We start from the raw sequence: 57,671 nt of genomic DNA, 5'->3' as shown, positions 1-57,671 counted from the left end.
ATCGTGTTTTTTATGTGGTTTTGGTAACGCATCAGCAATAGCGCGTCCAAGTGAAGGTTTTTCTGCAATGTAGAGTTTCATAGCTTGCTCACCACTGTTCATATAAACAGTAGTTTAGCACAGCTATTTTAAAGGAGGGGCTTTTTTATAACCATTACTGGTTATAACTTTATTATTTTTTATCACTAAATAAATCAGCGGAAGATAGCACACCACTATGGTGCCCGTATTAATTAAAGGTAAAAGCGTTTTATACATTAGCGTGCTATAAGATAGATCCCAAAGGTGGCGATCAACAACGCGAAAAAGTTGTAAAATTGGTGCTGTGATAACAACCAACTGACCTAACACACATTGCCATAAGTAAACCTTGTCTTTTATCCCAAGATAAGCAATTAAAGCCATCCAAGCAACGTCATTAAATGCCCAGACAAGATATCTATATATATAAATATCTTTATCAAACTCTCTTAAAGAATCGTATATAAGTGCACCAAATAAGAAAAATACACCTGTGACACATACAAATCGTAATGCTAAAAAATCTTTACGCAAATAGAAAATAACAATAGCTGGGATTAAAAATAAAACCCAGCTAAGTTCAAGAAATGCAATTACCTTATCAACCCATAAAGGCATTGTTATTCTTTCGTCTTATCATCATCTCCGCCACTACCATTTCCCGGCATATCGCTATACTTATATTTTTTATTCATGGGTACTCCATTACATTTGTTAAGATTTATTATCTTAAGTTAAAAAAACTGCTTTGCCAAGCGGTACTATCTTACATCAATTGGGGCTGACTCTTTTGCCTTACCTTGTAAAATAGAAATCTCTACACGCCTGTTACGACGGCGGTCTTCATCTGTATCATTTGGTACAAGAGGTCTTGTTTCAGCTCGCCCAACAACCATCATCCGAGTTTTGTCAAAGCCTTGTACTTTTTGTAATTCACTTGCAACAGCCACAGCACGTTTAGATGATAAATCCCAATTATTAACATACAGTTCATTCGACACCTGAAAATCATCGGTATGCCCTGAAACTGTAATCTCTCCTGGCACATCTTTTAAAAGAACACCGATATCTTGAATTATAGGTTTAAACTTAGGTTGTAAAAATGCACTACCTGAAGGAAAGGAACCGTTTTCTCTAATACGAATAATTATTTGCTGCCCTAAAGACTCAAGCTCTATTGCACCATCAATAATTTGCTTTTCAAGCTGCTGCGCGATTTTTTTAACAAGCTCGTTTGTTTGTTCTTGATCCGCTGCTGAAATAGCCTGCTCTGAAGATTTTTCCTGCGAAGTGCTCCGAGACTCACCACCACGTTTATCACCTCGTTGTTCTTGCCTGCCGCCAGCTGAACTTTCATCACCGGCTTGAAATTCAAGCATTTGCTGAGTCATTTCTACGGTTTGCTGCTGAATAGTTTCAATTGGTGTAGGTTCTGGTTTACCTGGCGTAAACTCCATTGCAATAACCGAGGTACCTTTGGGAATATCTTTTACTTCTATTTTGTTTTGTACACCGAAAGCAAACTTCATCGAGCCTGCTATTTGTTTAAATTTAAGTACATCCATTTCAGAAAATGCAAGCAAGAGTACAAAAAAGCACATCAGTAAAGACATTAAGTCGGCAAAGGTTCCCATCCAAGCAGGTAAACCAGGAGGTGGACATTTACACTCTTGCTCAGACATGGTTACTCCTCAGTATCAACTTTACGTTTTGATTCAGCTAAGTAGTTCTTCAAAATACCTTCAATCACTTTTGGATTTTGACCATCTTGGATACCTAAAACTGCATCTAAAATCAAACGTTGATTCATCGCCTCTTCGTCTTTACGAAGTTCCAATTTAACTTGAATAGGGATAGCCACTACGTTTGCTAAAAAGGCACCGTATAAGGTAGTTAATAGTGCAACAGCCATTGAAGGACCAATTGATTTTGGATCGTCCATATTCGATAACATAGCAACTAAACCAATAAGCGTACCAATCATACCCATTGCAGGAGCAATATCGGCCATCGCTTTAAATAAGCCTGCGCCCATTTCATGTCGTGTTGAAGTTAAAGTGATATCTTTTTGTAAGGTCGCTCTAACAACGTCAGCATCGTGACCATCAACTAGCATATCTACACCTTTACGCATAAATTGATTTGGTATTTCAGCTTCCTCAAGCGCCAGAAAACCGCCCTTTCGAGCTGAATCTGCAAGTTCAACCGCTTTTTCAATTAACTCTTCCGGCGATTCAATTTTAAACATAAAAGCTTTAGCGGCAACTTTACCTATCCCAAAAAATTGTCCCATGGTGTAATTAGATAAAACTATAAATATAGAGCCACCAAATACAATTACCACTGAAGGGGTATTGTAAAACATGGCCATTTCACCACTACTACTCATAAACATGGACATGACAATTAAGCCAATTGCGCCAAGGATCCCTATTATGGTTGCTAAATCCACATTACCTCCAGAGGTTTCATGCACTAAGGCCTTATTGTAAAACTTTTATTATTAACTGCTTATCGGCAACATGCTAAATTGCTTGAGTCATATATGAAAATAAACATAAAAAACAATTTCAGGATTATTTTTAAACAAAGTTACAATGTTAATATAACGATTAATCATTTAAATGATATCAGTATGACCGTAATTAAGGCTTTATTAATCCACATAAAGTAACATTTAGCCGTAATAGAAGAAAAAAACATATCATTCTTTGACCTAGTTTAGCATTCCCCCTAAAATTGGCTCCTAAATTTATCAAGTAAGCTGAAATAAGATGGCGACTAAAAAACCTGAAAACTTAAGTTTCGAACAAGCACTAGAAGAATTATCAATAATTGTTAGTGATATGGAACAAGGTGATTTATCGCTTGAGCAGTCATTGAAGCAGTTTGAACGCGGTATTGCTCTAGCTAACGCTTCATCTGGTAAACTCAAGCAAGCAGAACAAAAGGTATCTATTTTAATGGGTAATGGCGATAAATCAGTACTTACAAACTTTGATAATGATATGGAATAGCGGTGAGCATTAAAGAACATATTGAGCGTGCTCAAATAGACGTTGCATCAGCACTAAACCTTTATTTTGAACAAGCACTTGATAGTGATAGAGCAATAAAAGAAGCAACTCATTACAGTTTGTTTAATGGTGGAAAAAGGCTGCGCCCATTTTTAGTCTACGCAACAGGCAAAATATTAGGGGCAGACAAAAAAGATTTAGATATATTAGCAGCAGCTATTGAATGCATACACAGTTACTCGCTAGTACATGATGACTTACCTGCTATGGATGACGACGATCTGCGTCGTGGTCGACCAACTTGTCATATAGTTTATGGTGAAGCCCAAGCAATTTTAGCCGGCGATGCTCTTCAAACTTTAGCTTTTGAACTAATTGCTAAACATAGTTTTAACTGCTCTGCTCAAACACAGGTAAAAATGATAGCGGCACTCGCCCACGCATCAGGCCTTGAAGGAATGGTTTCAGGTCAAGGTTTAGATATTGCAGCCACTGATAAAATAATTACAGTACAAGAACTTGAGCGAATACATAAGCTAAAAACTGGCGCACTTATTAATTGCGCAATTACACTTGGTGCACTGTGCAGCGAAAATGTTGATGAACAAACCTTAGAAAACTTAAGCGTTTTTGGGTATGCTATAGGGCTTGCATTTCAAGTACACGACGACATTTTAGATGTTGAAGGCGATACGGTTACTTTAGGTAAACCACAAGGCTCCGATATTGCCGCGAATAAAGCGACATACCCTGCGTTATTAGGTATGCTAGGCGCTAAAGAAAAGGCACAAAACTTAATACAACAAGCCCATGAAGCGTTGGCAAATATAGATGCAGACACCACACTTCTTGCATCGCTGGCAAATTACCTAATTGAGCGTGACCACTAATTATTACTCACACGTATTGCAATTAACACTGACATTATTACTCAACATTAATTATTCGTAAAAGCTTTGGATTAATTAATGTTAGCGAAGGATATATATAAAACCATGACACTTGATAGTAGCAAGTATCCATTACTTAATTTGGTTGACGAGCCAGCCCAATTGCGTGATTTAGCGCAAGATAAACTCCCTGCATTTAGCAATGAGCTGCGCGATTATTTACTCAACTCAGTATCGCAAAGTAGCGGTCATCTAGCGTCTGGTTTAGGGACGGTTGAACTAACCGTTGCGCTGCATTATGTTTATAACACTCCAGACGATCGCCTAGTTTGGGATGTGGGTCATCAAGCTTATCCACATAAAATCCTTACAGGTCGTCGCGACCAAATGCACACTATTCGCCAAAAAGACGGTTTACACCCTTTTCCTTTTCGCGATGAAAGCCAATACGATACGTTTAGCGTAGGTCATTCAAGCACCTCTATTTCAGCTGCCTTAGGTATGTCTATTGCCGCCCAAAAAGAAGGCAAAGGTCGAAAATCTGTAGCCATTATTGGTGACGGAGCAATAACCGCAGGCATGGCATTTGAAGCGATGAATCATTTAGGTGATGTAAAATCAGACATGCTTATTATTTTAAATGATAACGAAATGTCGATTTCTGAAAATGTTGGCGCCTTAACAAATCACTTTGCCCGAATTTTATCAGGTAGCTTTTACACTAACATTCGTGAAGGTAGCAAAAAGTTACTCTCAGGCGTGCCTCCGGTAAAGCAACTTGCCAGTAAAATGGAAGAGCATATTAAAGGCATGATGATCCCAGGTACCTTCTTTGAAGAATTAGGCCTAAATTACATCGGCCCAATTGATGGTCACGATGTAAACATGCTTGTAGATACATTACGTAATATGCGTAATTTAAAAGGTCCGCAACTTTTACATATAAAAACGCAAAAAGGTAAGGGTTATAAACCAGCTGAAGCCGATCCGATTGGCTATCATGGCGTACCAAAATTTGACCCAAGCACAACTAGCTTACCTAAATCTAAACCTAGTGCAGCTACTTTTTCAAAAGTATTTGGCGATTGGTTATGCGATATGGCAGAGCAAGACAGCAATTTAATGGCGATTACGCCAGCAATGCGCGAAGGCTCAGGTATGGTGCGTTTTTCTAAAGAATTCCCTGGCCAGTATTTTGATGTGGCCATTGCAGAGCAGCATGCTGTTACTTTAGCTGCTGGTTTTGCCTGTGAAGGTTTAAAGCCTGTTGTGGCTATTTACTCAAGCTTTTTACAACGTGCATATGACCAATTAATACATGATGTTGCACTGCAAAACTTACCTGTATTATTTGCCATTGACCGGGCAGGCATTGTTGGAGCCGATGGTGAAACTCACCAAGGTGCGTACGATTTAAGCTTTATGCGCTGTATTCCAAATATGGTCATTATGGCACCAAGCGACACTAACGAGTGTCGCCAAATGCTATACACCGGTTATAAAGCAAACTGCCCTGTTGCAGTTCGTTATCCTCGAGGTAGCGCAGGTACTGCAGACATTGAAAGCACTATGCAATTGCTTGAAATAGGCAAAGCAAATACGGTTAAACAAGGCAGAAAGATTGCCATTTTATCATTCGGTACATTACTTGAAAACGCACAGCTTGCCGCAAATGAATTAGATGCAACGCTTGTTAATATGCGTTTTATTAAACCACTTGATACTGCTCTTTTAAATGAGCTTGCTACTAGCCACGATACCTTTGTTACGCTTGAAGATAACGCGATTGCTGGCGGTGCCGGCTCTGCAGTTAACGAATACCTCGCAACGCAAAAAGCTGATATTAATATCCTTAACTTAGGTATTCCTGATGAGTTTATTAAACACGGCACGCAAGATGAAATGCACGATGAAATGGGATTAGGCGAGCAAGGAATACTAACCGCGATTAAAACGTTTATTAATTAACTTCTATACATTTAAATGTAGAGCACATTAAAAAAGGAGCCTAGGCTCCTTTTCTAATGTCAAATATTACCCATCAGCGGATCAGCGCATCCACACTTTAATATCAGCTAGGCCATTACTTTGTAAAATACCTAATTGTTGGTCAACGTTAGAATTTTGCTCAAACTCAAATGCATCAAGCTGATCATCAAACGTAATGTTTGCAACACCATCGCCACCACGCTTTTTAACTTGGTGCAGTGCAATATCAGCTAAGTTAATAGATGTCTCCCAACTGATTACTTGCCCACCTAAAAGTGGTAACGGGTAGAAAGACCAACCAATTGACGCCATAATATTAGTACTTTTTCCATTCGGAAGCTGGAATGAATACTCTGCAACAGCTTGGCACAGCTCCGAAGCATAGCTATCTATTTTATTACATTTAAAATCACGCAGTAGGAGTAAAAATTCATCGCCACTCCAACGCGCTACGTAGTCGGATCCTTGTGTGCGAGAGTTAAGTAATGCTGCCATTTGCTGCAAACAGCTATCACCCGCTATTGGGCCATATGCATCGTTAATTCGACTAAAGTTATCAAAGTTGATTATTAGTAAAACAAGTGACTTACCCTGAGCTTGCAGCGATTGAGAATTACGTTGAAAGTGTTCGATATCTTTAGGCAATTGATCGAACAAAAATCGACGACTACGAAGCCCCGTAAGCTCGTCTGAATGACTTACTAGCTTGAGCTGTGAATTCACTTGATTAAGCTTATCATTAGCTTGACGTAACTCTAATGTACGTTCGGTGATCAATCCCTCGAGTGCTTCTTGCTTTCTGCGCTCTTGTGCTCTAAATACCCAAAAAACCAAGTAAAAAAACAAAATGAAGCCACTGGTGATCAACAATCTAAAATAAATAGTTTCATCAAAGCGCTCTGGCACAATAAAGCCGTATTCAGCTTCTTGTGCTTTACTCCAATCTTCACCTTGTCGCTTTGCTTCAAGCTGAAATAAAAACGACCCTGCTGGTAAGTTAGTATAAATAGCTTCTCTACGTGTATTTGCATAACGCCAATCGCTATCTAATCCACTTAGCTTATACCTAAATTCAATGCTGTTTGGTGCATAATAATCTATAGCCGTGTAGGTAAGCGTTATATCTCGCTCATCAGTTTCTAATGATGGTTTTTGACCTAAGGCTGCAGTTGTTAAATTACGCAATGGTGTGGTAATTGTTTCTACTTTTGGCTTCAATGACAACACGCCAAATAGCTCTACGTTTTTAGGGATCTCTACAATCCCTTGCAAACTAGGATACCAAATTGAACTGCCAATATTAGCAACTGCGTCATGGCCTAACCCACTACAACACTGATTAGCTTTACCATCGAGTTGACGATCAAATGAAGAAATAACTTCCTCTACTTTTAAGCTTTTAATATCTGCTTTGAATTGATCTACAGGCATCCTATAAACGCCTTTCATGGTGCTAACCCAAACATGTTTTAGCTTTTCATCGTATTCGAGGCTAAAAATTGATCCATATGGTAGACCATTAGCCGCATCAAGTTGACGCCATTGCCCTTGGGTACTTCTATAAAAAAGCCCATCGTTAAGAGAACCAATTAAAATACCTACACCATCAATATGCAGTACACTTGTTACATAAGCACTTTCTAAAGACGTTTGATCACCAATTTTTTCAATGCCACGCTCGGTAAAGTAATAGGCGCCTTTACTTGTACCTATCACACCAAAATTAGTTTTATCCAATACGTAAGTAATAAACTTACTACCCAAAAATGCATTATACGCAAACGGCGTTAGCCCCGCATAACCAAGACGATATAACCCCCGTCCAGTGCCAATCCAAAAACCACCTTTGCTTGAACGGCTTATAGCAAATACAGGGTTATCACGTAGCGCACGCCCTGGAACGGTATAAAGTGTATTATTCTCATAAACAAATAAACCTCTTCCTGTGGCTATATAGAGTCGCTCACCATCAAACTGTAAGTCATGGACTGACGATCGACTGTATTTACTACTAGGGATCAGATTTATAAAGCTTTTACTTAAATCAAAGTAACCAATACCACTTTTGTTAGCGACCCATAATTTACCATCAGGTGCTTGGCTTATTGCCATAACGGCCTCAGTCATCTCAGATACAGCTGAATGTCGTTCAACCCGCCCTTCATGCGCAAGCCATAAGCCTTCACTAAAGCTTGCTAGCCATACATTATTTTTATCATCACGAAAAATATCTGCAAACCAAATACTTTGATCTAGCTGGCTTGGCTCAACCCATTGCCATTCGCCTGACTTATCTCTAAATAATAAACGCCCGTAAGTTGAAACCCATAATCCACCATTGGTATCACTCATAAACTTATAAACAGCTGAATTATTAGCATTGGGTAAAGGAAATGGCCTTAGCTCATCATCTAAATCTAGAAAATATGCACCTAGTTCTGAAGCCAAGTATAAATTGCCGTTCAAAAATGATAAATCATGCACAATAGTTTGCGCTAAACGCTCTGGTAGCGATATTTTTGCAGTGAGCTCTAAACGTAATTTAGAAAAATCGGAGGCGTTTTTAGTAAGGCGTAACAAATGACGGTCATTAACCAGCCAAATACCTTCCGGAGAAAGTGCCATTTGACTAACTGAGCCGACAATTTGGGTGATTACTGTCGCATTGACAATAGGTAGTTGACCGCTAGCGTGAGTTTGCAAGTCAACTTGCCCTCTATCAACATAATACAAACCATTTGCTGCAATCCAGATACTGCCTTTAGAATCTTCTAAAATATCCCTTACAGGGCCTTTAATATTAAATTCTTGTGCTGCAAATGTTGCCGGGTTAATTACAACTAATCCGCTTTTAGTACCTATCCACAATAACCCGTTCGAATCGATTAAAAGTTTATTAATACCATTACTTGGTAAAAAATAACTATTTTGGGTACTATAGTTAGTAAATGTTGTTCCATCAAAACGGCTTAACCCAAACTGAGTACCCAGCCACATATAACCTTGCTGATCTTGCACTACACTTTTGAGTGATTGTGACGGCAAACCGTCTTTTATATTCCATTGCTTAACGACATAATCAGTAATTGAGGCCCAGCTTGGCGTCGCGCACAACATCAGTACACAAACCAGTAAAAATCGCATCATATTGCTGCCACCTAGTTAAACAATTTAAATATAAAAATTAAAAGGGTAGTAAACCCACTTTTATTAACGCTTGCAAACAAATAAGCGAAAAAATACCAGCCAATATATCATCAGCCATAATACCTAAACCGCCATGTACTCGTTTATCTAGCATACGTATTGGGCCTGGTTTTGCTATATCAAAAAAGCGAAATAACAAAAAGCCAACTAATAAACTCTGCCAGCTAAGCGCTGCGCCAATCATGGTAATGTAATAGCCAGCCACTTCATCCCATACAATTGCAGGATGGTCGTGCACGCCTAAATCATCAGCCGTTTTACCACATGCCCATATACCAAATATACTGATCACTACAGCAAACACAATTTGTAACCATAATGGATAGTACATTGTCATAAAAATAAATGGCAGTGCAGCAAAAGTACCAAATGTACCAGGCGCTTTAGGCGCAAGGCCTGTGCCAAACCCTAAACCAAAAAATTGGTGCGGACGCTTTAAATTAAACTTGCGGTTATTATTCAAACCTGCTCCTTTGCAAAATGCTCAAAGCCATGCTGCTCAAAATTAAACTCTTCACCATTGTATAAAAGCTCAATTTGGCCATCACCACTTTTAACTTGTCCTATACATACGGCATCTACACCATATTGACGTAGTTTTAAATCCAACATCCCTTTATTACTATCAGGAACAGTAAATAACAATTCGTAGTCATCGCCGTAGCTAAGAATAAACGGTAATTGCTGATCAAAATCAAGGCTCGATTTCATCGCATCTGATGTAGGAATACTTTCAACATTAATAACAGCACTTACTTGCGACATATCTAGAATATGGCCTAAATCAGCAATAAGACCGTCAGATACATCAATAGCCGATGATGCAAGTCCGCGTAAAACCTGGCCAGCTGCTACGCGAGGTGTTGGATAATCGAAACGTTTATTAACATATTTTAAATGTTCAGGCTCTATTTTAAAACCTTGCTTGCGCGATTCAATAGCTAAACCTGCATCCCCTAAAGGACCTGTAACATAAATCCAATCCCCCACTTTAGCACCACTTCTGCGCAGAGCTTTCCCCTCAGGTACCGTTCCTTTTGCACAAATAGTAATAGTTAATGGGCCTTGAGTCGTATCGCCACCAATAATTTGTACATTAAAGTATTCTGCAATTTCATGCATGCCTTCAGTAAATTCTTCAATCCACTGCGGATCTATACTTGGCAATGTGAGTGCAACCGAAACCCATGTTGGTTCAGCGCCCATTGCAGCTAAATCACTTAAATTCACAGCGAGTGCTCTATGACCGAGTGCACGAGGGGAAATATCATCAAAAAAGTGCACGCCAGCAACAAGAGTATCTGTTGTAACGGCAAGTTGGCAATTTTGTGGAACAGAGACCAATGCGCAATCATCCCCTATTCCTAGGTTTACATCACGACGAGTGATACCGCGACCTTTAAAGTAGCGATTAATTAATTCAAATTCCTTCATACACAAAAAAGCCGACCTATGCCGGCTCTCCTTTTAACGGTTGTTTAACCAATCACTCTGAAATTTAAAATTTAAAATTCAGAGTGAATTGTTATTACTTGCGTAAATGCTTAACAGCTTTATCAAGTACACCGTTTACAAATTTATGGCTATCTTCAGCGCCAAAAATTTTGGCAAGCTCAATACCTTCGTTAATAGCAACTTTATAAGGTACGTCTTCACGGAACTTAAGCTCATAGCTGCTTAAACGTAAAATTGCACGCTCAACCATATCTAAGTCATCAAACGGACGTGTTAAATGTGGTGATACAGCTTCGTCTAGTTGCTTGTAATTTACAGCAACACCCGTCGCTAAATCTTTAAAGTATTCAACATCAACTTTAGTAACGTCTGTTTCGATCAACATTTGTTGTTCGATATCGGCAATTAGATTGCCACTTATTTGCCAAGAATAAACGGCTTGGAGTGCTAAGATACGTGCTTTACGTCTTGCTGCTGGTTTCACAAAAATTCCTTAAACTTAAATTTTATCTAACACATTAACCATTTCAAGCGCGCCTAAAGCAGCTTCGCCGCCTTTATTGCCCATTTTGGTGCCAGCACGCTCAATTGCTTGTTCAATGCTTTCTGTGGTTAATACGCCAAATGCAACCGGGATATCATACTCAAGTGATACTTGCGCAAGACCTTTGTTTGATTCGCCAGCAACTAGGTCAAAGTGTGGTGTACCACCTCTGATCACTACGCCTAATGCGATGATTGCATCATACTCTTTTTTTGCTGCAACGCGTTTAGCCGCTAAAGGTAATTCTACCGCGCCTGGTACATAAATAACGGTAATGTCGTCATCAGATACGCCACCTGTGCGTTTTAGCTCATCAACAGCACCTGCAAGGAGGCTGCTACCAATAAAGTCATTAAAACGAGAAATGACAATGGCAAACTTTTTGCCTGGAGCGTACTTATTACCTTCAATAATTTTCATTTGATAACCCTAAAAATAAGTTCAAGCGGTTGCGATTGCGCAAAAATTGCTGCGCATCATACCATAAAAATAAAATAATAGCCTAGTTTAAGCGTGATGCTTATTGTGGCTCAATGTAATCAACAACTTCTAAATGAAAGCCCGAAAGTGCATGGTACTTTTTAGGACGACTCATTAATCGCATTTGTTTAATTCCAAGATCGGCAAGTATTTGCGAACCTACGCCAACAGTACGAGATGTACCTTTGAATTTACGTGGCGTAACGCTTTCGCCTGCATCAGCTGCTGCAAATGCTTTCACAGTTGCCTCTAACTCTTCAGTGCTTTCTTGCTTACCTAAAATAACTAAAGCACCTTCATTTTTAGCAATATAGGCCATTGCTTCAGAAAGACCCCAGCTACGGTCAGCACTTCTGTCTGAAAGTAGAATATCGTTAAAGGTACTTTGTAAATGTACACGTACATTTGTCGGCTCTTGATCTTTTATATCGCCTTTGAGCAATACGTAATGTAATTGGCCGTCAATTGTGTCTTTGTAAGTCACCAAATCAAACTCACCATGCTCTGTTGGTAACTTACATTTTGCTACTTGCTCAATTGTTGTTTCGTTTAAGTTGCGGTATTCGATTAAATCAGCAATGGTGCCAATTTTAATACCGTGCTCTTTCGCAAAGACTTCTAAATCAGGGCGACGCGCCATGGTGCCATCAGCATTAAGTATTTCAACAATAACAGATGATGCTTCAAGCCCAGCCAAACGCGCTAAATCACAGCCAGCTTCGGTGTGTCCTGCGCGAGTTAATACGCCACCAGGTTGTGCCATAATAGGAAAAATATGTCCCGGCTGCACAATATCACTTGGTATTGCACCTTTAGCTATAGCCGCTTGCACTGTGCGCGCTCTATCTGCCGCTGAAATACCGGTTGTAACACCTTTAGATGCTTCTATCGACATTGTAAAGTTAGTCGAAAATGCTGCACCATTGTTTTTAACCATCAACGGTAAATCAAGTTGCTCGCAACGCTCTTGCGTCATGGTTAAACAAATTAAACCACGGCCATGGGTAGCCATGAAATTAATCGCTTCTGCGCTAATATGCTCAGCAGCTATTATTAAATCGCCTTCATTTTCTCTATCTTCATCATCCATTAAAATAACCATTTTACCGGCTTTAATATCGTCGATGATTTCTTGCGCGCTGTGTAAATTCATAAATTTGCTCGTGTAAGTTATCAGTTTCGTTATTTAATAAAACCCGCTTTAGCGAGTAAGCTCATCGAAATATCAGAGCCCGTTGGTTGCTCTGCACCTTTTATAAGGCGCTCTAAATAACGTGCAATTTGATCGACTTCTAAATTAACTTGGGTACCTACTTTAAAATGAGCAATTGTGGTTTGCTCACTCGTGTGTGGGACAATTGTTAATTTGAATTTATTACCTTCTACAGCGTTTACTGTCAGGCTTATACCATCAATACATACCGAACCTTTGTACGGAATGTATTTCATTAAATTTTCGTCAGTTGTAAGCCAATACTCTGTTGCTCTGGCGTTTGCTGTAATACTTGTAATCGTTGCAATGCCATCAACATGGCCAGATACTAAATGACCGCCTAAACGCGAAACAGGTTGCATGGCTTTTTCAAGATTCACCGTTTGCCCTAAAGCATAGTGAGCAAAACCGGTTAAACCAATCGTCTCGTTAGATAAATCAGCACTAAAACCGTCAATATGTTTATCAACTACGGTTAAGCAAACGCCATTGGTTGCAATGCTGTCGCCTAGCTTTACGTCTTTCATATCAAGGTCAGCACTTTGGATACGAATGGCTAAGTCGCCTTGTTTTTTTTGTAATAAAGCAATTTTGCCTGTGGCTTCTATTATCCCAGTAAACATAGCGCTACTCTTTTTATTAAGTGATTTTAATGAGTTTTTAACGCGGTGATACGTAAGTCGTCACCAATGCGCGCACATTCATTAAATGTTAAATCAACGGTGTTTTGCATACTCGTCAATTCAGGAAAATTAACTAAACTTTTTGCATCATGGCCCATTAGTTTAGGCGCTAAATAAAAAACAAACTCGTCAACTAAATTAAGCTCTGTCATTTTACCAGCAAGTGTTGCGCCAGCTTCAAGCCAAACATTATTAAACTGCAGTTGCCCAAGTTTTTCTAAAACGGCTTGTAAATCAACTTTACCGTTACTTTCACTGACTTCAATATGCTTTACAAAATGCGGCCATTGCAATGATTTATCAACCTTAATGGTAAATATAATTACATCACTTTGGATTTCAAATAAAGCAAGATCAGGTGTTAAACGGTTTTGAGAGTCAATTATAACACGCACGGGCTGGCGAAGCGGCAAATCAGTAGGCAGTGTGCAAGACAGCTCACTTAGTCGCACATTAAGTTTAGCATCATCGACTAACACGGTATCGGCACCGGTTAAAATAGCGCAGCTTTTCGCTCGGTATAATTGTACGTCTTGTCGAGCAGCAGGACTTGTGATCCACTTACTTTGCCCATTTTTAAGCGCTGTTTTACCATCAATACTTGCTGCCATTTTACAGGTCACATAAGGTAAGCCTTGTTCCATACGCTTAAAAAAGCCAACATTAAGTGCCCGCGCTTGTGATTCAAGTAACCCATAAGCAACGTCAATACCGGCGTCGCTCAATATTTTAAGGCCTTTGCCTGCAACTTGTGGGTTTGTATCAACCATAGCGGCAATTACTTTTACTACGCCCGCCTTTTTTAAGCCTTCAGCGCACGGTGGCGTACGCCCATAATGACTACACGGTTCAAGCGTTACATAAGCCGTTGCACCTTGTGCATTTTTTCCAGCGATTGCCAGTGCATTTACTTCAGCATGACCTTGACCTGCTAATTGATGAAAACCCTCACCAATTATTTGATTATTTTTAACTAATACACAGCCAACATTAGGGTTAGGCGTGGTAGTAAACCGGCCTTTTTTGGCAAGTTCTATGGCACGTGCCATATACATTTCATCATGTTCAGTAAAAGTAATTTGGTTAAGCATTTATTATACCAATTGCGTTAAATAAGTGGTCCATTATAGCGCTAAGAAAATAGCGCAATAACAAGGCGAAAATTATGACATATAGTTGTTCTATATGAATAATTTTTAACGCAGTGAGTGCGCTATTTAATGCGATAGAATGATCATATTTTTAATAAAATTGGTATTACTCCCCTAAGCGGGCAATTTCTTCGCCAAATTCACGTATGTCTTCAAACGAGCGATAAACAGAGGCAAATCTTACATACGCTACTTTATCGAGCTTCTTGAGGGCTTCCATAATGCATTCACCCACCAAGTGGCTTGAAATTTCTCGCTCGCCTGTAGCACGCAACTGCGATTTTATTATATTCACTACTTCGTCTACTTGCTCTGTGCTTACTGGGCGTTTTTCGAGTGCGCGATTTAAGCCATTTAATAATTTATCTTCGTTAAATGGTTCGCGGCTGCCGTCTTGTTTAATAACACGAGGCATAACCAGTTCAGCGCCCTCAAATGTAGTAAAGCGCTCGTGGCAGTCGTTGCACTCACGCCGCCTGCGAACTTGATGGCCTCCACCAACAAGGCGTGAGTCAATAACTTTAGTATCTTTTGCGGTACAAAATGGACAATGCATAGCTCGGTACTTCCGTTTTAAAACAAAAAAGACCGCTAAATAGCGGTCTTTTATCTTAGCAAAAAAATAGGGCCTGTTGTGCTCTAAATTACTGCTGCTTATGCAATTAAGCGTATACAGGTAATTTTGCACAAATTGCTTTAACTTTTTCTTTAACTTGCGCCTGTACAGATTCATCAGTGATGTTATCTAGTACGTCACAAATCCATCCAGCAAGCTCTTTTGATTCTTCTTCTTTGAAACCACGACGAGTGATTGCAGGAGAACCAATACGCAAACCAGATGTTACAAACGGAGAACGTGGATCGTTTGGCACTGAGTTTTTATTAACTGTGATGTTAGCGTTACCAAGGGCTGCGTCTGCATCTTTACCAGTAATATCTTTATCGATTAAATCGAGTAGGAATAAGTGGTTTTCAGTTTTGTCAGATACGATTTTGTAGCCGCGCTCTTGCATTACAGCAACCATTGCTTTTGCGTTTTTAACAACTTGTGTTTGGTATACTTTAAATTCTGGCTGAAGCGCTTCTTTAAATGCCACTGCTTTTGCTGCAATAACGTGACATAAAGGGCCACCTTGGCCACCAGGGAAAACTGCGCTGTTAAGCTTTTTATAGATTGCTTCGTCGCCACATGCAGAAATAATTAAACCACCACGAGGACCAGCAAGTGTTTTATGCGTAGTTGTAGTTACAACATGTGCATGAGGAACTGGGCTTGGGTAAACCCCTGCCGCAATTAAACCTGCAACGTGAGCCATATCAACAAACAGGTAAGCACCTACTTTGTCAGCAATTTCACGGAATTTAGCCCAATCAACAATACCTGAGTACGCTGAGAAACCACCAATAATCATTTTTGGTTTGTGCTCAAGTGCTAGTGCTTCAACTTGTGCGTAATCAATTTCGCCCGTTGCTTCATCTAGTCCGTATTGGATTGCATTGTAAAGCTTACCAGAGAAGCTTACGTGAGAACCGTGAGTTAAGTGACCACCATGAGCTAAGCTCATACCTAATACAGTATCGCCTGCTTCTAATAGCGCTAGAAAAACAGCAGCGTTTGCTTGCGAACCAGCATGTGGCTGTACGTTTGCGTAGTCAGAACCAAATAATTCGTTAGCACGGTCAATTGCTAATTGCTCAACAACATCTACATGCTCACAACCGCCATAATAACGTTTGCCTGGGTAACCTTCTGCGTATTTGTTAGTAAGCTGTGAACCCTGTGCTTCTAGTACACGTGGGCTACAGTAGTTTTCAGATGCAATTAGTTCAATGTGCTCTTCTTGGCGAGCAGTTTCTTTAGTGATTGCGTCAAATAACTCTGGATCAAAATCCGAAATATTCATGCTACGTTCTAACATTGGGGTCTCCTAGGGCAACGTGTATGGTGTTTTTTAGAGGCTTTATTGTACGCTTTAAACGACTCTTTGCCTACGCTCTTAAGTTGAGGATATTTAAACAGGGATTGAAACTATTTCACAGACTTTTTAAGATGATATTTTTTAATAAGTACATAACTATTTTAAATGCATTTCATTTTTCACATTTAATTAGCTAATGAAAGCCTCTCTTTTTTGAATTATAATTTATAAAAAAAGCGGCCATAGCCGCTTCAATTGTTATTTTTTATTATCCTAGCTTTGCAAGTATTTCTGTACGTAATGCGTCGTAATCGGCGTTTATATCGCTTGCTAGACATGGTTTTGCTAATGCATCGCTAAGTGGTTTTGGCATATCCAATTCAATATTTAAAATATCCTCCACGCTTTCTTTAAACTTAGCAGGGTGAGCGGTCGCTAAAAAGATACCCGCTGCACCAGGCGCTCGATTTTCAACAAGACCTTGGTACGCAATAGCAGTATGAGGCTCTGCAACATAACCCGTTTGTTGAATTTTTTTCATCACCGATTGCGTGTCTTGCTCGTTTACGCTAGTTGAATAAAAGTTATCGTAGCTAAACCAGTTATTATCTAACATTGTTTGCACACGCGGCCAGTTGTTTGGCTTACTTACATCCATTGCATTTGAAAGCGACTCAAGTGTTGCGTTTGGCGTCCACGTTTTATCAAGCATAAAGCGCGGCACAGTATCATTTTGGTTGGTTGTTGCACTTAATTTACCTACAGGTAAGCCAATAACCGCACCAATCATTGCAGCACATACATTACCAAAGTTGCCACTTGGCACTGATATATGCGCTGTTGCGCGTTTTTCTTTTGGTAGTTGTGCAATGGCCTCAAAGTAATAACAAACCTGAGCAACTAAACGGCTAATATTAATTGAATTAGCAGAATTAAGCCCAAGTGTTGATTTAACTTCTTCATCTAAAAAGGCATTTTTAACCAACTCTTGGCAATCATCAAAACTGCCCTCAACTGCGTAACAATGAATATTGTTACCTAGCGTGGTAAATAGCTTTTGCTGAGCAAGTGAAATTTTGCCTTTAGGATATAAAATTACAACATCAATATTTGGCTTATTATAAAAAGCATGTGCAACGGCTGCACCAGTATCGCCCGATGTTGCGGTTAAAATAGTTACTTTTTCATCTTTATTAAATTGCGCTAAACACTCTGCCATAAAGCGACCACCAAAGTCTTTAAACGCAAGCGTAGGACCATGAAACAACTCTAAGCAGTATGTATTCTCTTCAACCTCCACCAGCTTAACTGGAAAGTTAAATGCATTTTTAACCATTTGTGCCACAGTGTCGCTTGGTAGCTCATCACCAATTAGGTGAGATAATATTTTGCCACTGCGTGTAACAAAGTCCATATCAAGCAATGCATCAACATCGGACAGTGGGGCAAGGGTTTCAGGAAAAAACACACCTTGATTACGACCCAAACCTGTTTTTACGGCTTCAACGAACGACACTTTTTGTGAGCTATCTTTTAAATTATGTAATTGCATGACTACCTATCCTATAAAACTGTTAATTGACGCGTGCCGTCGTTATCTAATTTACAAATGTGGCAAAAGCCTTGCTTGTTAATGTAATTTGCCTCTAACCACTGTGCGCATTGCTGCGCAGCTTCAAGTGTTTTACATACACTAAACAAGGTGGGTCCTGCGCCCGAAATACTCACTATTTCAGCGCCCAGCGCTGGCAAGCTTCCTTTAGCTTCACTAAAACCTTTAATAAGCGGTGCGCGGTAAGGTTCTGCTATTTCATCTTTCATTATGCTTAGCGCATCGTCAAAACGGTTAGTTAACAGTAAGCTACTAAATGCCGATAAACGCTGTGCAAACTCAACACTTGCATGCATGCTCAACTCTTTTGGTAAAACCGAGCGCGCTTTTGCAGTGTTGAGTGAAAAACCAGGGAACGCAGCAACGTAGTACCAATTATCATCAACAGGCAGTGCAATCGATTTATCAGGGATTAAATCACCTGTTAATTGCAAACCACCTAAATAGCATGGCGTGATGTTGTCGTAATGACGACCGCCGCTTACCACAGCTTCAAAGTCAGCCATAAGCTCAATAAGCTCAACCTGACTTAAGTTAGTTTGTGCAAACTTATCAAGAGCTGCAAAGGTAGCCACTACCGAACATGCACTAGAGCCAAGCCCAGATCCAATTGGTAAATTCTTTTTAAGCTCGAGCTTTACGCTTGGCATATTAGGCGCAACATGCGCTCTAAAATGCACTAAACACTGGTACGCTAAATTTTCATTAGCATCACTTGGTAACTTGTGAGCGTAGTCGCCAGTGCAAATAAATTCGTCACTTGGTGCTGCACTTACAATGGCTACATCGCCTAATAAACTGCCATCAATTGGCGCAAGCGCTGCGCCAAGTGCATCAAAACCCACTGCAAAATTACCAATAGACGCCGGAGCATATACTTCAATCATAACGAGCTCCTAGCGCGATAACGTTTTTAAAATATCAGCAAATACACCCGCTGCTGTTACTTCAGAGCCTGCACCATAACCACGAATTACAAACGGACGTGGCTGGTAGTATTGGCTTAAAATAGCCAGCGCGTTTTCGCCATCGCGAATTACATTAAGGGCATGTTTTTCATCAACAGCCTCAATACCTACTTTACAGTGACCTTCTTTAATTGTACCTACATAACGAAGTACCTTACCTTCGCTCGCAGCACTTTGAATGCGGTCATTAAAATCAGCATCTAGGCTTGGTAGTTTTGCCATAAACTCATCAACGCTATCACCTTGTGCAAAACCTTGTGGTAATACTGACTCAACTTCAATATCGCTTAGCTCCAACTTCATGCCGGCTTCGCGAGCAATGATCAATAACTTACGTGCTACATCGGTACCCGATAAATCATCACGAGGGTCTGGCTCAGTAAAACCGCTTTCTTTGGCTTTAATAGTTGCCTCAGAAAGTGATAAACCATCTTGAAGTGCGCCAAACATATACGAAAGTGAGCCTGATAAAATACCGCTAAACTCTAATAACTCATCACCGGCACCAAATAATGACTGCAAGTTATCGATAACTGGTAAGCCTGCACCAACATTTGTTTCGTATAAAAATTTACGATTATTCTTTTGTGTTGCCGCAATTAAATCTTGGTAATACGTGTATGAGCTTGTTGTCGCTTTTTTATTGGCAGCAACTACATGAAAGCCTGCATTTAAAAAGTCTACATACTGCGCAGCAAGTGCATCTGAAGATGTACAATCTACTAATACCGGATTCACTAAGTGGTTTTGCTTAACAAATTGCTCTACTAACTTTAAATCAAATGCTTGCTCAGATGAGGCTAATTTTTGCTGCCAATCACTAAAAGCAATGCCTTCGTTATCAAGGTGTAATTGACGAGAGTTAGCAACACCGTACAAGTTGAGTTTAATATTACGCTTTTCAAGCCAAGCTTGTTGACGTTCAAGCTGATTAATAAGCTCTTGCCCTACTAAGCCACAACCTAGTAAAAACACATCAATTGACGGCACATGTGTGAAAAAGTTTTCATGGCATATTTTTACGGCGTCATTACATAACTCACCATCAATTACCGCAGAAATAGCACTTTCTGTAGAATCCTGTGCAATTGCCACAATATTTACTTGCGCTTGTGCAAGCGATGCAAAAAATTTAGCTGCTAAACCACGGTGTGCGCGCATGTTATCGCCCACTAAAGTAACAATGGCTAAATTGCGCTGCACTTGTACAGGCTCAATAAGCCCTGCTTGTAATTCAAGCTCAAATGCTGTTTGTAGCGCATCGAGTGCAAGTGCTAAGTCTGTTTCGTGCACACAAAAACTAATGCTAAATTCACATGATGATTGCGTGATCAATACAATTGATACGTTATCGTGAGCAAGCGCGTTAAATACCTTAGACGCCATGCCTACTTTACCTTTCATGCCAGGGCCTGAAACAGTTAACATTGCAAGGTCTTGTAAGCTAGAAAGCGCTTTTACGGGCTCATCAGATGAATAATCGTTACCAATTAATGAGCCTTGTGCGTCTGGGTTATGCGTATTTTTAATTTCACATGGCACGCCTGCTTTAGCACACGGTAAGATTGTTTTAGGGTGAAGTACTTTTGCACCAAAGTAAGAAAGCTCCATCGCTTCTTTATAAGATAAAAAATCTACTTTAGTGGCTTTTTTAATATAACGAGGATCAGCGCTATATACGCCATCAACGTCAGTCCAAATTTGGCAAATCTCAGCTTCTAAACATGCCGCAGCAATAGCTGCTGAGTAATCTGAACCATTACGGCCAAGCGTTGTAAGCTCACCTTTATCATTACTCGCCGTAAAACCAGGCATGATATAAATAGTTGCAGGGTTTTCTTTAAGCACAGCTTGAAAGCGCGCTTTACTTGCCACTAAATCCGCTTCTGCATCAATGTAACCACCCGTTGAAGCTATACAGCTTGTTGCTTCTAAGTATCTTGCATCTTGCGAGTTCAATAAAGCCTGCATTAAAGAAACACTAACGCGCTCTCCAAAACTAATTACAAATGCGCGAACTTGATCAGGGCAACACTGTATAAGCGACACGCCATCTAATTTATTTTTAAGTTCCCTTAGGTCTGGCCAGCTTGTAACTACTACGCCACTTTTTTCAACGCCAGCTTTTAAGCCTTCACAACGACTAGCTAATGCTTGCCATTGCTGCGAAAAATCTAAGCCTTGCTCTGCCTCACTTGCTAACGCAACTAATGAATCGGTCATTCCACCTGGAGCAGAAAGCACCAATAACATTTCATCTTTTAGCTGTGCTTTAACTAATTGAGCTACCTGCTGAAGGCAAGTAAAGTCGGCAAGCGACGAGCCTCCAAATTTTAAAACGCGCATTGTTTATGTTCCTCATCCCATAAAACGAAAAAAGGCCTGTGTTCTAAGTGAACACAGGCCTTTAAATTTGTTGCACCGACCTATGCCACTATCCAGTAAGAATGGTGGTTGTAATAATAATGGTCAGTACGCGATTAATTGTTTTCATAGGTTAAGACTGCCTTAACAAAGGCTATGCTGTCAACCCCAAATTAAAAGATAAAACAGCCTTTTTGAACATGAAAAAACCTAATGAATGCCAAATTTATGCAAAATATTATTCATACGGGTTTTATCTATTGGTTTATTTATAAAGTCGATAGCGCCTAATTGAGTAACTCGTAACTTCATTTTGTCTTGAATATCTGCCGATATGACGAGCACAAAACACTCTATTTTATTAGCTTTGATATACTCAAGCACTTGAACTCCATCAACTTCAGGCATAGTTAAATCCAAACATAACAAATCAAAATTATGAGTATTTAATAGCTCAATAGCTTGTGCGCCATTTATTGCTTGCTGAATATCTGCATCAAGACATTGCTGCAAACATCGAATAACTTGCTTACGAGCCACGGTTGAGTCATCACATACTAAAATAGAAAAATTCATAATATTTACTACTGTATTAAGCATAATTAAATTTGTTAAAAAACAGCTATCCATAGCAACTTTATTTTATCTTATCACGGTCTCTTTATAAGCAAACAAAGTAATGGTAATTATTTACTCTTAAATTTTCACCCTACGATAAACTATAGTACTAGGCGTATTGTTCTTACATAACTAAACATGCTCATTTCGGTAGCTAATCAGGTACAAAGTTTGTAACCTAACCGCTTAGTAAAAATGTCGGGATCTGGTTATGCATTCCTTGCTTAAAATCAAACATGCCGAAGTAAAATAAAGCTAAAGACTCAATGTAATCAGAAAATAAATTTTGATTACATTAACAGAAATCATTATTTAACTAAGGGGGGAAAGTTAAATATCTGAGATACACTTCCGACTTTTAACACTTTTTAATAAGTAAAAATTAATTTTTATTTATTTTTACGCCTTTATTGACTAGCTTTTATATAAACCGCAGTTATTTAACTCAACCCAAGGAACCATAAATCACTTATGTTACAACAAAGCCTTTCTAAAAAGTTGCTGACCAGTGTGCTATCGGTCTATTTTTTGCTTACCTTTGTGGTCACTTGCGGACAAGTTATTGCCGAATATGTAAACACTAAGGACTATATAAGAGACGAGCTAACTACTTTACAAAAAACCTTCAGCCGAAGCCTAACCCGTGCTATTTGGGAGCTGAATATAAAGCAAACCATAACAACTGCAGAAGGTCTGTTAGCTATTCCTATGATTGAAGGTATTATTGTCCGTGATGATAGTGGTGAAGTAATTTCGCAACTCGGCCGTTCTCTCGATATACATAAACTTTACAGCCAACAGCTAGTACAAGAAGAAGTCATGTTAGAGGACTCTAAGTCTGGTTTGTTTGGTTATACTTTTCCGCTTATTTTTGAGTTTTCAGGCAGAGCAACGCAAGTTGGCGATGTGACGTTATTTTCTAGTCGTGAAGTCGTTTTTAGTCGAATCATGGTTTCAATCTACTTTTTGATTGGTAACGCAATGATTAAAACTACTTTTTTAATCATTCTATTTCTAATGGCATTTAGAAAGTTACTCACAGACCCTTTATCTCAGCTAACAGATCAAATAGAAAACCTCGAACTAGACGAACTTGAAGGGCAACATATAGAAATCGAAACGGAGGAACATAATGAACTCAACGTTATGGAACAATCGTTTAATAAATTAATAGATAAAGTAGTCCAATACCGTCTAGAGCTCGAGCAAGCACAAAAAGAACTCATTATTAGTAATGAGAAGCTAGATCAACATAACATTCAATTAGAACAAGATGTAGCACGTAAAACATCAAATTTAAGCCAAGCAATGATGGATCTACAGCAGCAAAAATATGAATTAGAAAAACAAAAAATTGTACTTACTGACGAAGTTGATCTTCGTAGAAGTACAGAGCAAGAGCTGCTAACAAAACAAACTGAACTAGAACGCTATGTTGAAGAATTAAGTCTTGCACAAGAGCGCTTACTTGGCACTGAAAAAATGGCTGCATTAGGGGGACTCGTTGCTGGGATAACTCATGATATAAATACCCCTATAGGAATTGGGGTGACTGCAATTTCGTTTTTACAAGAACGCTTAAATCAGCTTGAAGCCGCCTATAAAGAAAAAACGCTTTCGCCGAAAGCCCTTGAAGAGTTCATTAATGACGCAAAGCAAAGTACGAGTTTGCTTACAACTAACCTTGATAGAGCCTCAGAACTAATTGCAAGTTTTAAACAAATAGCCGTAGATCAGGCAAGTGATGCAGTAAGAACGATCAATTTTAAAGACTACGTGAACGAGGTGATCCGTTCACTTCATCCCAAGCTCAAAAAAACATCTCATAAACTTCAGCTAGAATGTCCTGATGACTTAGTTTTAAATTTACCTGCGGGGGCAATAAGCCAAATTTTCACTAACCTAATAATGAACTCGCTAATTCATGGTTTTGAAAATATAAACAACGGCATTATAGATATAAAAATAGCCAGCGACGAAACATTTTTAACTATTGATTATAAAGATAATGGGAGCGGTGTTACAGAGCAACAACTTAAAAAGCTGTTTGACCCTTTTTTCACAACAAAACGAGATCAAGGCGGTAGTGGACTTGGTACACATATAATGTTCAATTTAGTAAAACAAACTTTAAGTGGTTCAATTGAAGCGATTAGCGAACCAGGTGAGGGTTTGCACTACCATATACAATTCCCTAAAAACATGCCTAAACCCCTGCCTATTTTTAATCAGAATTAAATTGGCAGGAATAAAATCAAGCATTTCGAGATAGTGATTTTATTGTTATGATTGTGCAAATTTTTCAAATGGATCAGTACCCCTATGTGGTTTAGTAACCTTATATGTTATCGCTTTAAACAAGACGTTTCATACACGCAAGAAGATTTCGACAAAGCATTAGAGCAAGATTTATTTCGTCCATGTACAGGCCAGGAGCTTTCTACATTTGGTTGGACAAAAGCATTTGGAAAGCACGGTGAAACACTATCGCATTTTTCTCAAAAAAGTATTTTAGTCTGCGCTAAACGTGAAGAAAAGGTACTACCAGCATCAGTTATTAATGAACTTGTCGCTGAAAAAATTGACTTAATTGAAGCTGAAGAAAACCGTCCAGTTAAGAAAAAAGAAAAAGACGAATTAAAAGAAAACATTCTTCATGCTCTTCTACCTCAAGCATTTAAAAAATCGAGCTTACAATTTGCATTTATCGACCAAGAAAATGGCTGGGTAGTTGTTAATAGTGGCAGCTTTAATAAAGCCGAAGAGCTACTTGCATTGCTTCGTAAATCACTTGGTACGCTACCAGTAGTACCTGCATTTGCAAACTACGACTTGGATGTATTTTTAACTGATTGGTTAACTAACTTTAGTACACCGGAAGGCTTTGCTATAGGCTCAGACGCAGAGCTTGAAGAAGCAGATGACAGCGGAGCACAGGTAAAGCTTAAAGGTCATGACTTGTCGTGTGACGAAGTTAAATCACATCTTGAAAGTGGCAAACGCGTAACCAAACTTGCTCTAGATTGGCAAGAACGCGTTAAGTTCATGCTACAAAATGATGGCTCTATTAAGCGCTTAAGTTACTCAGAAACATTAAAAGAAGAAAATGCGGATATCCCAAAAGAAGATATGGCTGTAAAACTAGATGCTGACTTTATTTTGTCATCAGAAGAGATTAAGCAACTTCTTGAAGAACTTACTCTTGGCTTAGGTGATTCTGACGATTTAGCTAAACCTGAACTCTAACTTAGAACTCTTTAATATTCTAAGAGCAAAGGCAAACTTTCGTATTAATAGCTAATTGCCAGAAATAAATACGCCGTTCATTTAAAATGAACGGCGTATTTATTTTATCTTTTTATACCAATCTGCTTATATATGGGGTCTATTTAACGTTAAGTAAATTACGCTAGAACTAGGCAAAAATTTTTGTATCTATTTGTTCTAAATAAAAAATTTTTACGACGTTATAGTGCAATTTAATTCGTTAAATTGATCAAAGATTTATGCAGGTTGGTATTACTTATGAATCTTACTTTTCTAGCAAAATATCATGTATTTTTGCAAGGTCAGATTTACCTGCAATAATTTCATCTGGTGTTAAACCCGATAGTTCATGCGGAAACACCAACCACTCTTCAGACTCATGAATATAGTAATCTGGCACTGTATCTACTTTTGAGTTTTTTGGTTTGTAATATGGGCATGCGATACGAATATCACGTGGCAAGTTTAAACGCATAAGCTCTGAAAGTTTTTCTTTTAATGCAACAATACTACGACCAGAATCAAATACATCATCAACAATTAATAATGAATCGCCTGCATTCGCGTTTTCAACTATGTAATGTAAACCATGTACTTTAATTTCTTTCGATTGTTTACCAATACCGTAATAAGACGAAGTACGTACTGCAATGTGGTCAGTCTCAATGCCTTTGTAATCGTAATATTCTTGAACAGCAATACCGATCGGTGCACCACCTCGCCAAATACCAATAATAAAATCAGGACGAAAGCCATCTTGGTATACTTGTGCCGCTACGCGGAACGAATCTTCAAGCAGTTGTTGAGCTGTGATGTAGCACTTATCTGACATAATTAGAAACCCCAGTGGTGGATATAACGCTTGAGCGCAGCTTAGAGTTAAGCATAAATTAAACTCAAACAGGTATTGGCGACGGATTTTACCGCAAATGAAATAAAATTGCTTGCTTCACGTACAAAAAAATAGGCACCAAGTGGTGCCTATTCATTCAAAGTATAAAAAGCATAAATTTAGTAAATACTATGCTTTTTCTAGTAAAGTTCGCGCAACTGTACGCATACCTTGAGTAGTTGCACCCGCTGCCCACTGGCTTGTGCTGCCCATGTTAAACGCAGCGGCTAAATCTATGTGTACCCAACCTTTGCCGTCGTTTGGCACAAAGCGTGATAAGAAGCCAGCCGCATTTGATGCACCGCCGTAACCGCCACCCTTTTGTGCACGGCTATTTGCCGTATCAGCATAAGGAGACGGGCAGTTTTGTTGATGCCATTTTTCAAGAGGCAGTGGCCAAGCAGCTTCCATTTCTTGAGATGCAAAACTTTCAACTTCGCGTGCAAGTTCTTTATCAAGTGCAAATAAAGCATTGTACTCTTGGCCAACAGCAACAAGCGCTGCTCCAGTTAGTGTTGCTGCATCAATGATAAGTGGAGCGCCAGTCTCTCCTGCTGCCATTAAGCCATCAGCAAGTACTAAGCGACCTTCAGCATCAGTGTTTACAATTTCAACTGTCGTGCCATTTTTATAAGTAAGAATGTCACCTAATTTGTATGCATGGCCCGAAATTAAGTTCTCAGCACAACATAAAAACAGTTTAATGCGCTTTTCAATACCACGGTTAATAGCCAATGCTAAACCTGCTGTTACTGTTGCAGCACCGCCCATGTCGCACTTCATACCAAGCATACCTTCGCTTGATTTAATTGAGTAACCACCTGAGTCAAACGTAATACCTTTACCTACAAGCGCAGCACTTACTGGTGCATTTTCATCGCCTGTTGGGTTGTAATCAAGCTCAAGCAATACTGGTGGGCGTTCACTGCCACGACCAACAGCATGGATACCAATCCATTGTTGCTCTAGTAAGGCATCACCTTTAATAATTTGGTAACTTACATGCTCAGGCGCTAATGATTGAATAAACTCAGCCGCTTTTTCTGCAAGGCTTTCAGGATAAATGTCATCGGCAGTGCCGTTAACCATTTCACGAGCCCAAATTGCTGACGTTTTTAAGTGAGCAAGTTCTTTAATATCTGATTGTGCGTTATCAACAAACTCAACACCGTTTAACGATTTTGGTGTTACAAAACCTTGATAAAAAGCCCACTGACTTTCTGTACACCAGGTATCGCCTGCTAGTTCAACGTTTTTAACGCCTTGGCTTGCAATAGTACGGCCTGCTTTTTGAACATTTTTTAATGTGTCTTGCTCAGATAAATGAACAGTTGCACCGCGCTCGTTAAAAGACAATGACGCATTATCGCCCCAATGACTCGCTGCTGCTTGTTCGCTTAGTTGAACAACAAATTTTTCACTCATGTTAGAATACCCTTGCACTTAAATGTGCCACCGAGTTTACTATAGAGCGCTTAAGTTCCCAACAGCTTGAGATAAATAACATAAACCACACTGCTGTGCAGTATTTACGCTTTGGAATTTATCATGAAGTACACGCCAACTCTGCAACCTGCCACCTTATTAAAGCGCTACAAACGTTTTTTAGCCGACCTACAATTAAGTGATGGCAGCGAATTTACCGCCCATTGTGCTAATACAGGTAAAATGACCGGATGCGCAGAGCCGGGTTTTACTGCTTTTTATTCAACGAGCGATAACGCAAAACGAAAATACCCACATTCATTAGAGCTGACGCAAAATAATTTATCGCAGCTTATTTGTGTAAATACAGCGGTGGCCAATAAAGTAGTAGAAGAAGCAATAAACAATAATGTGATAAGCGAGCTACTCGACTACAGTCAATTGCAAAGCGAAGTAAAGTACGGCAGTGAAAATAGCCGCATAGACTTTTTACTCACAGACGAAAATAAACCTGATTGCTACGTAGAAGTTAAATCAGTCACATTACTAAGCCAAGATGCACCACAAAGTGGGCAAGGCTACTTCCCAGATGCGCAAACACTGCGCGGACAAAAACATATTCGCGAACTAATAGAAATGATCGAACAAGGTCACCGAGCAGTATTACTGTTTGCTGTTTTGCATGAAGGAATAAATACAGTAAGTGCAGCTGCGCATATTGATGAAAAGTACGCCATGCTATTAAGCCAAGCAATTGTGGCGGGGGTTGAAGTATTAGCATACAAAGCAAAGATTTCAGCAAATGAGGTTTTGCTTCATAAAAAAATAGCATTTGTAAAATAATGTATAAATACAAACAATTAAACTAGTCTTACTGTTGAAATGACAAAGACTCGAAAATAGTCCTTGTTAAATTGTACAAATCAGCTTGTTTTTAAAACTTTAGCCCACATAACTAGGCAAGTTTTAAAGAGCGAATACATGAATTAATAAAAGTGTAAATAGACTATTAATACACTTTTTGATCAGTGAACATGGTTGAAGCTAATTCGATTAATTAAAAATAAATTTGCCTAGGGTATAAGATTCTGTTATTTATACCGCCGGCTAATGCTGAGGCATTAAATTAAGGATTTAGGAGAGAGTTATGCCAGACCAAAAGAAACATGGTTTATTGGCTCAAGCCGGTTTAGAACCATACCAAGAAAAACCAGGTGAAGAGTACATGAATGATGCACAACGTGCACATTTTAGAGCGATTTTAGAAGCTTGGCGTAATGATTTACGCAATGAAGTCGACCGTACTAAATCGCACATGCAAGACGAAGCTGCTAACTTTCCTGACCCAGTTGACCGCGCTGCACAAGAAGAAGAGTTCTCTTTAGAACTTCGTACTCGTGACCGCGAACGTAAATTAATCAAAAAAATTGAAAAAACAATTAACCTGATTAAAGAAGATGATTTTGGCTTTTGTGAGTCTTGTGGCATCGAAATTGGCATACGCCGCTTAGAAGCGCGTCCTACTGCCGATTTATGCGTAGACTGTAAAACACTTGCAGAAATCAAAGAAAAACAATCTGGACGCGGCTAATTAACCTCTATTAATTAGTTATGTCTCCTACAGCCGTTACTGCGCCAGTGCGTAAATATCGCGGTCGTTTTGCACCGTCTCCTTCTGGGCCATTACATTTTGGCTCACTTGTGGCGGCTGTGGGTAGTTACCTTGATGCAAAAGCAAACAAAGGTAAATGGTTAGTCCGTATCGAAGATATAGACACTACGCGCGTTGTAAAAAATGCCGACTCCGATATTCTAAATACCTTACACGCTTATGCCCTTTACTGGGACGAACCGGTTGTTTATCAAACACAGCGCTTGCCTTTATATCAAGATATTACCCACTCACTTTTAAAACAAAAGCTTATTTATGGTTGCACCTGTACTCGCAAACAAATAAAAACCATTGGTGGTATTTATCAGGGGCATTGCAAAGTACTTGATCACAGCACTGAATCCGGTGCACTTCGCTTAGTTCAACAACATCCAACGACTCAATTTAGTGACTTAATCCAAGGTGATATAACGGTAAATAGTCCCCTTGCCCATGAAGATTACTTAATTAAACGTAGCGATGGTTTATTTGCTTATCAGCTTGTAGTGGTTGTTGATGATATTGATCAAGGGATTAATCGAATTGTAAGAGGTGCAGATTTAATTGAACCTACTGCTCGGCAAATTAGTTTGTTTAAACAACTCAACAGCCCTGTACCTGAATTTGCTCATTTACCTTTAGCGGTTGCCAAACCTGGCTTTAAACTGTCTAAACAAAATTATGCACCCGCAATTAGTAAAAACAATCCAAAACCTGCATTAATCAGTGCATTTGAGTTTTTAGGACTACCTGTAATTGCTGATCTAATCGATTTAAATATTGAACAATTAGTCGCTTGGGGAGTTAAAAACTTTAGCTTAAAACAGGTGCCACACGTTCCCGAAATACAGATTTCTCAGCATCCGACGAGTCAAGCCATCCAATTTACTCAACTAAGTAAATAAAAATCGCTAAAAACGGCTTAATTTCAACACATCAACTTAATTTTTAAACCCTGCTGGTATATGATAGCCGCCTAAATATATGCTATTTACGTTAAACAGCTTGTACTGGGTTATAACTTCCCTATTTGCTGTAATTTTTGATTGCGATGACAAGTCAATCAACACCTTCTAGGAGACAGACTATTATTTCCAAGCTTTTTCAATTTTGCCGACAAATAATCGGCCCGAATACCAGTGCAAAAAGCGCTTCGGTAAGCAGTGAACCTATTGTTGTCACTCGTGGTGAGCATGGTATTTCGCGCAAACAATTTAGCCCAAATGCAATCAAAGTACTGTACCGTTTAAAAGATGGTGGTTACGACGCCTACCTAGTTGGTGGTTGCATTCGCGATATATTGTTGGGCCAACAACCAAAAGATTTTGATGTAGTAACCAATGCAACGCCAGATCAAGTAAAGAAACTTTTTAGAAACTGTCGCTTAATTGGTCGTCGCTTTCGCTTAGCACATATCGTATTTGGTCGTGAAATTATAGAAGTCGCAACGATGCGCGGACATCACGAAGCGCCAGAAGATAAAAACCAAATAAGCCAATCGAGCGATCAAGGTCAATTACTACGTGATAACGTATTTGGCAGTATTGAAGAAGATGCAGAGCGCCGCGACTTTTCAATCAATGCACTTTATTACTCAATCAATGATTTTAGTATTCATGATTACGCAAACGGCTTAGCTGCAATTAAAGCTAAACAAATTGAGCTCATTGGTGACCCAGAAACTCGCTACCGTGAAGACCCTGTTCGTATGTTACGTGCAGTGCGTTTTGCCACTAAACTTGATATGAGCATCGCACCGAAAAGCGAAAAACCAATTACAGAACTAGCAAGTTTGCTTGATAACATTCCGCCAGCTCGCTTGTTTGAAGAAGTACTTAAACTGTTTTTAAACGGTAAAGCTGAAGCTAACTTTTTAATGCTGCGTAAATACGGTTTATTTAAATCGCTATTTCCAGACCTTGATAGCATTTTAAATAAAAAGCCTGGTGGGCTAGAGCACACACTTGTTCAGCAAATGTTTCAAAACACCGATGAACGTATAAATGCCGATAAAAAAGTAACACCTGCATTTATTTTTGCAGCGCTACTTTGGTTTCCATTATTAGCACGAACTAAAGAAATTCAAGAACAAGAGCAACTCGTTGAATACGATGCTTTTGCTCAAGCAATGAATAAAGTATTGAGCGATAGCGCTCAGCACATTGCAGTTCCAAAACGCTTTACACTAGGTGCTCGCGACATTTGGCATATTCAGCACCGTTTAGATAAACGAGCAGGGCAACGCGCTTACAGACTAACGCAACAGCCTCGCTTTAAAGCCGCTTATGACTTTTTGTTATTACGTGTTGATGCAGGTGAAACACAGCACACCGAATTAGCACAATGGTGGACACAGTATCTAGGCCAAGACATTAACGGCCAAAAAGAGATGGTTAAGAACCTAGGTCACCCTGGCGGTCCTAAACCACGAAAGCGCACACGCCGTCGTGCACCTAAAAAGCCTGCTGAGTAATACCATGCATTGTGTTTATTTGGGTTTAGGTGCAAATCTAAACTCACCAAAAGAGCAGCTTGATAACGCCGTTATTGCGCTTAAAAAGTTGCCTCACTGTGAATTTATGAGCGTATCGCATTATTACGCCAGTAAACCTATGGGTCCACAAGATCAACCCGACTACATAAATGCCGTTGCATGTATTAAAACAAGCCTTGAGCCAGAGCAATTACTTGATTTAACACAAAGTATAGAGCTTGAGCACGGTCGAGTTAGAAAAGCAGAGCGTTGGGGGCCACGCACTCTTGATATAGACACCCTATTATTTGATGATCAAATCATAAATACACAGCGCTTAACAGTGCCTCATTATGGTTTGAATAATCGCGAGTTTGTAGTGTATCCACTATTAGAGCTTACACCTGAACTTATTTTACCTAGCGGCGTTGCATTAAAAACCATTGCAAAAAATTTACCGCTCAACGACTTACAACAATTACCTCTGTAATTAACCTAGGCTCAGCCTGCGAGGAATATTATGTCTAAAATAACTGTTTCTACTTTAAATAAAATGAAAGCAGAGAATAACAAAATTACTGCGTTAACGGCATACGACGCCAGTTTTGCAAAGTTATTTCATGATAACGGCGTTGAAGTTATTTTAGTGGGCGACTCTTTGGGCATGGTACTTCAAGGTGGCGATGACACGCTTGGCGTAACCAATCAAGATATCGCATACCATACACGTTGTGTGCGCGCTGGTAGTCGTGAATTATTTGTAATTGCCGACCTGCCTTTCATGACCTATTCAAGCGTAAGTGATACCTGTAAAAATGCAGCTGAGCTTATGCGCGCTGGCGCAAACATGATTAAGCTTGAAGGCGGAGAATGGCTTTACGAGAGTATTAAAACACTTACTCAACAAGGTATTCCAGTTTGCGGGCATTTAGGCCTTACACCGCAGTCAGTGCATGTATTTGGTGGTTTTAAAATACAAGGTCGCGAAGAAGACAAAGCACAAAAAATGATTGATGACGCAAAAGCACTAGAAGCTGCTGGCGCACAATTATTAGTACTTGAATGTATTCCTAGTGCATTGGCAAAACGCATTACAGACGCTCTAAGCATCCCAACTATTGGTATTGGTGCTGGTAGCCTAACTGACGGCCAAATACTGGTAATGCACGATCTAGTCGGTATTTCAGCTGGGTATATTCCTAAATTTTCTAAAAACTTTTTGCTCGAAACAGGCAATATGCCTGCAGCCGTTCAAAAATATTGTACAGACGTTAAAAGCGGTGCATTTCCTTGCGCTGAACACGAGTTTAAATAATGCAGTCAATCACTGAAATAAAATCATTACGCAGCCAAATTAAAGCATGGCGACAAGCAGGTCTTAGCGTGGCATTAGTACCAACCATGGGAAACTTACACCGAGGGCATTTTTCGCTAGTCGAAAAAGCAAAAACACTGGCCGACAAAGTGGTTGTGAGCATTTTCGTAAACCCTATGCAGTTTGGTGCTAACGAAGATTTAGATAACTACCCTCGTACACTTAACGAAGACAAACAAGGTCTTGCTGAGCTTGAAACCGATATTGTATTTACTCCAAGCGTAGAAACAATCTATCCTAACGGACTTGGTGCGCAAAGCTTTGTCGATGTGCCTGACATTTCATTAGGCTATTGCGGTGGTTCACGCCCAGGGCACTTTAGAGGCGTTGCAACAATCGTTACTAAGTTGTTTAATCTAGTACAACCTGATTATGCCTGCTTTGGTGAAAAAGATTTTCAACAGCTGCAAGTCATTAAAACCATGGCACGCGACTTATCAATTCCGGTTGAAGTGATTGGTGTCCCTACAATGCGAGAAGTTTCTGGCCTTGCTATGAGTTCACGTAATGGTTATTTATCTGAAGCGCAAAAAACGACTGCAACCGTATTATTTAAAACGCTTAATACATGCGCAGAACAGCTAAAAAGTGGCGAGAAAGACTTCGTAAAACTTGAAAGCTTAGCTAAACAGAGCTTAGAGCAAGCTGGTCTAAAGCCAGACTATTTTGAGATAGCTCAACAAGATACATTAAAAACTGCTACACTCAAAGACACCAAGTTTGTTATTTTAGCTGCTGCCTATTTTGGTAATGTTAGATTAATCGACAATATTCAGGTCGAAATTTAATATTATTGCGACTCCATTTTTAAGGATTAAACATGCACAATTTAATAAAAACAAGCGTAGTTGCCCTTACTTTTGCATTTTTAGCTGGTTGTCAAAACCAAATACAAAGCCCTGAACTTAACCAGTGTGCTCAACAAAACTATCAATGTGAAACTACCTGTGAACAGCAGTCAAGTGGCGAAGGCTTAAAGCAACAAGTATGCTCTGGAAAATGTGTTGAAAGCTACAATCAGTGTAAAGTACAAGCCGAAAGATTAGGTGGTATATAAGCGTTTAAAATACTTGGAGCTGTTTATCTTTCAGGCCCTTAATTTTAGGCACAAAAAAAACCGCTCAATGAGCGGTTTTTTTATTGCTTATAGTTTATTAATTTAAACCTAGCTTTTTAAGCTCTACTTCTACGAGCTTTGCCGAAAGTGGTACATAACCATCTTTTTCTACAATTTGTTGACCATCTTGCGAAAGCACCATTTTTAAAAATTGTGCTTCGATAGGCGCTAATGGTTTATTTGGGTGTTTATTCACGTAAACGTATAAGAAACGAGATAGCGGGTATTTACCTTGAGCAACGTTATCAAGAGTCGCATCAACAAAATTACTGCCTTTTTTAGCCAATGGAACAGTACGTACACCCGACGTTTTGTAACCAATGCCTGAGTAACCAATTGCATTCAATGATGATGAAATTGACTGTACTACCGATGCAGAGCCTGGTTGTTCATTTACGTTGTTACGAAAGTCACCTTTACACAATGCTTTCTTTTTAAAGTAACCGTAAGTACCTGATACCGAGTTACGTCCGTAAAGTTGAATATCTCTTGCTGCCCAGCTACCAGTTAGGCCAACTTCACTCCAGCGGTTAACTTGCTCTGGTGCTCCACATTTACGAGTCGATGAAAAAATAGCATCTACTTGGTCAATACGAAGACCTTCAATTGGGTTATCTTTATGAACATAAACCGCTAGCGCATCAATAGCAACGCGCACTTCTGTTGGTTTATAACCGTAACGTTTTTCGAACGCTTCGATTTCTTTTGATTTCATTTTTCGGCTCATTGGGCCTAAGTTAGCTGTACCTTCAGTCAATGCAGGTGGTGCAGTAGAAGAACCTGCGGCCTGAATTTGGATATTTACATTTGGGTAAATACGTTTGTACTCTTCAGCCCAAAACGTCATCATGTTGGCTAAAGTATCAGAACCTACCGATGAAAAGTTGCCTGAAACACCACTAATTTTTTGATATTCAGGAATGTTTTTATCTAGTGCAACTGCTTGCGCAGATACGAAAGTTGTAACAGCCACACCCATTGCGGCAACTAAATTTTTAAATTTCATGTCGGGTTCCCCGGTTTGTTCGTCTCATTTACTAACTGTTGCCCACTCTAAAGTGAGTAGATGACAGTTAGATTGCTATTAAGTGACACTTTTATGACTTTGCTTTTTATACCAATTCGCTTAATTCGTTGTTCTACTTTGAGATAAGAAAGTTGTGTTGATAACAAGGCAAAAAATTCGTTATTTAGTTGTTATATATAAGAAATTTTTAACGCAGCTAGCACCAGGTTTAATCCCTCAAATTGATTAAGTATTATTGCGAATTAGTATTAGGGCATGTTGTTCTTTGTGGATTGAAATTTGTTCAATCTAGGGGCGATTAAATCGCGGCGCGAGGTTTATAACCTAGTGAGCTAAGTAAAAACCGAGCAACTAAGCGTTAATCCTCCCTAGAAAGAACCCTTTGGGCAGCGCATGTTTGGTATTTATGCTGCGTTATCGCCTATTTATGGGGAATAACCACACTACATAGGCTCTGGCTTGCCTAAAAACCAAACATACTACTGCAAACTCAACCACTAAATATCAGCACGCCCTAGTATAATTACTTAGCCAACGGAACTATCTTATCGATCGAAAAATCAAAAGAAAAACATGAACCTTTGCCTATTTCACTGCGAATATTTAATTTGCTATCGTGGCGCGTTAGTACATGTTTTGTGATCGCAAGGCCTAAACCCGATCCCCCTGTTGTTCTGCTTCGTGCTTTATCTACCCGATAGAAGCGCTCCGTCAAACGATTAATATGCTCTGGCGCAATACCATCACCGTTATCGGTAACACTAAAACAAGCACGATCACCTTTATGCTGCCAGCATACCTGTACTTTGCCGCCAGCTTTGGTGTAATGAATAGCGTTAAAAACGAGATTAGAAAACGCGCTACGTAGTTCATCCTCAGAGCCTTTAATATCTAAAGTCGCATCAATATCAAAAACAAGTTCATGACCTTTATCCTGATTAATTGATTGTGCTTCGGTTTGAATGTAACCAAGCAACTTCGGAACATTAATTGCTTTATCGTTATCTTGACGCCTAGCACCTTCTATTCGCGAAAGTGATAATAACTGGCTAACCAAGCTATCCATGCGCTTACATTGCTCAAGCATCGTTTTTTGTGCCTTGCCCCACATTGCTGGCGGCGGCATCATATCGCCATCCATCATTTCAAGATAGCCAGATACCACTGTAAGCGGCGTACGTAGTTCATGTGATACATTGGCTACAAAGTCTTTTCGCATTTGTTCAAGCTGCTTTAAACGTGTTACATCACGCACAACGACCATTAGCTGTGTACTTGCATATGGCATAACCCTAAATTCAAGTACTTGCTCAACCGCATGCCCATTATCAAGCTCAAGGGCATCATCAAATTCACCTTTGTGCATGTATTTAGCAAACTTAGGTTCGCGAATTAAGTTATCAAGGCGCTGACCGTGATCAGTTGGCCACTGCAGGCCAAGCACCTTAAGTGCTAGTTGATTACACCACACAATACTTAAATCATTTTGCAGTACCACAACAGCATCAGGTACAGCTTCTGCCCCATCGCGAAAGCGACGAATTAAATCAGCAAGCTCATTACGCTTTTTACGATTGCGGTGCTGTAGATGATAAATTCCTTCGAATACTTGTTCCCACGCACCTTCGCCCTCGGGTGGATTAAAGCTGCGTTGATTAAGTAGCCAATCGCTCAAGCGATAAAGCTGATGATAGTGCCAAATAAGGAGGGAAAAAGATCCTAAAAATAAAAGCAAAAATGGCGCGCCAACCAGCACACCAATTAATAGTAAAGGTAAAAAATAGATAAACAGACGTTTTACTAACGCCTGCTTATTAACAACTCGATACATACACTCACTTTACCTTAGAGTAGTAATACACACGCACGTTATACCAACTGGCTTATAAATGGGGTCTATTTAACGATAAGGAAATTGCGCTATAACTAAGCAAGAATTTTATTTCTAGTTGTGTTCTAAATAAAATTTTTAACAACGTTATAGAGTTATTTAACTCGTTAAATTGTTCAAATATTTATGCAATTTGGCATTACAGCTTACTTGAAAAACGATACCCAGCACCACGTACAGTTTGCACCAAACGGTCATGTCCAAGTGGGCCAATTGCTTTACGCAGGCGACGAATATGCACATCAACCGTACGATCTTCGACGTAAACGTTAGTTCCCCATACATGATCAAGCAGTTGTTCACGGCTATAAACACGCTCTGGGTGGGTCATAAAAAAGTGTAGCAATCTAAATTCGGTTGGCCCCATATCAAGCTCGTTACCTTCAGAGGTAACACGGTGAGAAATAGGATCTAAGCGCAGGCCATGTACTTCAATAGCTTCCTCTAATGAGGTTGGCGATACACGGCGAATAACTGCTTTAATACGCGCCATAAGCTCTTTAGGAGAAAACGGCTTAGTGACGTAATCGTCAGCCCCTACTTCAAGACCGCGTACTTTGTCTTCTTCTTCGCCACGGGCTGTAAGCATAATAATTGGGATTTGGCGGGTATGTTCATTTTGCTTAAACTTTTTCGCAATTTGAATACCGCTGCCACCTGGCAACATCCAATCAAGTAAAACCATGTCTGGATAAGGTTCAACCATAGCTGCAATTGCAGAGTCATAATCTTCTGCTTCAATCGCCTGAAATCCATTTTGCTCTAAAACAAAAACCAGCATCTCCCTGATAGGAGCTTCGTCATCTACGACTAGTACTTTACGTGACATTCCAATTTATCTCTTACGCTATCGAATTAGTTTTCATTATTATGACTAAGTATGACATTTTTATGAAAGTGTAACGTGTAAATTAAAATGGTGGTAAAAAAAACACAAATTAGTGATAAATAACCTCATTAACGTCATATTTTTAAAACCTTTTTAATATTTAACGCAATAAAAAGAGGTTTACGATAAATTTATGTAATAGCTAACTTTTTGAAATTATCTTTTTTGTATCGCTATTTAAACCACTAAACAATATTAAACTAGCTGGGATCATTGTTTTACTAACCAAGACATTTTTACAGATCGATCGTTTAAAAGTAGCTTTAAAGCCCTTTTAAAATCAACAAACCCGCCTGTGCAACCATCAATACGTTTAAAAATAGATCTAAATTTTACTAAGCCTTAAATAAAGGATCAGATTTTTACCAAGCCGATCCCCCCTCAGATCAGAGTTGTACTTAGTCAAAGCTATAAGTTGTTGATTGTTTATACAAATAAATAACGATCAGATTATTTCAAAGCCTAAAATAGCGTCAAAGTGTACTTTTCTTAGTAAAATAATGATCCAAAAATAGCTGTGTTAGTAAATGCGTGATCCCAAAGTACGGTGTTGGTAATACAGTGATCTGATCAATAAACCGTAATCTGCAATATAAAAAGGGCTAACATTAAAAAAGCCAGTAACAAAGTTACTGGCCTAGTATCGATTACCTAATTTTAGGGTCTAGCTCACCGCTTAAATATTTAAGATGCATTTCATCAAGTGAAATTGGCTTAATTTTACTCGCCTGACCAGAGGTACCAAACGAGTTATAGCGTGCAACACAAATCTCTGTCATTGCTTTAGTTGCTTCAGCTAAGTATTTACGAGGATCAAAGTTAGATGGGTTTAACGCCATGTGACGGCGAATTGCACCGGTAGAAGCTAAACGTAAATCAGTATCAATATTTACCTTACGAACACCAAACTTAATGCCTTCAACAATCTGTTCAACTGGCACACCATAAGTTTCTGGAATTTCGCCACCATACTGATTAATAATTTCTAACCACTCTTGTGGAACCGAAGATGAACCATGCATCACTAAGTGCGTGTTAGGAATACGTGCATGAATCGCTTTAATGCGGTCAATCGCTAAAATGTCATCTGTTGGTGGGCGCGTAAATTTATAGGCACCGTGCGAAGTACCACATGCAATTGCAAGTGCGTCAACGTGTGTTTTATTTACAAAGTCAGCCGCTTCTTCAGGATCTGTTAGCATTTGCTCAGTGGTTAATATGCCTTCTGCGCCAACGCCATCTTCTTCGCCAGCTTCACCTGTTTCAAGTGAACCAAGTACACCTAGCTCGCCTTCAACCGATACGCCACAGGCATGCGCCATAGCAACAGTTTCGTGCGTTACTTCTACATTGTATTCGTAGCTTGAAGGAGTTTTACCGTCGCTCATTAACGAGCCATCCATCATTACTGATGAAAAACCAAGCTGAATTGAACGCTGACATACACCTGGCGATGTGCCGTGATCTTGGTGCATAACAACGGGGATATGTGGCCATTCTTCAACAGCTGCTAAAATCATATGACGAATAAATGGAGCACCAGCATAAGCACGTGCGCCCGCTGATCCTTGCACGATTACTGGGCTGTTTGTTTTGTCAGCCGCTTCCATTATTGCGCGCATTTGCTCTTGGTTATTAACGTTAAAAGCAGGTACGCCGTAACCATGCTCTGCTGCATGATCTAAAAGTTGTCGCATACTGATTAAAGCCATTGGGTATTCTCCAATTTATCGACAGTAGTTCCCTACCATCTAGTTTGAACGGATTTGTTAGTTTGGCGTTATAACAACGCCACGAAAAACCACTGCTTTGCAGTAAAATTCCGTCTAAATTAACTATTAAATTAGGGTGAGAGGTATTTAATAATTAATTGTCGGTGAGGGCTATTACCCCCTCACCTTACGCGACTAAAATTACTTAGCGCGCGATTCTAGCATTTCAACTGCTGGCAGTTTTTTGCCCTCTAAAAACTCTAAGAACGCACCACCACCAGTAGAAATATAAGAAACTTTATCGGCAATGCCGTATTTATCAATGGCGGCTAAGGTATCACCGCCACCCGCAATTGAAAACGCATTTGAGTTAGCAATTGCTTGTGCAATAGCACGTGTGCCATTACCAAATTGGTCAAACTCGAACACGCCAACAGGGCCATTCCATACAACAGTGCCCGCATTTGCAATAATTTTTGCAAGCTTGCTCGCTGTATCAGGGCCAATATCAAAAATCATATCATCGCTTGTCACTTCGCTTACATCTTTAAGCGTAGCTACAGCAGATTCAGAAAACTCATTACCAACAACTACGTCAGTCGGTACCGGAATTTCACCATTATTAGCAATCGCTGCAGCACATAAGCGGTTCGCTTCATCCATTAAATCAGGTTCGTAAAGCGATTTACCAACTGGGCTACCTGATGCAGCAATAAAGGTATTTGCAATACCGCCGCCGGTAACTAATTGGTCAACAATTTTAGAAAGTGAATCTAAAACGGTTAATTTAGTTGAAACTTTAGAACCACCAACAATCGCCACTAATGGACGAGCTGGGTTATCAAGTGCTTTGCCTAACGCTTCTAGTTCAGCCGATAATAAAGGACCTGCACATGCCACATCAGCAAATAAGCCAACGCCATGCGTAGATGCTTGCGCACGGTGAGCCGTACCAAATGCATCCATTACATATACATCACACAGTGCTGCTAGTTGCTTAGATAGCGCTTCGTCGTTTTTCTTCTCGCCTTTGTTAAAGCGTACATTTTCAAAAACAACCACTTCGTTATCAGCAATATCAACACCATTTAGGTAATCTTTTTCTAAACGCACAGTTTGCTCAAGGGCATCGTTTAAGTAATCAGCTACAGGTGCAAGCGAAAACGCTTCATCGTATTCCCCTTCCGTAGGACGGCCAAGGTGTGACATAACCATTACTTTAGCGCCTTTCTCAAGGGCTAGTTTAATAGTAGGTAGTGCTGCACGAATACGCGCATCTGACGTCACTTTACCTGCTTTAACTGGTACATTTAAATCTTCACGAATTAATACGCGTTTGCCGTTTAAATCTAAATCTACCATTTTTATGACCGACATGAACATCTCCTTAGTTAACGATACTGAACCTGAAAAATACGTTTAAAATTATTATATTAATAAATTACTTATTCACTGCCATCATAGCACGCGCGGTGTCGAGCATACGATTAGCAAAACCCCATTCATTATCACACCATACTAATAACTTTATCAGTCGTTTGTGACTAACACGTGTTTGTGTGCCATCAATAATACAAGAATGTGGGTCGTGATTAAAATCAACCGATACAAGCGGCTCTTCGGTATAACTTAAAATACCTTCTAAGCGATCTTTTGCTTGTGCTTTAAGTGCATTATTTACTGCGTTTAAATCTACATCGGTATTAACCGTTACACTTAAATCCATTGCCGTTACATTTATAGTCGGAACTCGTACGGCAATGGCCTCAAAACGACCTTTAAACTTAGGTAAAATACGGTCTATACCACGGGCAAGCTTTGTATCAACTGGAATAATTGATTGGCTTGCAGCGCGAGTACGGCGTAAATCATGATGATAACCATCAATCACTTGTTGATCGTTCATCGACGCATGAATCGTTGTAATAGCGCCCGACTCAATAGCAAATGCATCATCTAATACTTTAATAACCGGCACAACACAGTTAGTTGTACACGAGCCGTTAGACACAATTGTATGTTCGCTTTTAAGCTCATCGTCGTTAATACCATACACAATAGTGGCATCAACATCGTTGTCGGCCGGATGTGAAAACAACACCTTTTTAGCACCTGCTGTAATATGTAACTGCGCATGTTCGCGCGAGTGATAAACACCTGTACATTCAAGTACAACGTCTACATCGAGCGTTTGCCAAGGTAATTCAATTGGGTTTTCTTCACAAAAAAGTGCAATGGTATCGCCTGCAACACTAATGGTGTCTTCACCAAGTTTTACAGGAAAAGAAAAACGACCGTGGGATGTGTCGTATTTTAATAAATGAGCAATAGCTTCAGGGTCAGCAAGTTCGTTAATCGCAACAATTTTTATATCGTCGCTCAAACCAGACTCATATAACGCGCGGACAATATTTCGACCAATACGACCAAAACCATTAATTGCAAGTTTGATTGCCATGAAATATAAAATCCACTCTTTTAGCGTGCAGATAAAGGCAATATGCCTTTTAGATGGCTGTATTGTAATCGACCTTGCATCTGATTATAAGAGGGAAGCATTAGAAACTTTAAATTAAGGTTAAAGAGCTTAAACATTGCAAGCTCTTCAAGGGTTCTGACTTTTTAAATTAAGTTTTTTAAAGCGTTAATTATATCTTCTGGCTCAGAACGAGTACGATAATCAACATCAACATAACGCCAAGTCACTTTACCTTGTTTATCTAAAACAAAGGTGGCAGGGATCGGTAAAACACTACTATTGCCATTGTTAACCGACTCTAAATCTAGGCCTCGGTCTACTCGCATATGCTCTAGTAAAAATGTGGGTACTTGCCATGCTACGCCGTAGCTTGCTGCTACATCTGCACTTTGATCGCTCAGCACTAAAAAATCCATGTTGCTTATATCGCTTTCGCTCATTGAGCCATCGGGTACTTGCGGGCTAATAGCCACCAATTGTGCGCCTAATGCGTGAATTTCAGGTAAACGTGCTTGAAGCGCTTTGAGCTGTAAATTGCAGTACGGACACCAACTTCCACGATAAAAAGTAACAACCACAGGCCCTTTAGCAAGTAACTCGGTTAACTGCACCGATTGACCATACTGATTTGGTAACTCAAAACTTGGTGCGCTTTGGTTTAAATCAAGTGCATTAGCACCTTGTTGAAACACTTTTGCTTGTGCAATCGTTTCATCAACACCTTTCATAAAATCAGGATTACCTTTACGCCCAGCTGCTATTTTTGCCTCTGTTTGTGCTTTTAACGTGTTATTTTCATCGCTCATTATATGGCTACTTTTAAATTAATCAAAAACTTAAAGCCAGCTTACATTATGAAAATGTATTTGAAATGAAAATATTAACTCAATCAGTTATTTCTAAATCAAATACCACGTTTATTGATGAGGTAATACTTATTATTGAATTGCTACTTATTGTTTTATCTACATACCGTTTATGTTCGAAGGGGTTTGAATTATTTGTATAACCCGATAAAACTAAGTGCTTTGCATCGCCTTCATTATCGCCGTAATTCGTTCGGTTTGAATTCGAACTGATGCTGTAAACTTTCCCAAGTTTAGCGCTAAATGCTTTAGCAAGCAGGTTCCCTTTAGCTATTGCATCATCTACTGCAGCTTTTGTTGCCTGCGCCTCTAACAACTTTGCTTTTGAAGATACACTCTCGATTGCTATAACATTATTTATTTTTACGCTTTGTGCAAATTCAATAAAACCATCTATTTTTTTAATATCGTTTATTGTTACTTTAACCGTTTTTAGTGCTAAGTACTTATCGCCTGAAACAGTCCCCGTTTCTGTACCAATAATATTGTATACATTGCTTTTTAAACCAGAGATAAAAACATCGTCTTGCTCAAAGCCATATTTATCGACTCCTTCTAGTAACAAGTTAATCTGGGTATCAAGATCTCGTTTAGCCTCAAGCAACGTATCTTTAATGCTCGTTACTTCAAAAGAAACTTGAGCCATGTCAGGCTCAACTAATATCTCAGCAGTCCCTTGAACCGTAATATGACGATTTGTAGCTAAGCTTGAATTAGCAAAAGTGATGAGTGGGAATAATGTTAGAAAAATAGTGATAATGAGTTTCATATTCGTTCCTTGAAGTAATTAGTAAATAATGATTACGTAACTGTACCTATAGTTATACGGATAACAATAAAAGTAAACTGCTCTTTATTGTAGGCGGGAGTTTATCTCGCGCGGCATAAAGCCCAACCTACAGCCAACCTACGTCAACTCGCCTACTTTTAACTCTTTGCCACGGCTTATTTGATGGCATTGAGCTAGCAGTAACTCGGCGGTCGCTTGTGCATCGGTTAATGCGTGGTGGCAATGATAGCTTGGTAACTCATAACGTGTGCGGCAAGCATTAAGGGTTAAATCATCTTGTTTTATTTCAGATGAATGGTTGAGTAAGCGCTTTTTCTCGATGTGAAGGGTGTCGAGTATCAGTTTAGGCCGCGTTGTTATATTGGCATTTTTTAAGGCTATTTTTAAAAAGCCCCAATCGAGCATGGCATTATGAAACACTAAAATACAATCATTAAAGTGGCTGCTTAGTTGCATTAGTATACTGTGTAAACTTTGCCCTTTTGCTACCGCATCATCATTTATACCGTGATAAACAGGGCTTTGTTCGAGGCTTATAACGTCTTTATTTATAAGGTGCTGCGACTCGCTCATTTTTATACATTGGTTATCTATTATCACCCACGCTACCGATACAATTTCGTGCTGTTTTGCATCAAGGCCAGTGAGCTCTAAATCAATCACTAAGTAACGCTGTTGCAAGGCATTTTTGCCTAGTAATTTACGGCGCTTTAAGTACCGAGTGAGCAGCTTTTTTACCATGTTAGTAATCCATCATTATAAACTGCCGCGAGCAAACTTAAACGCAGCAGCTTGCTGCGCTTGTTTAACAAGGTAAAACGCTTCTTTTAGTTGATGGCGCTCTAGTGAGTTTAATTTATTAGGATTAATACAATTACTTGGTAAACCTTCTTCGTTTATTTGTGTACTCAAACGAAGCTGCGTTAAAAACCGCCAGCAATCTTTTAGGTTGTATATATCTTCTTTGCTAAGCAATTTATGTTTGAGCAGTTCCTCTAGTCGCTCTTGGGTATTGGCGCGCTTAATACCCGCTTTTAAAGCGTATAACCGCACTATGTCATTTATAATTACGACACCGCGTTTTTTTAAATCTATGTATTTATTATTTTCATCGGTTTTTTCGGTTTTAAATTTATTAAATAAACCAATTGGCACGCTGTTACTACTTATGTCGGTTGCCATTGCAGCATAGAATAAGTCGTTACGCGATATACGAATTAGCTGCTCGCAAAAAGCGGTGTATAAAGCGTTTGAACCTTCAATAAAGCGCAGGTCAAAAAATATTTTACAATTAAGCATCGCATCTGGTGTGGGGCTTTTTATCCATTTAAAAAAGCGCTCGCTCCAGTCGTTTACGCTCATTCGGCACTCATCGCTGCTTGCCATAATATTACCAGGGCAACGCCTAATGCCGCATTCAACTAAGTTCTCACATACAAATTTCCCCATGCTTTTAAAGTAAGCTTGCTGATCAGTGCTTAAGTCGTTAGGAAGTAATAAGCCGTTATCTTGATCTGAGTGCAGAGTTTGCTCTTCGCGTGCTTGCGAGCCAAAGCAAATAAAACTAAAGCTGGTTGGCGCTGCGCCATGCTCTTCTTGAAATAAGTGAATAAGTCGCGATGTAAGCGCATCGGTTAATCCACTTAGTAATTTACCAATTAGCGATATGTCGTCAATGTTGTACGAAAAACCACGCAATAACTCGGGGATTTCTTTTGCATAGCGTTTTAAGTCAGTAATAGTGTGCGCTTTATAAATGCGCCCAATAAGCTGCACGGGGTCACTTTTTTGTTGGCGTAATAAGTCGGTGCTGGTTATCATTCCTATCGGTTTATGGTTTTCATCAAGAACCGGTAAGTGATGAATATTATGCTTAAGCATTAAGTGCAGCGCTGAAAACACTCGATTATTTTCAAATATAAACTTGGGCTTAGCGGTCATAATGCTGCTTACAGCATCTTGAGGGTTTACCTCGTCGGCGAGTACGCGGTTACGTAAATCACGATCGGTAACCACGCCAACTAAATGTGCATGCTGCGTTATCATTATTGACGACACACCATGCTGTTTCATCTTTTTAGCGCTTTGCCTAATGCTTGCATCAGGCGCAAGCGTAATCGCTGTACGTGCCATCAGCTCTGATATTTTACGCTCAGACCAGCTATCGTTTTTACTTTTATAATGCGATGACAACAACCGGTTAGCATGAGCGCGTACAAAGTATTGCTCAAACGATTTATATTCTCTGCGTAAAAAATCAAAATGCGTTTGAGAGAGCATATACACTATGCCCTCTTTTTGTACCGCTAAACGGTTTTGAATCGCTTCCCCCGTTAGTAACGACGGGAAGCCAAAGTAATCACCTTGTGCTAAACGCGTAACAACGTCGCCTTTAGCATCAACTAAATCATACAAACCAGAGCGAATTAAAAATAGTTTAGGGTTTTCACTTTGCAACCACTGAGTTTGATTTTCGCGGGTGAGGTAAATAATGTCGAGATGATTTACAAAATACTCGTATGCACTGCTATCAAGTAGGCTAAATGGTGCTTGCATGCAAACATATTGGGCTATTTCTTGTTGTTCTACGCTCATCGTTGTGCTCATTAAAAAGTATACACAACACCAATGTACTCATTTTTTATACAAATAAAAAGCCCGACTTAAGTCGGGCTTTTTACGCTTTATTTTAAGTAACCTTAGTGATCGTGCGCTTCTGCTGATCCTTTAGGATTACGAATACCTTCTACCATTTCTTGAATTTCAACAGGTGTTGGTTGAGTAAATTTAAGAACAATTGCAGCAACTGCAAAGTTAATAATCATACCAATTAAGCCAATACCTTCAGGCGAAATACCTAAGAACCAATTTTCAGGGCTGTTTAGCTCTGGACTAACAAACTTGAAGAAGATGATATACGCAGCGGTAAAGCCTATACCCGTTACCATACCGGCAACAGCACCTTCGCGGTTCATTGTTTTAGAGAATATACCCATAATAATTGCAGGGAAGAAACTCGCAGCCGCCAAGCCAAAGGCAAATGCCACAACCGATGCCACAAATCCAGGCGGGTTAATACCAAAGTACGCGGAGATAACAATAGCAACCATGGCTGCCAACCTCGCTGCAAGTAGCTCTTGCTTGTCGGTAATATCGGGCTTGAGGGTTCGCTTGAGTAAATCGTGCGAAACGGAGGTCGAAATAACCAGTAGTAAACCTGCTGTTGTAGATAATGCGGCGGCAATACCACCTGCTGCTACAAGTGCAATAACCCATGCTGGTAAGTTAGCAATTTCTGGATTTGCTAATACCATAATGTCGCGATCTACATTGACTTCGTTAGCACTGTTCGGATCGGTAATTTTACCCGCCGTGTAGAACATTTTGCCATCGCCATTTTTATCATCAAACGTAATTAATCCCGTACGTTCCCAATTTTTAATCCATGCAGGTGCTTCTGCGTAAGCTGTACCGCTACCGTCTTTACCATTAATGGTATCAACCATGTTTACTCGAGCAAAAGCTGCAACCGCAGGTGCTGTAGTATAAACAATCGCGATGAACACAAGAGTCCATGCGGCAGAAATACGCGTGTCTTTTACGCGAGGTACAGTGAAAAAGCGTACAATTACATGTGGTAAACCAGCAGTACCTACCATTAAAGCACCAGTAATAGCGAACACGTCAATCATGCTCTTAGAGCCTTCGGTATATTGCGCAAAACCAAGTTCAGCGCTTAAGCCGTCTAGTTTATCAAGTACGTACACGCCGTCGCTGCCAATTAATGTGGCACCAAAACCGGTTTGTGGGAAAAAGTGACCCGTCATCATCATTGAGATGAAAATGGCTGGTACAAGGTAGGCAAATACAAGTACACAATATTGCGCTACCTGTGTATAGGTAATGCCTTTCATGCCGCCAAGTACCGCATAAAAGAATACAATCACCATACCGATGTAAACACCAGTTTCAATTTCTACTTCTAAAAAGCGTGAAAATACGACGCCTACGCCGCGCATTTGCCCTGCAATATAAGTAAAACAAATGAATATGGCACATACAATTGCCACTAAACGTGCGGTGCGTGAATAGTAACGGTCGCCAATAAAGTCAGGTACAGTAAACTTGCCGAATTTACGTAAGTAAGGCGCTAAACACATAGCTAATAGTACATAACCACCTGTCCACCCCATTAAGTAAACGCTGCCATCGTAACCTGCAAACGAAATAATACCCGCCATTGAAATAAACGACGCGGCGCTCATCCAATCAGCTGCTGTTGCCATACCATTAGCAAGAGGAGGTACGCCGCCGCCCGCGACATAAAATTCTTTAGTTGAACCCGCTCGGGCCCAAATTGCTATGCCGATATAAAGCGCAAAGCTTAAACCAACAATTAAAAACGTGAGTGTTTGAACATCCATTGCTTAGCTCCTATTCGTCTACGCCATATTTTTTATCTAACGTATTCATTTTGAAAACGTACACAAAAATCAAAGCAACAAAGGTATAAATCGCGCCTTGCTGGGCGAACCAGAAGCCAAGTTTAAACCCAAAAAAACGTACTTCATTAAGTACATCTACCAATAATATGCCAAAGCCAAAAGACACAATAAACCACACTGCTAATAGTTTAAATAACAGTGAAATATTTTCTGCCCAATAAGCTTTTGCTTGTTCTTCATCTTTAAAAGCCATTTTTATTTTCCCCTTTAAGCACCGCAATATCGCGATGAGTGGTTTTTTATCTTCACTTACCAATTTAGCAATGCTGTCTCAAGATTGAATTGCGACCATAGTCGTAACAGCTTATTAACGTTTACGTAAACTGTATAAAAACAACTAAACCTAAATAGCTCTTTTTGTTATTTTTCAGCCTGTTAAGGTTTTTAAGTTGAGTTTTAGGGTTATAAAGAAGCTAAGTACTAAATTAATGCGACATTAGTCTAATGCTATAAGTTATTTTATTTTTATCTTTAATATTCAAGAAGATAAAAACAAAACTAAAATTATGATTTAAATTCAACCCTCACACTTAACCTGAGTTCTGGTATTGTGTTAATCCCTCATAGGGTTGGGGGGCTATTTTAAATAATAAGGTTTAATAACAACATGACTGCCGTACTCATTATTGTTGCTTTAGGATATATAGGTGTGCTGTTTTGGCTGGCTAACTGGGGTGATAAAACGACGCCTTTAGCAAAACGCATTAGCCACCACCCTTTTGTTTACTCATTTTCATTAGGTATTTATTGTACTTCATGGACCTACTATGGGTCAGTAGGAACTGCGGCGACTAGTAGCTGGAGCTACTTACCTATTTTGCTTGGTCCTGCATTGTTGTTTTTTTTCGGACAAGGCTTTTTACGTAAATTAGTGTTGGTGAGTAAAAAACAAAACATAACCACTATTGCCGATTTCATCTCTGCTCGTTACGGTAAGCGCCAAACTACTGCAATTATGGTAACAGTTATCGCGTTACTGGCGACTATTCCTTATATCGCACTACAACTAAAAGCACTCAGTACCAGCTTTTTACTTTTGCAAAACAGTAATAAAATATCCGGCGATATGCTCGCGCTTTCTGCCACATTAATTATGGCTTTATTTGCTATATTTTTTGGTACGCGCAAAGTCGATGTGACCGAATATCGCTCAGGCTTAATGCTTGCTGTTGCCTTTGAATCAATGATTAAACTTATTGCACTTATGGCTGTGGCAGGACTTGCCATATTCACACTATTTAATTTGCCCGAATCAACCTCAAGTAAAATCACCGAATCAATTTGGGATCACTGGAGCGATTTTAACTTTTTCAGTTTTAACTTTATTGGCCAGTCGTTAATGGCTGCAGCTGCCATTATATGCTTACCACGCCAATTTCATGTCACCGTTGTAGACAACCAAAATAAACGTCATTTATTTACTGCTCGCTGGGCTTTTCCTCTGTATTTGTTATTGACTGCTGCGATGATTTTACCCATTGCAACTGCCGCTATCCATCCTGAAATCGGCAGTGGTTATTCCCCCGACAGCTTTGTACTTGCCCTACCGTTAATTAACGACAATGCATTTTTAACCACTTTTGTATTTATAGGCGGGTTGTCTGCCGCCACCGCTATGATAGTGGTCGCAACACTTACATTAAGTACTATGATCTCAAATGATGTTGTATTGCCATTAATATTACGCCGTAAATTTAAACGTAACTTAATTACCACCAGCTACAAATCGCAAATTTTATTGGTAAGACGTTTTACCATTGCCGGTATTCTAATCTTGGCTTATTTTTATCAACAATGGTTTGGCCACAGCAGTGCATTGGCGAGTATGGGGCTAGTGGCATTTTCACTCGTTACGCAATTATTGCCCGCTATTGTTGGCGGTTTATACTGGCGAAAAGGTCATGCTTACGGTGTTTATGCTGGTTTAATAGCTGGCATTATTTGTTGGGTGCTATTTTTAATGCTACCTATTTTAGATGCAGGCAACACCTTAAATAGTGAATTACAACAAACACTCATAACACGCGGGACGCTCATTGCCTTATTTGCCAATATTGGTTGTTATATTAGCTTTTCATTAGGCGCAGAAGAGCGTCTAATCGATAAAATTCAAGCAGCTGCATTTGTTAACCCAAAAGATCAGGCTATTTTAGCAAGGCGTTTAAATAAAGATGTAAAAGCCACGGTTTACGATTTTAAAATACTACTGCAAACTTTTTTAGGTATTCAGCGTAGCCAACAAGTCCTCGCGCATTACGCATTGGCACATCATTTAAGTGACAACAACGCTCACCCTGAACCTGAATTTATTGCTTATTGTGAGCGTGCTCTTACGGGTGTGTTGGGCGCCTCATCGGCACAAGCATTAATACATACGGTATCGTCGGGTAAGCGCATGGCGTTTGAAGAGGTTGTAAACTTTTTTGACGAAACGACACAAGCACTGCAGTTTAATCAAAATTTATTGTTTACCTCGCTCGAAAATTTAAGTCATGGTATTTCAGTAGTCGATAAAGACTTAAAACTTGTTGCATGGAACAAACGCTATGGTGAAATGTTTGGCTACCCAGAGGGCTTTTTAGAAGTAGGCCAACATATTGAAGATATTATTAGGTACAACGCCAACCGTGGTGAATGTGGCCCAGGCGAAATAGAACGCCAAGTAGAAAAACGCGTACAACATTTAAAAAATGGCAGTTCCCATCATTTTATTCGCCACCGCCGTAACGGCCAAGTATTTGAGATGATTGGTAACCCATTACCTGATGGCGGTTTTGTTACTAGCTTTTCGGATATTACAAATCATATAAGCACACAAAATGCGCTTGAAGAAGTAAACATGGATCTTGAAAATCGCATAGAAGCACGTACCCAAGAAGTACAAACAATTAATAAAGACTTACAAGCACAAATAGACAGTCGCGTACAAACAGAGCAAGCACTTACTTTAGCCAAGCGTGAAGCAGAGCAAGCTAACGACAGTAAAACACGATTTTTAGCGTTGGCAAGCCACGATATTTTACAGCCGCTTAATGCAGCGCGTTTATACCTTGCTGCTATTGACGAAAAGCAACTCGATAGTACCAACCAAAATAACTTTGATAAATTGGGCGACAGCCTCGACTCAACCGTGCATTTAATGTCAGCTTTGCTCGAAATAGCCAAACTAGAACAAGGCGCAATGACCCCAACGCCACGCCATTTTTGCATTGATGAAATTTTAGCGCCATTACAGAGCGAATACGCAATATTATCTAGCGATAAAGGGCTTAAACTAACTGTGCGTTCAAATCAACAAATCGTACACAGCGACATAACCTATTTACGCCGAATTATTCAAAACTTAGTATCTAATGCCGTTAAGTACACTGACAAAGGCCGTGTATTAATTGCCTGTAGAAACCGTAAACACAACCTACTGATAGAAGTATGGGACACCGGCCCAGGTATTAGCGAAGTTGAGCAAGCCAAAATATTTAACGACTTTTACCGTGTTGAATCGGGTGATAACAAAGGCGTTGGCTTAGGCCTTGGCGTAGTGAAGCGAATGGCTGACTTACTTAGCTTGCCGTTGCATGTACGTTCAGAGCCCAATAAAGGCAGTCGCTTTAGTGTTGAAGTACCTTATGGCGATAAGCAGTTCGTACAGCAAAAAAACACTGCAAACAGCTTAATAGAAAACCGCGCAGCAATTAATATAATTGCCGTAGACGACGACCCCGAAAATTTAGCCGCCATGGCAAGCTTACTTAAAAAGTGGCAAGCTAATTACACATTATTTGATAACGTAGATAGTGTACTCACTTATGCTAAACAAAATGGCGCACCCGATGTTATTTTAATGGATTATCAACTAGGCAGTGACTGCGATGGGATAACACTAATTAAAACCCTGCGCGAAATTTGGCAAAGCCAAGTACCTGCTATTTTAATTACCGCTGTACGCGACACAGAGCTTAAACAAGAAACCAAAGCCGCTAATATTCATTATTTAAGTAAGCCAATTAAACCGGGCAAACTAAAAGCACTGCTTAATCACAGTACATAATAAGCGAGTAACAAGTGTTCTAGTTAAAAGCTATCTAGTAATCGAGTAAAACAAAAAGCCCAGTATCTTCACTGGGCTTTTTGTTTTATAAAGTGTTCATAAAGTTAAACTGAATTTACTCGGCTTCTGAGCTTTTGGAACAACCAACTTAGCCCCACTAACGAAAGCCCCAATCCAATAAACGAAAGCGCTTTAAGTAAGCCCTCCAAGTTAGCCATGTCAATTAAAAACACCTTAACAATAACGGCAGCTAGTAAGCCTAGGCCTACTTTTTGTATTAATAATTGATTTTTAAGATGGCCAAAAATAACAGTACCCGCACCCAATACTAACCAAATAACAGAGTAGCTATAAAGCTCTGCATTACTTGCGCCTTTTGATAAGTAAATGTAAGGACCTTGCCAGTATTGGCGAATAAAGCTGTTTATTGCCAATAATATAAATCCACCCGCAACGGCCAATATAAATGGCGTAGCTTTAGCATTTATTGGTTTTACAAGCTTGGCTAGCCAAAGCGTTAATCCTGCAGGTACTAACCACAATAGTAATAACCAGTTAAGTATTGGCAGCTCACCTATGTAAAGTGATTCAAATAATGGGTTGTCGTCAAGCAGTGTTTTAATAGCAAAAAGCCCTGCTAACCCTGCAAGCGCAAAACCCGCCACTTGGTATAACTTAGCTAAAGTACCAGCAAGTTTTGCCCTGTGTAAGTACACGCCCCCTAATGCCAGCCAGTTACAGGTAAGGAGTATTTGTTCGTAAAAGTTAAGTGAATCAAATTGCGGATAATGCCCTACTAACTGATAACTTGTTTCGGTGGTAATAAAAAGCGCTAAACAATGAAGCGCCGCACCTTCTAACCATACTTTTAATTGAGATACTTTAAAGCACCTAGCAGCGGCAAAAAATAACGCAATACATAACGGATAAACCACAATACTCCAATGCAAACCAAATACTGTTAGCGCATCGTAGCTTGGCGTCCAAGGTGAAAGCGTAAGGCGCAGTAATAACGCAGCAACCAAGGCTTTTATAGGCCAATGCGGCATAGGCACGCTATAGCGTTTAATAAGTACGCTTATAAGTAATACTTGTACAGCAAGAGCAATGGTTAGGCCGCTGTCACTTATTAGCATGGTAATTGCTAACGTAATATTGGCATTAGCGCCTACCCAATAAGTAAAACGCTGAAATAGCGTTGTATTATGTTGCGCGAGCTTTATTAAAATAGCCGCCACTACAAACAATACAACGGCCCAAAATGGATATGCAGTACTTAACGCAGAATTAGGAATAAGCGTATATAGAGTCGCTATCATTACAAATACACTAAATGCCCCCGTAATATGAAACGCTAAACGCTTAATCTGTTTTTTACCGTAATAAAGCCCAAAAGCGGTAAGTAACAATCCGAGTAATAAACCCAAACCGTATTCATTTTTGAATATAAAGAGAGCGTCATCAAATAGATTTGGCGAAAGATGCGTGCGCTGAGCGCCTATCACTAATAGCGTTGATATAACTAACGCTACACCCTGCCAAATATCCCAACGGCTATTTTTAAGGACTAAAAATAGCATTAATACAATACTTAACACGCCGATTGCTTGCCACTGCATATCAAAGTGACTTATTAGCATGGTAAATATTAAGGGCGCTATAAAGGCGAGTAATAATGCATGATCTGGAAGCACTTTAATTAAGCGTTTTAAACTGTGCGGGCGATGTTCAATAACATTCAGTTTTAGACCTAAGCGCGGTATAGCAATTAACCCAATAATACTAAGTAAAGCAAATGCCCCCATTAACCAAACGGTATTAATTTTAAGTAATGTAAAACCAACTAAATACCAACCAATATGCCCTGCCCATAATAAATACCACAACCAAGCTCGCTGTACTTTATGTGCAACTAACGCGGCCGACAAACTTACAAAGCCAACATACATAAATAATGCAAACAAGTTACCACTGCCAGTGCTAACCCATATTGGTACACTATAAGCGCCAATAATACCTAATACCGCTAATAATGGGCCTAACCTAAGCGCCATAGCACTTGCGCTAATTGCAATAACTGCCAGTGTAAAAAATGCCACGGTAGGGCTAAGCATATCGTAGCTACTGTAGGCTAAAAGCGTTAAAGCAAAACAGGTAATAAACCCGCCGCTTGCAAGCGCTGCGGGTATGTAATTATTAAAGCCTTCAAATACAATGCGTTTATGGTGTAAATAAGCCGCAGCTGCAATTAAGCTAAGTCCAAATAAGCCACCTAAACTCAGCCTCATTACAGGCGATAGTAATCCCGCTTCTAGGCTGTATTTAGCTAAAAATATGCCACCAAAAGCAAGTGCTATTGCGCCAATCCAGGTCATCCAATTCTCTTCAAACCCTGTACGTAGTTTATTAAGTAATAATTCGATAGGAGGTGGTGTTTTGCGTTTTGTTTTAGCTGTGCTGTTAATACTGGATTTAACCGCTATTTGGGATTCAGTGGCTAGATTTGTGTATACGGGTTCTGGTTTATATACTTTGGCTGAAGCAATCACAGGCTGGTTATGTGCAATATTTGCATCGACACATTGAGTTTGTTTTTGCACTACGGCATTTGATTGTAACTCATTCACTTTTGCTTTTAAAAAAGTAATATCTTGCTTCAAACTCTTTAATTGTATAAGCGCAATTAATCCACAAATAGCGCCCCCCACAACTACCAATATAAGTATTACTGCTAAACCTATTAAATCATCCATGGCACACTCTGTAGTTATTCATTTACAGCGGCTATAGTACCTATTTTTTTATATTATCTACATTAATAATATTTTTTACGCTATTACTTAGCCTGAACTCGGGTTAAGAGGTTTACTAACGTATTGAATTATGGTGATATTTAAATTTATTTTCTCTAGCCAGAGATTTTCAGTGAGAACAAGGCGAATTTACGCGTCAATAGCTGGCCTATTGCAAGTAAATTCAACGCAGTTAGCGCTAAAAATAGCTGCTCATGATAGATTTATTATCCAGAGTTCAGCTTAATTAGCATCAATAAATAATACAAAAGCCAAGCACAGCTTGGCTTTTGTTGTGTTAAGCTTTTATATTATTGTGTGCGTTTTTTAAACCTAAATTGCCCCTCATCTATCAACCCACCACTTAAGTTTCGCGGCGTTGTATAAAAACTAACTTTAAGTTGATCTTGTTGATTATCAATATTTATGTGACTAAAGCCCCAAACAAAGCTCTTTGACCACACTAAATCATACTCCGGATATTTTTGGGCTTGAAACTGTGCAAATGGGGAATGTTTGCCACGCATTTTTGAAGCTGCACCAGATATTATAAGCGGTAATTTGCCATGACTACTGCCGCTATCAAACTCAGAGCAATCATCAGTTAACAGTTCTAAATCGTGTTCATGACCCGCAATATAGCCATCAGCATATTTACATAGTGTTGGCATTAGTAAACGCCGTAACACATGTCCTTCTGTGTATTTTGTACCACCAATTGACCATAAAATATGATGCCCATACACTAACTTCCACTTAGCCGTTGAGTTAGCAATTTCTTTTTTTAACCATGCTAGTTGCTTAATATCTTCGCCATTTTTCGGTCCTTCGTGCTTATCATGAACTTCAAGCTTGGCTGCACCACTTTTAATTGCTTGTTGTTCATTACCTTCACTGCCATCAGGGTTAAGCGGCACTTTATAGTATGTTTGCCCCGCCAACAGCATATTTGTATCTAAAACGAAAAATTCTACGTCGTTACCTGGCGTCCCTTTTTTATAACTGTAGTACCCTTGTTCACCCATAAAAAAATTAGGTTGTTGCGCCATCCACTCAGTTTGTAATGCCACCCCTTTTCGAGAGCTGCGCCAGTCATGGTTACCTAAAGCAGAATATACAATCAAAGATGGATCAGCATCGAACAAAGGTTTCAAAGGGGCATAAATTAAATCATGTAAACGTTTTTGATCATCTTTACCATCATTAGCATCTGCGCCATCGGGGTAAACATTATCGCCTAATTGAATAGCAAACTGACACTCTTTGCTTTCACATAATTTAGCCATAGCTAGGCCAACCGCTTGTGCACCACCTTGTTCGGTTGCTATATCTGTCCCCGGATACACATAAATAGGAGCATGATCAAACTCTTTACGTGGTCGATAATCTTCAAGCCAATCTTGTAATTCTTTGGCTATAAATTCAGTTTTGTTTTTGGGGTTTTTAATCTGTTTCTTTTTGGGGTAGTCAACGTGATAGCCGCCATCCCCAAAAGCGATAAAATTTATATTTTTACTAGGTGTTTTTTCAGCCTGCGCACTGCACGCACTAAGTAACATACAACAAGCAAATGCAAGTGGTGAAAGAAGTAATTTGTTCATCATTTTATATTCCACAAAAAGGCCTACTTATATCAAGTAGGCCTTTTTCGTTGTGTAAATTAAAGAGAGTTAATAGTAAACCCTAGCTCATAAGTACGACCGTATGATTCATATTGGTAGTTGTATTTACGCTCACCATGATAAAGATACAAAGGCTCATCGGTTAAGTTTTTCGCATTAAAGTAAACATTAACAGAATCATTTATAAAGTACTTACCGCTGAAATCTAATTGCGTGTGACTATCTTCATATACATTCATGTCAGCATCTTCAAATTGGAAGCTTTCACTCTTATAAGATGCGCTCAAACGAGTGCTAATTACATTGTTTTCATAACCAACAATAAAGTTACCTATTTTATCTGCTTGATTTGGTAAGTCATCGTCAGCATTAATAAATGTGCCATTTGCACTAATTAAAAAACCAGAATCAAACGTTTTACTCCAGTTAAGTTCAAGCCCTGTTAGTGATGCAGAGCCACCATTAACCATTTGCACAACTTCTTGGTAACCATTCCATTGGCCGTTATCTTGTACTTCTTGCTGAACAATATAGTTGTCGATATCTTTGTAGAACAGCCCCGCTGAAAGTACCCCAATACTGCCTGGGTAGTATTCAATAGAGGCATCGAGATTCATTGATTCATAAGGGTCTAAATCGGGGTTCCCTACTTCAGCTTTACGCTCAACGGAAATTACGCCGTCATCTTCACTGCTTTCAGATTCAATTAACTGAAACGC

Annotated in this window: 49 protein-coding genes (2 of these 49 cut by a window edge); 14 read left to right on the top strand and 35 right to left on the bottom strand. The window is 39.5% G+C overall.

Features of this window, described 5'->3' with window-relative positions; all coding sequences use genetic code 11:
* The 4 genes from NRL14_RS12220 to pomA form a co-directional block, all read right to left on the bottom strand.
* Positions 1–81: the 5' end (the start) of a DNA topoisomerase III gene (locus tag NRL14_RS12220; RefSeq protein ID WP_306724762.1), read on the bottom strand. 1,860 nt of this gene lie to the left of the window's left edge; 81 of the gene's 1,941 nt are visible here — the first part of the coding sequence; it begins with the start codon at positions 79–81; its stop codon lies beyond the left edge, outside the window.
* Between the two features lie 42 nt (positions 82–123).
* Positions 124–639 carry a hypothetical protein gene (locus NRL14_RS12215; protein WP_033032251.1) on the bottom strand — a complete coding sequence of 172 codons (516 nt, stop codon included), beginning with the start codon at positions 637–639 and terminating at the stop codon, positions 124–126.
* Positions 640–782: 143 nt separating this feature from the next.
* On the bottom strand, positions 783–1,703 hold the full coding sequence (locus NRL14_RS12210; RefSeq protein WP_007377460.1) for a flagellar motor protein MotB: 921 nt from the start codon (positions 1,701–1,703) through the stop codon (positions 783–785).
* A 2-nt stretch (positions 1,704–1,705) separates the two neighbouring features.
* On the bottom strand, positions 1,706–2,473 hold the full coding sequence (gene pomA, locus NRL14_RS12205) for a flagellar motor protein PomA (RefSeq protein ID WP_007377461.1): 768 nt from the start codon (positions 2,471–2,473) through the stop codon (positions 1,706–1,708).
* Between the two features lie 322 nt (positions 2,474–2,795).
* Here pomA and NRL14_RS12200 point away from each other — a divergent pair, with 322 nt between their 5' ends.
* The 3 genes from NRL14_RS12200 to dxs all read left to right on the top strand — a co-directional run bounded on the left by NRL14_RS12200 (position 2,796) and on the right by dxs (position 5,896).
* Positions 2,796–3,038, top strand: a complete 243-nt coding sequence (locus tag NRL14_RS12200; RefSeq protein WP_008137959.1) for an exodeoxyribonuclease VII small subunit — start codon at positions 2,796–2,798, stop codon at positions 3,036–3,038.
* A gap of 2 nt (positions 3,039–3,040) precedes the next feature.
* Positions 3,041–3,928 (top strand): (2E,6E)-farnesyl diphosphate synthase, encoded by an 888-nt coding sequence (gene ispA, locus NRL14_RS12195; RefSeq protein WP_007377463.1) that lies wholly within the window; start codon positions 3,041–3,043, stop codon positions 3,926–3,928.
* A 105-nt stretch (positions 3,929–4,033) separates the two neighbouring features.
* Positions 4,034–5,896, top strand: coding sequence for a 1-deoxy-D-xylulose-5-phosphate synthase (gene dxs, locus NRL14_RS12190; RefSeq protein ID WP_306724765.1), 1,863 nt, complete (start codon positions 4,034–4,036; stop codon positions 5,894–5,896).
* Between the two features lie 81 nt (positions 5,897–5,977).
* Here dxs and NRL14_RS12185 read toward each other — a convergent pair whose 3' ends face one another.
* The 14 genes from NRL14_RS12185 to NRL14_RS12120 all read right to left on the bottom strand — a co-directional run bounded on the left by NRL14_RS12185 (position 5,978) and on the right by NRL14_RS12120 (position 22,089).
* Positions 5,978–9,064: a ligand-binding sensor domain-containing diguanylate cyclase gene (locus NRL14_RS12185; RefSeq protein WP_007377465.1), complete on the bottom strand. Its 3,087-nt coding sequence runs from the start codon at positions 9,062–9,064 to the stop codon at positions 5,978–5,980.
* Positions 9,065–9,101: 37 nt separating this feature from the next.
* Positions 9,102–9,587, bottom strand: coding sequence for a phosphatidylglycerophosphatase A (locus NRL14_RS12180; RefSeq protein WP_007377466.1), 486 nt, complete (start codon positions 9,585–9,587; stop codon positions 9,102–9,104).
* Entirely contained in the window at positions 9,584–10,558 is a 975-nt protein-coding gene (gene thiL / locus NRL14_RS12175; RefSeq protein ID WP_008137965.1) for a thiamine-phosphate kinase, read from the bottom strand. Before thiL ends, NRL14_RS12180 begins: the two co-directional genes overlap by 4 nt.
* 94 nt (positions 10,559–10,652) lie before the next feature.
* Positions 10,653–11,063 (bottom strand): transcription antitermination factor NusB, encoded by a 411-nt coding sequence (gene nusB, locus NRL14_RS12170; RefSeq protein WP_306724761.1) that lies wholly within the window; start codon positions 11,061–11,063, stop codon positions 10,653–10,655.
* A 15-nt stretch (positions 11,064–11,078) separates the two neighbouring features.
* A complete protein-coding gene (ribE, locus tag NRL14_RS12165) occupies positions 11,079–11,543 on the bottom strand; it encodes a 6,7-dimethyl-8-ribityllumazine synthase (RefSeq protein ID WP_002961753.1) in 465 nt (154 codons plus the stop codon).
* 100 nt (positions 11,544–11,643) lie between these two features.
* Positions 11,644–12,756 (bottom strand): bifunctional 3,4-dihydroxy-2-butanone-4-phosphate synthase/GTP cyclohydrolase II, encoded by a 1,113-nt coding sequence (ribBA, locus tag NRL14_RS12160; RefSeq protein WP_306724760.1) that lies wholly within the window; start codon positions 12,754–12,756, stop codon positions 11,644–11,646.
* 29 nt (positions 12,757–12,785) lie between these two features.
* Entirely contained in the window at positions 12,786–13,439 is a 654-nt protein-coding gene (locus NRL14_RS12155) for a riboflavin synthase (protein ID WP_165727308.1), read from the bottom strand.
* A 26-nt stretch (positions 13,440–13,465) separates the two neighbouring features.
* A complete protein-coding gene (ribD, locus tag NRL14_RS12150; RefSeq protein WP_306724759.1) occupies positions 13,466–14,590 on the bottom strand; it encodes a bifunctional diaminohydroxyphosphoribosylaminopyrimidine deaminase/5-amino-6-(5-phosphoribosylamino)uracil reductase RibD in 1,125 nt (374 codons plus the stop codon).
* Between the two features lie 166 nt (positions 14,591–14,756).
* Entirely contained in the window at positions 14,757–15,206 is a 450-nt protein-coding gene (gene nrdR, locus NRL14_RS12145) for a transcriptional regulator NrdR (protein ID WP_002961761.1), read from the bottom strand.
* Between the two features lie 106 nt (positions 15,207–15,312).
* The gene (gene glyA, locus NRL14_RS12140) at positions 15,313–16,569 is read right to left on the bottom strand and encodes a serine hydroxymethyltransferase (RefSeq protein ID WP_008137971.1); all 1,257 of its coding nucleotides are present in this window, start codon (positions 16,567–16,569) and stop codon (positions 15,313–15,315) included.
* A 268-nt stretch (positions 16,570–16,837) separates the two neighbouring features.
* A complete protein-coding gene (gene thrC / locus NRL14_RS12135) occupies positions 16,838–18,121 on the bottom strand; it encodes a threonine synthase (protein ID WP_033041212.1) in 1,284 nt (427 codons plus the stop codon).
* An 11-nt stretch (positions 18,122–18,132) separates the two neighbouring features.
* On the bottom strand, positions 18,133–19,068 hold the full coding sequence (thrB, locus tag NRL14_RS12130; RefSeq protein WP_306724758.1) for a homoserine kinase: 936 nt from the start codon (positions 19,066–19,068) through the stop codon (positions 18,133–18,135).
* A 9-nt stretch (positions 19,069–19,077) separates the two neighbouring features.
* Positions 19,078–21,495 carry a bifunctional aspartate kinase/homoserine dehydrogenase I gene (thrA, locus tag NRL14_RS12125; RefSeq protein ID WP_033041208.1) on the bottom strand — a complete coding sequence of 806 codons (2,418 nt, stop codon included), beginning with the start codon at positions 21,493–21,495 and terminating at the stop codon, positions 19,078–19,080.
* Positions 21,496–21,723: 228 nt separating this feature from the next.
* Complete coding sequence (locus NRL14_RS12120) at positions 21,724–22,089, bottom strand: response regulator (RefSeq protein WP_188085272.1); 366 nt, start codon at positions 22,087–22,089, stop codon at positions 21,724–21,726.
* Between the two features lie 513 nt (positions 22,090–22,602).
* Here NRL14_RS12120 and NRL14_RS12115 point away from each other — a divergent pair.
* Positions 22,603–24,369 carry an ATP-binding protein gene (locus NRL14_RS12115; protein ID WP_007377476.1) on the top strand — a complete coding sequence of 589 codons (1,767 nt, stop codon included), beginning with the start codon at positions 22,603–22,605 and terminating at the stop codon, positions 24,367–24,369.
* A gap of 84 nt (positions 24,370–24,453) precedes the next feature.
* Positions 24,454–25,377 carry a recombination-associated protein RdgC gene (rdgC, locus tag NRL14_RS12110; RefSeq protein WP_007377477.1) on the top strand — a complete coding sequence of 308 codons (924 nt, stop codon included), beginning with the start codon at positions 24,454–24,456 and terminating at the stop codon, positions 25,375–25,377.
* Positions 25,378–25,663: 286 nt separating this feature from the next.
* On the opposite strand, the gene NRL14_RS12105 is transcribed toward rdgC, so the two are convergent.
* Positions 25,664–26,230 carry a phosphoribosyltransferase gene (locus NRL14_RS12105; RefSeq protein WP_007377478.1) on the bottom strand — a complete coding sequence of 189 codons (567 nt, stop codon included), beginning with the start codon at positions 26,228–26,230 and terminating at the stop codon, positions 25,664–25,666.
* Positions 26,231–26,419: 189 nt separating this feature from the next.
* Positions 26,420–27,715 (bottom strand): aminopeptidase PepB, encoded by a 1,296-nt coding sequence (gene pepB / locus NRL14_RS12100; RefSeq protein ID WP_007377479.1) that lies wholly within the window; start codon positions 27,713–27,715, stop codon positions 26,420–26,422.
* Positions 27,716–27,838: 123 nt separating this feature from the next.
* Here pepB and sfsA point away from each other — a divergent pair, with 123 nt between their 5' ends.
* From sfsA to NRL14_RS12060, 8 genes are all read left to right on the top strand, one after another.
* Positions 27,839–28,558 carry a DNA/RNA nuclease SfsA gene (gene sfsA, locus NRL14_RS12095; RefSeq protein WP_007377480.1) on the top strand — a complete coding sequence of 240 codons (720 nt, stop codon included), beginning with the start codon at positions 27,839–27,841 and terminating at the stop codon, positions 28,556–28,558.
* A gap of 304 nt (positions 28,559–28,862) precedes the next feature.
* Positions 28,863–29,306: an RNA polymerase-binding protein DksA gene (gene dksA / locus NRL14_RS12090; protein ID WP_007377481.1), complete on the top strand. Its 444-nt coding sequence runs from the start codon at positions 28,863–28,865 to the stop codon at positions 29,304–29,306.
* A 20-nt stretch (positions 29,307–29,326) separates the two neighbouring features.
* The gene (gene gluQRS / locus NRL14_RS12085) at positions 29,327–30,271 is read left to right on the top strand and encodes a tRNA glutamyl-Q(34) synthetase GluQRS (protein WP_007377482.1); all 945 of its coding nucleotides are present in this window, start codon (positions 29,327–29,329) and stop codon (positions 30,269–30,271) included.
* Between the two features lie 146 nt (positions 30,272–30,417).
* The gene (gene pcnB / locus NRL14_RS12080) at positions 30,418–31,839 is read left to right on the top strand and encodes a polynucleotide adenylyltransferase PcnB (protein ID WP_007377484.1); all 1,422 of its coding nucleotides are present in this window, start codon (positions 30,418–30,420) and stop codon (positions 31,837–31,839) included.
* Positions 31,840–31,843: 4 nt separating this feature from the next.
* The gene (gene folK, locus NRL14_RS12075) at positions 31,844–32,329 is read left to right on the top strand and encodes a 2-amino-4-hydroxy-6-hydroxymethyldihydropteridine diphosphokinase (protein WP_007377485.1); all 486 of its coding nucleotides are present in this window, start codon (positions 31,844–31,846) and stop codon (positions 32,327–32,329) included.
* Positions 32,330–32,359: 30 nt separating this feature from the next.
* Entirely contained in the window at positions 32,360–33,154 is a 795-nt protein-coding gene (gene panB / locus NRL14_RS12070) for a 3-methyl-2-oxobutanoate hydroxymethyltransferase (protein ID WP_008137984.1), read from the top strand.
* Positions 33,154–34,002 (top strand): pantoate--beta-alanine ligase, encoded by an 849-nt coding sequence (gene panC / locus NRL14_RS12065; protein WP_149606436.1) that lies wholly within the window; start codon positions 33,154–33,156, stop codon positions 34,000–34,002. Before panB ends, panC begins: the two co-directional genes overlap by 1 nt.
* Positions 34,003–34,034: 32 nt before the next feature.
* Positions 34,035–34,271 carry a hypothetical protein gene (locus NRL14_RS12060; protein ID WP_149606437.1) on the top strand — a complete coding sequence of 79 codons (237 nt, stop codon included), beginning with the start codon at positions 34,035–34,037 and terminating at the stop codon, positions 34,269–34,271.
* A 97-nt stretch (positions 34,272–34,368) separates the two neighbouring features.
* Here NRL14_RS12060 and NRL14_RS12055 read toward each other — a convergent pair whose 3' ends face one another.
* The 12 genes from NRL14_RS12055 to NRL14_RS12000 form a co-directional block, all read right to left on the bottom strand.
* Positions 34,369–35,337, bottom strand: a complete 969-nt coding sequence (locus NRL14_RS12055) for a PstS family phosphate ABC transporter substrate-binding protein (protein ID WP_007377489.1) — start codon at positions 35,335–35,337, stop codon at positions 34,369–34,371.
* Between the two features lie 544 nt (positions 35,338–35,881).
* Positions 35,882–37,189, bottom strand: coding sequence for a phosphate regulon sensor histidine kinase PhoR (phoR, locus tag NRL14_RS12050; protein ID WP_033041152.1), 1,308 nt, complete (start codon positions 37,187–37,189; stop codon positions 35,882–35,884).
* Between the two features lie 199 nt (positions 37,190–37,388).
* Complete coding sequence (gene phoB, locus NRL14_RS12045; protein ID WP_006791869.1) at positions 37,389–38,078, bottom strand: phosphate regulon transcriptional regulator PhoB; 690 nt, start codon at positions 38,076–38,078, stop codon at positions 37,389–37,391.
* A gap of 707 nt (positions 38,079–38,785) precedes the next feature.
* Positions 38,786–39,850: a class II fructose-bisphosphate aldolase gene (gene fba / locus NRL14_RS12040; protein ID WP_306724757.1), complete on the bottom strand. Its 1,065-nt coding sequence runs from the start codon at positions 39,848–39,850 to the stop codon at positions 38,786–38,788.
* A gap of 201 nt (positions 39,851–40,051) precedes the next feature.
* Positions 40,052–41,227, bottom strand: coding sequence for a phosphoglycerate kinase (locus tag NRL14_RS12035; RefSeq protein WP_007377492.1), 1,176 nt, complete (start codon positions 41,225–41,227; stop codon positions 40,052–40,054).
* A 64-nt stretch (positions 41,228–41,291) separates the two neighbouring features.
* Positions 41,292–42,308, bottom strand: coding sequence for an erythrose-4-phosphate dehydrogenase (gene epd / locus NRL14_RS12030; protein WP_306724756.1), 1,017 nt, complete (start codon positions 42,306–42,308; stop codon positions 41,292–41,294).
* Between the two features lie 164 nt (positions 42,309–42,472).
* Positions 42,473–43,135 (bottom strand): peroxiredoxin-like family protein, encoded by a 663-nt coding sequence (locus tag NRL14_RS12025; protein ID WP_096792548.1) that lies wholly within the window; start codon positions 43,133–43,135, stop codon positions 42,473–42,475.
* Positions 43,136–43,214: 79 nt separating this feature from the next.
* Complete coding sequence (locus NRL14_RS12020) at positions 43,215–43,964, bottom strand: SIMPL domain-containing protein (RefSeq protein WP_306724755.1); 750 nt, start codon at positions 43,962–43,964, stop codon at positions 43,215–43,217.
* 138 nt (positions 43,965–44,102) lie between these two features.
* The gene (locus NRL14_RS12015) at positions 44,103–44,726 is read right to left on the bottom strand and encodes a 3'-5' exonuclease (protein ID WP_306724754.1); all 624 of its coding nucleotides are present in this window, start codon (positions 44,724–44,726) and stop codon (positions 44,103–44,105) included.
* Positions 44,727–44,741: 15 nt separating this feature from the next.
* The gene (locus NRL14_RS12010) at positions 44,742–46,580 is read right to left on the bottom strand and encodes a DUF294 nucleotidyltransferase-like domain-containing protein (RefSeq protein ID WP_306724753.1); all 1,839 of its coding nucleotides are present in this window, start codon (positions 46,578–46,580) and stop codon (positions 44,742–44,744) included.
* Between the two features lie 104 nt (positions 46,581–46,684).
* The gene (locus tag NRL14_RS12005) at positions 46,685–48,409 is read right to left on the bottom strand and encodes a sodium:solute symporter family protein (RefSeq protein WP_007377497.1); all 1,725 of its coding nucleotides are present in this window, start codon (positions 48,407–48,409) and stop codon (positions 46,685–46,687) included.
* 10 nt (positions 48,410–48,419) lie between these two features.
* Positions 48,420–48,683, bottom strand: a complete 264-nt coding sequence (locus NRL14_RS12000) for a DUF4212 domain-containing protein (protein ID WP_007377498.1) — start codon at positions 48,681–48,683, stop codon at positions 48,420–48,422.
* A gap of 414 nt (positions 48,684–49,097) precedes the next feature.
* On the opposite strand from NRL14_RS12000, the gene NRL14_RS11995 reads away from it, so the two are divergent.
* Positions 49,098–52,538, top strand: a complete 3,441-nt coding sequence (locus NRL14_RS11995) for a PAS-domain containing protein (RefSeq protein WP_306724752.1) — start codon at positions 49,098–49,100, stop codon at positions 52,536–52,538.
* Between the two features lie 104 nt (positions 52,539–52,642).
* Here NRL14_RS11995 and NRL14_RS11990 read toward each other — a convergent pair whose 3' ends face one another.
* The 3 genes from NRL14_RS11990 to NRL14_RS11980 form a co-directional block, all read right to left on the bottom strand.
* Entirely contained in the window at positions 52,643–55,291 is a 2,649-nt protein-coding gene (locus NRL14_RS11990) for a DUF2339 domain-containing protein (RefSeq protein WP_306724751.1), read from the bottom strand.
* Positions 55,292–55,641: 350 nt separating this feature from the next.
* Entirely contained in the window at positions 55,642–56,934 is a 1,293-nt protein-coding gene (locus NRL14_RS11985; RefSeq protein WP_050482465.1) for a metallophosphoesterase, read from the bottom strand.
* Positions 56,935–56,990: 56 nt separating this feature from the next.
* On the bottom strand, positions 56,991–57,671 hold the end of the coding sequence (locus NRL14_RS11980) for a TonB-dependent receptor (RefSeq protein ID WP_149606446.1). Its footprint extends 2,106 nt past the window's final position; the window shows 681 of its 2,787 coding nt (coding positions 2,107–2,787); the start codon falls outside the window, past its right edge — the gene reads right to left on this strand; it ends in the stop codon at positions 56,991–56,993.

The organism is Pseudoalteromonas sp. 20-92, from assembly GCF_030847595.1.
Classification (GTDB): Bacteria; Pseudomonadota; Gammaproteobacteria; order Enterobacterales; family Alteromonadaceae; genus Pseudoalteromonas; species Pseudoalteromonas fuliginea.
The sequence above is the reverse complement of the archived record's forward strand: the minus strand, read 5'-3'. Positions and strand labels throughout refer to the sequence as shown.

Excerpts from the sequence above, each read along its gene's own strand:
- NRL14_RS12035 (WP_007377492.1), bottom strand. The coding sequence starts at position 41,227 with ATGTCGGTCATAAAAATGGTAGATTTAGATTTAAACGGCAAACGCGTA.
- NRL14_RS12005 (WP_007377497.1), bottom strand. The coding sequence starts at position 48,409 with ATGGATGTTCAAACACTCACGTTTTTAATTGTTGGTTTAAGCTTTGCG.
- NRL14_RS11995 (WP_306724752.1), top strand. The coding sequence starts at position 49,098 with ATGACTGCCGTACTCATTATTGTTGCTTTAGGATATATAGGTGTGCTG.
- NRL14_RS12060 (WP_149606437.1), top strand. The coding sequence starts at position 34,035 with ATGCACAATTTAATAAAAACAAGCGTAGTTGCCCTTACTTTTGCATTT.
- ribE (WP_002961753.1), bottom strand. The coding sequence starts at position 11,543 with ATGAAAATTATTGAAGGTAATAAGTACGCTCCAGGCAAAAAGTTTGCC.
- NRL14_RS12215 (WP_033032251.1), bottom strand. The coding sequence starts at position 639 with ATGCCTTTATGGGTTGATAAGGTAATTGCATTTCTTGAACTTAGCTGG.
- NRL14_RS12025 (WP_096792548.1), bottom strand. The coding sequence starts at position 43,135 with ATGAGCGATGAAAATAACACGTTAAAAGCACAAACAGAGGCAAAAATA.
- nrdR (WP_002961761.1), bottom strand. The coding sequence starts at position 15,206 with ATGCATTGTCCATTTTGTACCGCAAAAGATACTAAAGTTATTGACTCA.
- NRL14_RS12105 (WP_007377478.1), bottom strand. The coding sequence starts at position 26,230 with ATGTCAGATAAGTGCTACATCACAGCTCAACAACTGCTTGAAGATTCG.
- dksA (WP_007377481.1), top strand. The coding sequence starts at position 28,863 with ATGCCAGACCAAAAGAAACATGGTTTATTGGCTCAAGCCGGTTTAGAA.
- NRL14_RS12000 (WP_007377498.1), bottom strand. The coding sequence starts at position 48,683 with ATGGCTTTTAAAGATGAAGAACAAGCAAAAGCTTATTGGGCAGAAAAT.
- NRL14_RS11985 (WP_050482465.1), bottom strand. The coding sequence starts at position 56,934 with ATGATGAACAAATTACTTCTTTCACCACTTGCATTTGCTTGTTGTATG.
- folK (WP_007377485.1), top strand. The coding sequence starts at position 31,844 with ATGCATTGTGTTTATTTGGGTTTAGGTGCAAATCTAAACTCACCAAAA.
- thrA (WP_033041208.1), bottom strand. The coding sequence starts at position 21,495 with ATGCGCGTTTTAAAATTTGGAGGCTCGTCGCTTGCCGACTTTACTTGC.
- panC (WP_149606436.1), top strand. The coding sequence starts at position 33,154 with ATGCAGTCAATCACTGAAATAAAATCATTACGCAGCCAAATTAAAGCA.
- NRL14_RS12120 (WP_188085272.1), bottom strand. The coding sequence starts at position 22,089 with ATGAATTTTTCTATTTTAGTATGTGATGACTCAACCGTGGCTCGTAAG.
- fba (WP_306724757.1), bottom strand. The coding sequence starts at position 39,850 with ATGGCTTTAATCAGTATGCGACAACTTTTAGATCATGCAGCAGAGCAT.
- phoR (WP_033041152.1), bottom strand. The coding sequence starts at position 37,189 with ATGTATCGAGTTGTTAATAAGCAGGCGTTAGTAAAACGTCTGTTTATC.
- ribBA (WP_306724760.1), bottom strand. The coding sequence starts at position 12,756 with ATGAATTTACACAGCGCGCAAGAAATCATCGACGATATTAAAGCCGGT.
- NRL14_RS11990 (WP_306724751.1), bottom strand. The coding sequence starts at position 55,291 with ATGGATGATTTAATAGGTTTAGCAGTAATACTTATATTGGTAGTTGTG.
- NRL14_RS12210 (WP_007377460.1), bottom strand. The coding sequence starts at position 1,703 with ATGTCTGAGCAAGAGTGTAAATGTCCACCTCCTGGTTTACCTGCTTGG.
- NRL14_RS12200 (WP_008137959.1), top strand. The coding sequence starts at position 2,796 with ATGGCGACTAAAAAACCTGAAAACTTAAGTTTCGAACAAGCACTAGAA.
- rdgC (WP_007377477.1), top strand. The coding sequence starts at position 24,454 with ATGTGGTTTAGTAACCTTATATGTTATCGCTTTAAACAAGACGTTTCA.
- NRL14_RS12185 (WP_007377465.1), bottom strand. The coding sequence starts at position 9,064 with ATGATGCGATTTTTACTGGTTTGTGTACTGATGTTGTGCGCGACGCCA.
- thrC (WP_033041212.1), bottom strand. The coding sequence starts at position 18,121 with ATGCAATTACATAATTTAAAAGATAGCTCACAAAAAGTGTCGTTCGTT.
- NRL14_RS12015 (WP_306724754.1), bottom strand. The coding sequence starts at position 44,726 with ATGGTAAAAAAGCTGCTCACTCGGTACTTAAAGCGCCGTAAATTACTA.
- gluQRS (WP_007377482.1), top strand. The coding sequence starts at position 29,327 with ATGTCTCCTACAGCCGTTACTGCGCCAGTGCGTAAATATCGCGGTCGT.
- pcnB (WP_007377484.1), top strand. The coding sequence starts at position 30,418 with ATGACAAGTCAATCAACACCTTCTAGGAGACAGACTATTATTTCCAAG.
- ribD (WP_306724759.1), bottom strand. The coding sequence starts at position 14,590 with ATGCTTAACCAAATTACTTTTACTGAACATGATGAAATGTATATGGCA.
- thrB (WP_306724758.1), bottom strand. The coding sequence starts at position 19,068 with ATGATTGAAGTATATGCTCCGGCGTCTATTGGTAATTTTGCAGTGGGT.
- glyA (WP_008137971.1), bottom strand. The coding sequence starts at position 16,569 with ATGTTAGAACGTAGCATGAATATTTCGGATTTTGATCCAGAGTTATTT.
- epd (WP_306724756.1), bottom strand. The coding sequence starts at position 42,308 with ATGGCAATCAAACTTGCAATTAATGGTTTTGGTCGTATTGGTCGAAAT.
- NRL14_RS12155 (WP_165727308.1), bottom strand. The coding sequence starts at position 13,439 with ATGTTTACTGGGATAATAGAAGCCACAGGCAAAATTGCTTTATTACAA.
- thiL (WP_008137965.1), bottom strand. The coding sequence starts at position 10,558 with ATGAAGGAATTTGAATTAATTAATCGCTACTTTAAAGGTCGCGGTATC.
- pepB (WP_007377479.1), bottom strand. The coding sequence starts at position 27,715 with ATGAGTGAAAAATTTGTTGTTCAACTAAGCGAACAAGCAGCAGCGAGT.
- NRL14_RS12010 (WP_306724753.1), bottom strand. The coding sequence starts at position 46,580 with ATGAGCGTAGAACAACAAGAAATAGCCCAATATGTTTGCATGCAAGCA.
- sfsA (WP_007377480.1), top strand. The coding sequence starts at position 27,839 with ATGAAGTACACGCCAACTCTGCAACCTGCCACCTTATTAAAGCGCTAC.
- NRL14_RS12020 (WP_306724755.1), bottom strand. The coding sequence starts at position 43,964 with ATGAAACTCATTATCACTATTTTTCTAACATTATTCCCACTCATCACT.
- NRL14_RS12115 (WP_007377476.1), top strand. The coding sequence starts at position 22,603 with ATGTTACAACAAAGCCTTTCTAAAAAGTTGCTGACCAGTGTGCTATCG.
- phoB (WP_006791869.1), bottom strand. The coding sequence starts at position 38,078 with ATGTCACGTAAAGTACTAGTCGTAGATGACGAAGCTCCTATCAGGGAG.
- panB (WP_008137984.1), top strand. The coding sequence starts at position 32,360 with ATGTCTAAAATAACTGTTTCTACTTTAAATAAAATGAAAGCAGAGAAT.
- NRL14_RS12055 (WP_007377489.1), bottom strand. The coding sequence starts at position 35,337 with ATGAAATTTAAAAATTTAGTTGCCGCAATGGGTGTGGCTGTTACAACT.
- dxs (WP_306724765.1), top strand. The coding sequence starts at position 4,034 with ATGACACTTGATAGTAGCAAGTATCCATTACTTAATTTGGTTGACGAG.